This window comes from Rhodococcus sp. DK176, from assembly GCF_038447315.2.
GTDB classification, from domain to species: Bacteria; Actinomycetota; Actinomycetes; order Mycobacteriales; family Mycobacteriaceae; genus Rhodococcus_F; species Rhodococcus_F jostii_A.
Genome location: NZ_CP118321.2, coordinates 4,573,653 through 4,631,323, shown reverse-complemented (window position 1 = coordinate 4,631,323; position 57,671 = coordinate 4,573,653). Strand labels below are relative to the sequence as shown.

The window sequence follows — 57,671 nt, the reverse complement described above, 5'->3', positions numbered from 1 at the left end:
CGAGCGCGCGACCGTGGACTGGCTCGTGTCCAGGTCCGGGAGAAGCGCCGCTCCGGCGCACACCGCCGCGAACGTGAAGGTCTCGGCGGTCGACGTGGGCCCACCCCAGTCGAGCGGCAGCAGATCCGCCACCGCCAGACCGACAGCCGCACCGGACATTGCATGGGTGGGACCCATCACCATGGAAGACAGCACCTTTCGACCCCGACTCGGGACACGGTCATCCGAGCCGGTGTCCTGACACCGCCCAACCTAGCAACAACATCCGACACACCTGTCACACGGCCGTGAGTACTTGTTAACCGCGGGCGGTTGACAAGTACTCACGGGCGCGAAGCGCAGTGGCGTCCGTCCCCGCTGAAGGTGGATGATGGAGATGTGTGCAGTCGGGCGGAGGAGGGTCGTCGTGGAAACTGTGATCGTGTTCGTTCTCGCCGTGCTGATCTATTGGTGGGGCCTGCTCTGAGCCTGCCTCACCACCGACATCAGTTCTGGCTCTGCCCTTCCCGGACACCGATTTCCACTCGCTTGCCCAGGTCGGGGTCGACGCTCTTCCAGTAGTCGAAGACCCGCAGCAGAACCGGTTCGCTGACGCCGCCGAGCGCGTGGCCGACGATGTTGTCCACCAGGCGGTCGCGTTCCTCGTCGCTCAGGACCTCACGGACGAGCGTGCCCGCCTGCGTGAAATCGCCGTCCTCGGCGTGCTCGATGTAGCCGGCTCGCACGGACTCGCCGTCGAACGCCCACTGTCCCTCGTCGCCCGCGAGCGACGCGTCTGCGTGCGGGCCGCCGTAGGAGTTCGGCGCGTACACGGGGGTCTCGGGCGAATTGGTGGCGTACCGCATCGCACCGTCCTGCGAGTACGAGTTGACCTGGTTCTTCGGCGCGTTGACCGGCAGCTGCGCGTAGTTGGCGCCGATGCGGTACCGGTGCGCGTCCGCGTAGGAGAAGACCCGCCCCAGCAGCATCTTGTCGGGCGAGAAGCCGGTTCCCGGAACGACATTCGACGGCTCGAACGAGGCCTGCTCGATCTGCGCGAAGAAGTTGTCGGGGTTCCGGTTGAGGGTCCACTTGCCGACCTCGATCAGCGGGTAGTCCTTCTGCGACCACACCTTGGTGAGGTCGAACGGGTTGAACCGGTAGCCCTCGGCCTCGTCGACGGGCATGACCTGAACCTTCAGCGTCCAGCTGGGGAACTCGCCGCGGGCGATCGTGTCGTACAGGTCGGCGCGGTGATGATCGGGGTCGTTGCCTGCGAGGGTGTCGGCCTCGTCCTGCGTGAGGAACTCGATGCCCTGATCGGTCTTGAAGTGGTACTTGACCCAGAACCGTTCGCCTTCGGCGTTGACCCACTGGTACGTGTGCGAGCCGAAACCGTCCATGTGACGCCACGTCTTCGGGATTCCGCGGTCACCCATCAGCCAGGTCACCTGGTGCGCGGACTCGGGCCGCAGCGTCCAGAAGTCCCACTGCATGTTGTGGTCGCGCAGACCGGATCCCGGCAGTCGCTTCTGCGAGTGGATGAAGTCGGGGAACTTGATCGGGTCCTTGATGAAGAAGACGGGCGTGTTGTTGCCGACGAGGTCGTAGTTGCCGTCCTCGGTGTAGAACTTCACGGCGAATCCGCGCGGGTCACGCCAGGTGTCGGGGCTGCCCTGCTCGCCGGCGACGGTGGAGAAGCGGACCAGTGACTCGGTCCTGACGCCGGGCTGGAACAGCGTGGCCTTCGTGTAGCGGCTCACGTCGTGGGTGACGACCAGTTCGCCGAACGCACCGCCACCCTTGGCGTGGACGACGCGCTCCGGGACACGCTCCCGGTTGAACTGGGCGAGCTTCTCGATCAGGTAGTGGTCGTGCAGCAGGATAGGGCCCTGCGTGCCCGCCGTGAGGGATTCGTTGTCGCTGGCGACGGGAATTCCGAAGTTGTTGGTGGTGGCGCGCTGTGTTTCAGGCATGGCAAAGCCTCCAGGTTGCATCGGGTGAGGGTGGAGCGGTGGGGACGGACGGGGTCAGGACAGGGCTGCTGCCGACCCGGTTCCGCTCTGCGCGCCGGTCCGGCACTGCGAGCAGAGCCCCCAGAAGACGACCTCGGCCTCGTCGATCTCGAAACCGTGGGCCTCCGACGGGTCGAGGCACGGAGCCTCACCGACGGCGCAGTCCACGTCCACGACGGTCCCGCAGCTGCGGCACACGAGGTGGTGGTGGTTGTCTCCGGTACGGGTTTCGAACCTCGCGGGCGATCCCGCGGGCTCGATACGTCTGAGCAGGCCGGCGGCGGTGCACGCCTTGAGGACGTCGTATACCGCCTGGGTGGAGACCGATCCCAGCTCTTCACGAACTACGGCCGCAATGTCGTCGACGTCGGAATGCGGCCGCACGGCAACCGCATTCAACACTGCAACACGTGGTGCAGTGACACGCAGGCCCACCTCGCGCAGCTGCGCTTTGGGATCCGTGTCGTGTCGCATGTGTTCAAGTATCGCGCCTTTTTGGAATTAGTCAAGAAAAGGATGTGTCGCCCTCGCCAACCCCGCGCGACGGCGCCTGCCGGAAATCCCGGTGGACGGCCCCCTCACCGCCGGGGACCTCGCCGGCCGGTTCGACCTCAGCCGGCCCGCCGTGGCAGAGCACCTGCAGGTCCTGCGCCGGGCCGGGCTCGTCCGCGACGAACCGTCCGGGCGGCAACGGCACTACCACCTGACCGCCGAGAACTGGACGCTTGTCTGGCGCCTCGTTCCCGAGGTGCGGGCACCGGCCTGTTCCTCGACCATTCCGGCTTCGACCTCGACCACAAGCGCAGCCGCGACGCGGATGGGTCCGGGTTGGCGCGACACCGTGCTGCCACGTCTCACCGGCGTGGTCGCGGGCATCGGACAGCGACCGGCCTGAGCGGGTCAGCGGTGCTGCGCGGGTCCGGTGGTCATCCGGCCGTCCGTGATCACGATGCCGTGGTGGGTGCCGGGCGTCAGCCAGTCACCGAGGGTGGGACCTTCGGCCGTCACGTCCACGCGGGCATATCGGAAACGGCCCCGAAGTCGCGCGGACGCCGTGACGAGGCCGTGGTCGCCGGGTTGAGCGAAACCCAGCGCGCCGGCGATCGGTAGCCGCGGTCCGCGCGGACGAGTGCTCGTGACGACGCGCCACGTGTCGGACGAGGCTTCGAAGTCGCCGTGCACGTCGCCGCCGAACTCGGCAGGCACCTTCGGCAGGCTCCAGTGCACGCGGCCGCCGTGCACGGAGGGTTCCGAATCCACGGCAATGAACGGGACCGCCATGCGCGGCAGGAGGCCGATGCGACGTCCGGGCGCGCGGAGCACCGGACTGGCGAGGATTTCCCGGTAGGGGCCGACCGGCGAGTCGAGGTAGTCGACCATCATCGCGAGGGTCAACGGCACGGTGGCACCGTCGGGTCCGAGCGCGCGAGCGGCCGTGGTGCTGCGGTGCCACCACAGTGTCGCGCGCACCCCCGCCGGCCACGGGGGTGGCGAGCTCTCGGGCCAGTCGGTGCGCCGGGTGGTCGATTCAGGCACGCTCCACATGGACTGTTTCCCTTCGGGTGGTGACCGTCAGCGGGAGCCGCAGCGCACCCGGCGCGTCGGCGGGTACCACCGGATTCCGGGGCGGCGACGGTTCGATACGTACGTATGGCTTGCCCGGCTCGGGCCGGGTGTCGGCCTCACCCTTGTTGGGCCACAGCGCGAATGCACGCTCGGCCTGGGCGGTGATGGTGAGTGACGGGTTGACGCCGAGGTTCGCGCTCACCACGGAACCGTCGGCCACGTGCAGACCGTCGTGGCCGTACGCCCGGAGGTAGGGGTCTACGACGCCGGTGTCCGGCGAGTCCCCGATGGTGCAACCCCCGAGGAAATGCGCGGTCATCGGAATGTTCACGACGTCGGCGAACGAACCGCCGGGGTCTCCGCCGATCCGTTCGGCCACCTTGCGGATGGCCGTGTGACCCTGCGGGATCCACTCCGGTGGCGGATCTCCGGGTCCGGGACGGCTGGTGACCGCGCGACCGAGGCGGCCCCGCCCCTTGGCCAGTTCGAGCGAATTGTCGTCGGTCTGCATCACGAGCGCGATCACGGTGCGTTCCGACCAGTGCCGCACCGACAGGCTCCGCACGAACGCCCCGGGGCGGCGCAACGCGACGCCGACCGTCTTCAGCAACCGCGGCGTCCTGCCGCCGCCGTCGCTGAGGACGGTCTGCAACAGTCCGATCGCGTTGCTGCCCTTGCCGTACCGCACGGGCTCGATGTGGGTGTGATCGTCCGGGTGGAACGAGGACGTGATGGCCACGCCCTTCGTGAAGTCGGTGGCGCGGTTCTTCGCCGTGGCCGCGAGGACCGCCTCCGAATTGGTGCGCACCACCGACCCCAGCCTCGGCGACAACCACGGCAGCGCACCGGATTCCTTCATCGCCAGCAACAGCCGGGCGGTGCCGTACGTGCCTGCGGCGACCACCACGTGGTCGGCGGTGAACGAGTGCTCCCGCTTGCGGATGCCGTCGGTGCGGCGGGTCCGCAGCTCGTAGCCCCCGCCCGATCGCGGGCGCAACTCCTTCACCGTCGTCAGCGGATGGACCCGGGCGCCCGCCTTCTCGGCGAGGTGGAGGTAATTCTTGACGAGCGTGTTCTTCGCGCCCACACGGCAACCCGTCATGCAACCGCCGCACTCGGTGCACCCCGTGCGCTCGGGCCCTACTCCGCCGAAGAACGGATCGGCCACCCGTGACCCCGGTTCGCCGAAGAAGACGCCCACCGGTGTGGACGTGAACGTCTCACCGGCGCCCATCTCCTCGGCCACCTCACGCATGACGGCGTCGGCGGGGGTGAACGACGGATTGGTCGTCACGCCCAGCATCCGTTTCGCCTGTTCGTAATACGGGGCCAGCTCCGACTGCCAGTCGGTGATGTGCGCCCACTGCTTGTCCTCGAAGAAGCGGCGCGGCGGCTGGTAGAGGGTGTTCGCGTAGTTCAGCGACCCACCCCCGACCCCCGCCCCGGCCATGACCAGGACGTCAGGGAGGAGGTGGATCCGTTGCACGCCGTAGCAGCCCAGCCACGGCGCCCACAGGTAACGCCGCAGCCGCCAGCTCGTCTCGGGCAGCTCGTCGTCGGCGAAGCGCCTGCCCGCTTCGAGAACGCCGACCCGGTACCCTTTCTCGGTCAGCCTGAGCGCCGCGACGCTGCCACCGAAACCGGAGCCGACCACGATCACGTCGTAATGCGTCACGCGACGGTCTCCTTCGCGGCCCTGCGTCGTGAGACGTAGTTCTCCTGATCGAAACGCTGCAACTGGGAGCGGAACTTCCAGGTGAAGGTCGGCCACTGCACCGAGTTCCGACCCTCGGAGTCGTAGTACCAGCTCGAGCAGCCGCCCTTGTTCCACACGGTGGTCTGCAGTTCGGACTGGATGCGGGTGTTGTACCGGCGCTGCGCCTCCTCGGTGACCTCGATTGCGGTGATCTCGCTGTGGTGCATCACGTTCAAGGCGTCGGCGATGTACGCGGACTGCGATTCGAGCATGTAGACGACGGAGCTGTGCCCGAGGTTGGTGTTGGGACCGTACATCAGGAACAGATTGGGGAAACCGGCGACAGTGGTCCCCTTGTACGCACTCGGGCTCCCGTCCCAGTGCTCGGCGAGGGTACGGCCGTTCGCACCGCGCAATGCGTGCGCCACAGGCGGTTCCGTCGGCGTGAAGCCCGTCGCGAAGATGATGGTGTCGACCTTGTGCTCGTTACCCAGCGCGTCGACGACGCCGTCCGGTGTGACCCCCGCGAGTCCCGCGTCGACGAGGGTGACGTCGGGACGGTCGAGGGTCCGCAACCAGTCGTTCGACAGCAGCATCCGCTTGCAGCCGATCGTGAAGTTCGGTGTGAGCTTCCGGCGCAGTTCCGGATCCCGCACCTGCCGGCGCAGATGCGCCTTGGCCACCATCTCGAACACCGGCAGCAGCCCGGTAGCGTGGGCGAGCACTCCACCCAGCGCTTCGCGGAAGCCGTACACGGTCCCGCGGACGGCCTTCTGCACCAATGGCAGTCGACGGTAGAGGCCCTTCTCGGAGCCGGACAGCTCGCGGTCGAGGCGCGGGATCACCCAGGCGGGAGTGCGCTGGAACACGGTGAGATGCTCGGACACGGGGGCGATCTCCGGCACGAACTGCACGGCGGACGCACCCGTACCGATGACCGCCACGCGCTCACCGGTGAGGTCGTGGTCGTGGTTCCACGTGGCCGAGTGGAACGTGGTGCCGCCGAACGTCTCCAACCCGGGCATGTCCGGGACGCTGGGAGTCGACAGCGCACCGGTCGCGGCCACCACGACGTCCGCCGTCACCGTTCCGCGACTGGTCCGGACGGTCCACACGGCCTCGTCGTCGTCCCAGTGCGCTTCCTGCAGTTCACAATCGGTCACCACCCGGGACCGGACCCCGGTTTCGGCCGCGACCTTCTTCAGATAACGGTGGATCTCGGGTTGGCGGGCGAACGTGTGACTCCAGTCGGCGCTCGGCGCGAACGAGTACGAATACAGCGACGTCGGGACGTCGCACGCACATCCCGGGTAGGTGTTGTCTCGCCACGTGCCGCCGACGTCGTCGCCGCGCTCGATGATCAGGACGTCGGCCTGCGGCTGGGTCTGCAGGATGCGCGCCGCCAGTCCCATGCCCGCGAAACCTGCCCCCACGATGAGGGTGTGTACGTGCTGCGGAAGATTCACGACTTCTCCACCTTCGATTCCCACACGGGCAACAGCCGCGCGCGTAGTGACTGCTCGGCCTCGGGGGTGCGGAACAGTGCCGACACCGCCAGACCGCGAACCAATTCGATACTGAGCTCGATGGTGTCGGCGTCGAACCGATCGCCGAACACCTCCGCCGACCCGCGGCGCAGAGCGTCGTTGACCTTCCGCTCGAGCGGAACCGTCGCCTCGTACAGCGCCGGGTCGGTGCGGGCGGCCACCCACAACTCGAGGGCGGCATAGAACAGCGGGCCGGAGAAGGCGTCGGCGAGCACGTCGACGCCGCGGCCGGCGTCCACGTCGGCGGCGAGGATCTCCTCCATCCGCTTGTCCACGAGATGTTCCACGGCGGCCACCACCAGCGATTCCTTGGTCGGGAAATGGTGCAGCTGCGCGCCGCGCGACACCCCCGCCCGCCGGGCGATGCCCTGCGTGGTGGTGCGGGCATACCCGAGCTCGACCAGGGAGTCGACGGCCGCGTCGAGCAGCTTCGTGCGCATCGCCGCGGTCCGCTCGGCCTGCGTGCGGGTCGGTTTGACCACTTCTGTGTCAGGTGTCACACCCAGCACTGTAGGCGGAAAATAGAAAACAGTCCAGACTGCTTTTAAGTTTGCGCTGCGTGCCTGTGAGTACTTATTAACGTCCGGGGGGCTGTTTCGAAAGCCCGGGACGGAGCGCCCGCGTGGCACCATTCCCTGACCTTGGGTTTCCTGAATAATGTGTTGGTGCCAAGGGATATCGACCGGTGAATCGTGACCAGCAGTTTTTGTTGCCGCCGGACATGCGGGAGTGGGTGCCGCCCACGCATCCGGTGTGGACGGTGATCGAGATCGTCGACACCCATCTCGACACCAGCGCCTTTCACGGCTCTCGCCGCACCGGGGGTGCCGGGCGCGCCGGGTACGACCCGGACATGCTGGTGACCCTGCTGATCTGGGCGTGGTCGCGGGGGATGCGGTCGTCGCGGCAGATCGAGCGGGCCTGCTCGGAGGTGGTGTCCTACCGGGTGATCTGCGCCGGCGACACCCCCGATCACGTGACGATCTCACGGTTCCGCAAGGACAACCACACCGCCTGCGAGGCCCTGTTCACGCAGGTCCTGATGCTGGCCGCACGGTTGGGTCTGGGCCGACTCGAGACGATCGCGTTGGACGGGGTGAAGATCGCCTCGAACGCATCGAAGGACGCCAACCGCACCGAGGACGGGCTGCGCCGGGCAGCCGAGGCCGAGGCCGCGCGGATCGCCGCCGCCGCGGTGGCCGCGCACGCCGCCACCGATGACGCCGAGGACGACCTCTACGGCGAGGACGATTCGGGCCCGGGACAGGTGCCGGCGGAGTTGGCCGATCCCAGCACCCGCTCGGCCCGGATCGCCGAGGCATTGGCCCAGCTCGACGCGGAGAAGGACGCCGAACAGTGCGAGCGGGAGGGGAAAGCACAGGACTATCTGGCCCGGCTCGACGCGGGCCAGACGGTGATGGGCCGGGTGCCGGTCGGGGCCGAGGTCGCCGCCGCCGAGCGGCGTCTGGCCGAGGCGGTCGCCGCCCAGCAGGCGGTGATCGAGCGGTTCCAGGGTGGCACCGCGGCCGGGGGCGGGGGCACCCGGTTCGCACCGAAGCCGGTCGACGAGCACCACCTGGTCCGGCGCCGGCGCACCGAACTCGACACCGCCCTCCGCAAGGAGGGTGAGCGCGCCGCCGCCGCCGGGCAGCGGCGCCGCAACACCACCGACCCCGACTCGCGGTTGCAGCCGCTGCGCGGCGGCGGCTGGGTGCAGGGCTACAACTGCCAGGCCTTCACCAGCGAGGACGGGTTGATCCTGGCCACCGGGGTCGGGACCGGCCCGGTCGACTACGACTACTTCCCCGACATGGTCGACAAGGCAGGCAAGGCCGCGCAGCTGATCGACACCTCCCGCCGCGACACGAACCCGGTCGGCGCGGACCCTGCCCGCCCGGCCCCGGCCCCGGCCCCGGAGGAGTTGATCGGGGTGATGCTCTTCGACGCCGGCTACTGCTCCCGCGCCAATCTCACCTCGCCGGGCCCGGACCGGTTGATCGCCACCGGCAAATCCCGTCACCTCGAGGCTGCCGCCGCCGCTGATCCGGTCACCGGACCGCCACCGCCGCAATCGGATCCGATCCAGGCCATGACCCGCCGGCTGCGCACCGAGGCCGGCATCGCCACCTACCGCAAACGCTCACCCATCGCCGAAACCGTGTTCGGGCACGCCAAACACAACCTCGGATTCCGCCGCTTCACCAGCCGCGGACTCGACCGCGCCCGCAGCGAATGGGCGTTCCACGCCGCAGTGCACAACCTGGGCAAGATCCTCACCCACCTGACCGCAGGCACCCCGCTCCCGGCCACCTCATGACCAGGCGGGGACACCCCCGCCCGCACCGGCACCCGCCAAGTCACGAGAGAACCAAACCACCCTCACTCAATTCCGCAACAGCCCCCCGGCGGTTAATAAGTACTCACGGGCCTAGGGCACCACGCGGTACCGCAGCATCATGTCGTGGTCCTCGTGGTCGAGCATGTGGCAGTGCCACACGTAACCCTGCAGGGGACGCGAAGCCTGCTCCATGTGGCCGTGTCCGCCTTCGGAGTGATCCATCGTGTGCGCCGACATCCCGAACGTGGCATCCGGGTCGAAGCCGAGTTCGTCCGCGGTCGGGAACCGGACGATGATCCGGGTGATCGAGTTCGCGTCCGCGATCACCGTGTCCTTGAACCCCGACTCCCACACCTGCGGCGCGAGGTTCGGCCCGAGAGCAAACGGGTCCGCCGACGGCGTCCACCGCATCCCGACGGCAGGCACCGGGACGGCCTGCATCAGGGCGTTCGTGTCGATCGACTGCCGTCCGACCACCCGGAACGTCACCAGATGCAGGTGGATCGGATGCGGTTCCGGCGTGACATTGACGATGTTCCACTGCTCGACGGTGCCCTGCCGGGGCATCTCGATGTCGTCGGTGGTGTAGCGCAGGTTGTTCAGCGACATCAGCGGGGACGGCTGACCGGGGCCCTGCGCGAGCTGCATCACCGACACGTTGCGTACGACCGATGGCGGCGCGACGGGCGGGAGGACGGTGAGACCACGGCTTCCGCCCCGAAGCGTCTCCGGAACGCCACCGGTGAACCCGGCAGCGGTTCCGACCCGGAACCGGCAGAACCGCGGCATGATCTGCACCCCGCGCTGCGCGACCTGCGCGGGGATCGGCTCGTCGTTGCGCAGTTCCACCGTCGTGCCGGGTGCGAGGGTTCCGAAGTCGACGAGGAGGTCCACCCGCTCGCCGGGTCCGAGCCGGACGTGGTCGGTGGCGACCGGCGCGTCGAGCAGCCCGCCCTCGGCGCCGATCACCCAGAACCTCATCCGGTTCTCGAAGAACAGATTCCACACGCTGAACGATGCGGCATTCACCATCCGCAGGCGGTACAGGCCCCGCGCCACCGACATCTCCGGCCACACCTTGCCGTTGACCACCCCCACGTCACCGGGTGTGGCGGCCTCCCAGCTGCCCTGCGGATTCAGCGGGTTGGAACGGACGCTCTGCCGTCCGTCGTCGGTGAAGTTCTTGTCCTGCAACACCAGCGGGAGTTCGAATTCGCCCGACGGCAGACCGAGCGGGTTGCCGCTCCGACCGGTGTCGTACTCGTCGCGCAGCAGGTACATGCCCGCCAGCCCGGCGTAGATGTTGAGCCGGGTGACGCCCATCGCGTGGTCGTGATACCAGAGCGCGCAGGCTTCCTGCCGGTTCGGGAAATCGTGCACCATCCCCTGCCCGGGCCGCATCGTGTCCTCGGGGTGCCCGTCGAACTCGGGGGGCGTCCGACCACCGTGCAAGTGCAATGACGTCGGCACCTGGGTGCGGTCCTGCTCGCTCACGCCGTGGATCCGCGGGTCGACGTCGGCGGCGAGGGGGTTGCTCGCGATGTCGTTGCGGTAGGTCAGTGAGGTCCGCTCGCCGACGTGGGCTTCGATCGTCGGGCCGAGGTAGTCCATGCCGCCGTAGCCGAGGGCCGGCGACGCGGGCAGATCGGGATGGAACACGTGCGTCGTGCTGCTCGCGTGCACCACGACGGCGCTCCCACCCATCATCGGCAACGGCGGCAACTGTTCCCGGAACGGCTGGAGCGGCGGCGAGGAGAAGACGAACGGCCGCAACGGATCGATCCCGAACGGGTAGGCGCTCGCCGATCCCACCCCGACGGCCCCGAGCCCGGCCGTCAGCGCCAATCCACGAACGAACGACCTACGCGGAATCCGTCGATCCATTCGGAGGAGCCCCCTGCACGGTGAGAACAGCATTGCGAATCGAGTAGCCGACGGTACCGCAACGGTTGCCCCTCTCACCGGGTTTACGGGGCGTCTCTTCGCGCAGCGACCACCGTCGTGCCAGTCTGACTCCATGACCGGTGCAGCTCCGAAGAACATGGCATGGATCCCCGGGGGCACCTTCTGGATGGGCTCGGAGGACTTCTACCCCGAGGAACGCCCCGTTCACCAGGTGACCGTCGACGGATTCTGGATGGACGCGCACCAGGTCACCGTGGCCGAATTCCGGCGGTTCGTGAAGGACACCGGCCACGTCACGACCGCCGAGATCGCACCCGATCCCGCGCAGTACCCGGGCGCGGATCCGGCTCTGCTCGTGCCCGGTTCGCTCGTGTTCACCCCGACACCGGGGCCCGTCCCGCTCGACGACTACACCCGCTGGTGGTCGTTCACGCCGGGAGCGGATTGGCGCCACCCGGAGGGTCCGGGCAGCAATGTCGGCGGACGCGAACGCCATCCCGTCACGCACGTGTCGTGGTTCGACGCCCGCGCCTACGCGGAATGGGCAGGCAAGGACCTGCCGACCGAGGCCGAATGGGAGTTCGCCGCCCGCGGCGGCCTGGACCGGAAGCCGTTCGTCTGGGGCGAGGAGCACGAACCGGGCGGCAGGCCCGGCGGCAACGTCTGGCAGGGACGGTTCCCGTGGGAGAACCTCCTCGAGGACGGCTTTGCCGGGACGTCGCCGGTCGGCCATTTCCGGCCCAACAGTTACGAACTCAGCGACATGGCCGGCAACGTGTGGGAATGGACCACCGACTACTTCACCGCCGATCACTCCGCGAGCGGGAAGAACGTCGCGCCCGCCAATTCCTGCTGCATTCCCACCAACCCGCGAGTCGAGACGGCGCGCGTCGAGAATCCCGACGAGCCCTATGCGCGCCGCGTGATCAAGGGCGGCTCGCACCTCTGCGCGCCCAACTACTGCCTGCGCTACCGACCCGCCGCCCGGCAGGGCGACACCGAGGAGACGTCGACCTGCCACATCGGGTTCCGGTGCATCATCCGCCCGTGACGGTCTTTCTCACCTCACGGGGATGAAGACGCGCCGCGTCCACTGCGGTTGAGTCGGTGGTGTGCGGTCCACCAAATTGTCTGTGGCGCTGGCCCGGGAAGCGCTGGCCGCGCGGACCGAAACGGCCAACGGCTGGTTGCAGGGCACACCACCCGGCCGCACGGTTCGACGCGTCATCGACGGGCTGATCGCGATCGAACTCGTCGACCGGTCGATGACGCTCGCCGCCAGGATCTTCACGTCGGTGCTGCCCGTGATGATTGCGGCATCGACGCTGAGCAGTTGGAACGTGACCGCACGCACCATCAAGACCCAGTTCGGCTTCGACCCCACGGAACTGACGACCACGTCCGGCACCGTCGACACCACCAACCCCTCCTTCGCCGCGTTCGGGGTCGTCGGTCTGCTGATGATCGCGATCAGCGGCACGTCCTTCGCGAGGGCCCTCGCCCGGATCTACGGAAAGATCTGGAACGTCCCGTCGATCACCCTCCGAGACGCCTGGCGGTGGCTCGTCGTCCTGTTCGCCGTTGCGATGTCGGGGACGGCGATCGGCCTGGCCGCCGAGCTCACGACCGTCCGGTTCATCGGGCCACCTCTCGCAGTCGCCGTGGAGTTCGCGGTGTGGATGGCCGTGTGGACCCTCAGTCCGTACCTGTTGACGATGGGCACCCTCAAGGGTCGCGTGCTCTGGGCGACGGGGGCGCTGACCGCCGCCGCGCTCACCGCTCTCCACGTCGGCGGACGTCTCGTCCTGCCCCGGATCACCGCCGCCGCGCAACACCAGTTCGGACCGCTCGGCCTGGTGTTCACCGCGATCAGCTGGCTGTTCGTCCTGTCGGTCGTGATCGTGGGGTCCGCGGTGATCGTCAAGGCCATCGCGCTCGACGAAGGCTACGTCGGGCAATATCTGCGCGGACCTGCCCCCGCGCTGGACTCACCCGCACACGACGACGCGGCCTGACGGACGCCGCGCGGGGCCACGTCGTCGTACGCGTATGAGCCGAGACCGCCGAAGTGTGGTCGACCGGTGGCCACTTCGTCGGTGGTGCTGTGGTGCGGTCAGGCGTTGTCGCCCAACAGGGTCGTGCGGACGTGCCGCAGATGCACGCGCATCGCGGTGCGGGCGCTGTCCGGGTCCCGGTCGGCGATGGCTTCGACGATGTCCTCGTGCTCGCCGCAGTATTCGCGATGTAACTCCGGGTTGAAGGTGCGCTTCTTCAGGCCACCCCAGATCGGTTGTTGACGGCTGTCGATGAGGAGTTGGCTGACCCCGATCAGGACGATGTTGTGGGTGGCGAGCGCGAAGCTGTGGTGCAGCGCGGTGTCCCATCGTTCGAACTCTTCCGAAGATCGGGCGCCGTTCCCGCCGCGCAGGCAGCGCCGCATTTCTTCGATGTCGTCACGGGTCGCTGCGGCGACGGCGAGTGGGAGCAGTTCCGGTTCGAGGATGAGCCGCGAGCTCATGATTTCGCTGGGGCTGGGATGATTCGCCGTCTCCGCGGCCGCGGATTCACTGGGGGCGAGGAACGTGCCCCGGCCGACGTAACGCACCACTGTTCCACGGTTTTCGAGGTCCTCGAGTACAGACCGGACCACGGCACGGCTGACACCGGCCTCGGCGGCGAGTTCCCGCTCGGTCGGCAGCTTGTCGCCCGGGCCCAACTGCCGCTCGGCGACGACGGCTTCGATGTGCCGCAGAGCGGCAGCCGTAGGTCCCACAGCCAGGGTCACAACAACTCCTCTCGACGAACCAATTCGAACCAATTATAGGGGCTTGGTCAACAGCTCCCCTGCCAGCAATCGGAAAAATCACGTGTTGACGATCACACCAGCCTCGACCTATCGTAACCAATACGAACCTCAACCCGGTTTGGTTCACATTGGTTTCACAGGAGGTCTCATGCGCTTCGCGCGGATTCAAGGTAAGAACGGCGCGGTCGTCTGCGCCGTGGACGCGAACGGAGCTGCACTGCCCGTGCAGTTCGGTGACACCGGTGCCCCAGTGCGCGAGCTGCAGGAGATCATCGCCGGCGGCCGGGCCGCACTCGGCCGGCTGAGCACCAGCACCCCTGCCGAAGGCGGAAAGCTGCTCGCCCCCATCACCCCGCACCGCAACGTGTTCTGCGTCGGGCGGAACTACTCCGAGCACGCCGCCGAGTTCGCCGAGAGCGGGTTCGACGCGACCGGCTCCGCGGACGGTCAGCACGTGCCCCAGTACCCGGTGGTCTTCACCAAGCCCGCCGCCACGGTCATCGCCTGCGGCGATCCGGTCGACCCGCACACCGACATCACCTCGGCCCTGGACTATGAGGGCGAGATCGGCATCATCATCGGCAAGCGCGCCTCCAAGGTCAGCCGCGACGACGCGATGGATTACGTGTGGGGCTACACCCTCATCAACGACGTCACCGCCCGTGACCTGCAGCGCGACCACAAGCAGTGGTTCATCGGCAAGTCCCTCGACACGTTCTGCCCGCTCGGCCCCTGGGCCGTCACCGCGGACGAGATCGACATCAACGACCTGCAGCTGCAGACCCGGGTCAACGGCGAGCTCCGCCAGGACACCAACACCGCCCAGCTCATCTTCGACGTGCCCACCATCATCGAGACGCTCTCGGCCGGCATCACCCTCGAACCCGGTGACGTGATCGCCACCGGCACCCCGGTCGGCGTCGGCATCGGCTTCGACCCGCCGAAGTACCTCGTCGAGGGCGACGAGGTCATCGTCTCCGCACCCGGCCTGGGCGAACTGCGCAACACCATCGGCATCCCGGCCGCTGCGGACCACCTCACCCCGGTCGGCACCAGCGAGCTGTTCGTCGAGAAGACCGGCAGCGGACCCGCGGTCGTGCTGATCCACGGCCTCGGCGGTGCGACCACCGTGTTCGAGCCGCAGATCGCGACGCTCGCCGAAACCCACACCGTGCTGCGCTACGACCTGTCCGGTCACGGCCGCTCCCCATTCGCCGGTCCCGCGAGCATCGACAACTGGGTCGAGGAGTTGCGCGAGTTGCTCGACGCGGAGGGCATCGAGCAGACCGCCCTGGTCGCGCACTCGATGGGCACCCTGGTCGCGAACACGTTCGCCGCCAAGTACCCGCAGCGTGTCAGCAAGGTCGCGCTCCTCGGGGCGGTCCGCGCTCAGCCGGAGGCAGCCAAAACCGCCACCCGCGCCCGCGCCCGCACCGTCCGCGAAGGCGGTATGTCCGCCGTCGCCGACACCGTCGTCGCAGCGGCGCTGTCGCAGGAAACGCACAGCACCCGCCCGACGTCGGTGGCCCTGGTCCGCGAACTGCTGCTCGGCCAGAACCCCGAGGGCTACGCGAGCGCCTGCGAGGCACTCGCCGCCGCCGTCGAACCCGACTTCGCGTCGATCGAGGTCCCGGTTCTGCTGCTCACCGGCGACGAGGACAAGGTCAGCCCGGTCGCGGTCAACGACGAACTGCTCTCGATCTACCCCAACGCCCAGAAGCACGTGCTCGACGGGGTGGGCCACTGGCACTCCCTCGAAGATCCCAGTGCTGTCACCAACCGGCTCCAGGAATTCCTGAACAAGCCCTGAGCTTCTCCGAAGAAAGGAGTGGCGACAATGACGTCAGCCAACACCCCCGATCAGTCCATCCTTTTCACCAACGTTCGGATTTTCGACTCCACCGGCTCCGACCCGTACGAGGGTGAAGTGCTGGTCGAAGGCGAACGCATTGCCGAGGTCCGCAAGGGCACAGGAGATCTGCCTCGCGAAGGCGCGAGGGTCATCGACGGCCAGGGCAAGTTCCTGATGTCGGGTCTGTGTGATGCTCACACCCACTTCTCCTGGGTCAACTCCGCAGACCTGCCCGGTCTCGGGACGATGGGCGTCGAGGAACACACGTTGCTGTGTGCCCGCTCGGCGCAGACCTACATCGATTCCGGCTACACCATGTGCGTCGGTGCCGCGGCCGCCAAGCCGCGACTGGATGTGGTCATCCGCAACGCCATCAACGCCGGCCAGATCCCCGGACCCCGCTACCTGGCGAACTGTCAGGAAATCGCGGTCACCGGCGGCGCCCTGGTCAAGGGCATCACCGCCTTCGCCGACGGTCCCGAGGAGATGCGCAAGGCCGTCCGGCGCAACGTCGACCTGGGCGCGGACCTGGTGAAGCTGAGCATGTCCGGTGAGGAGATCACCGGAAACCAGCACGCCGAGGACAACTACTTCTCGGACGAGGAAACCCTCGCCGCGGTCACCGAGGCGCACCGCCGGGGACTGCGGGTGTGCTCCCACGCCAGGTCCGGGGAGAGCGTGAAGATGTCGCTGCGCAACGGCGTCGACATCATCTACCACGCCTCCTTCACCGACGAGGAGGGTCTGGACATGCTCGAAGAGCAGAAGGACCGCATCTTCGTCGCACCCGGGCTGAATTGGCTGGTCGCCACCCTGCACGACGCCGAAGCGTTCGGGTATCCCCCCGAGGCCGCCGAAGCTGCCGGATACCAGCACGAACTCGACTGTGCGATCGACAATCTGAAGAAGATGAAGGAACGCGGCATCCGGGTGCTGCCCGGCGGCGACTACGGCTTCGCCTGGACCCCGCACGGCACTTACGCCCGCGACCTGCAGCACTTCGTCGAACTACTCGAGTTCTCCCCGAAGGACACGCTGCTCTCGGCCACCGCACTCGGCGGGCAGATCATGCGGATGCCCGACGACCTCGGGCAGGTCAAGGCCGGGTTCTACGCGGACATGATCCTCATCGACGGTGACCCGCTCGAAGACATCACCATCCTTCAGGACCAGTCCAAGATCGTGGGCATCATGAAGAACGGTGCCTTCCACAAGGACCCGGGCTCCGGACAGTCCGCGCGCCCGTCCGAGCTCAGCGAAACCCACCGCGGCACCCCCATCCCCGCGTAGGAATTCGCTGACCGTCGGCGGTCGGCGGGGTGGGGAGCGTGGCGCACCCACCCCTCCGGCCGGCCACGGCCAACCACGTCCGCCGACACCTCATTGCCCGCGGCGGACCGTCACCCGGCTCCCTCTCCCTCCTGAGGAGAAACCACCGTGCCGCAGTCGACTCTCCAGCAGGCCAAGCTCACCGCCGTCACCGAATTCTGGGACTGGCAGCTCCACGAACGATGCCGCGCCGTCGGTTCGGCCACCTTCTCCGCGCGCCGGGACCAAGAATCCCCGGGCAGAATCTAGCGAACGTCGCAACAGTTGGGCCTGTCGTGGGATGACGGTATCTCAGTAAGAAGCGAGACCGGAGTTGCCCACTCCAGGGTCTTGCGGGGTCGACTATTCAACTGGGAGGCAACCTCGACCAGACGCTCCGGCGTATAGATGCCGAGGTCGCTGCTCTTGGGAAAGTATTGACGCAGAAGCCCGTTGAGGTTCTCATTGCTGCCGCGCTGCCACGGCGAGTGGGCGTCACAGAAGAACACGTCCAGGCCGGTCTCGGCGGAGATCTGCTGGTGCAATGCCATCTCCTTGCCCTGATCCCAGGTCAGGGTCTTCCGAAGCTGCGGCGGCAGTGCTGCCATCGCCGCCGCGATGCCGTCACGAAGTTCCTGGGCACGGTTTCGGCCGGGAAGGTGAATCAGCATGCAGTACCGGCTTCGTCGTTCGACCAGCGTGCCGATCGCCGTCTTGTTCCCCGCTCCCATGATGCAATCACCTTCCCAATGCCCGGGCACGCTGCGGTCGGCCGCCTCGTCGGGTCGTTGGTCGATCATCGTCATATTCGTCAACCGGCCGCGACGTTCCAAGCCCGACAGGCGGCGGCGACGCCGGTATCGGCCGGTCCGCAAGGACCGTTTCGCGGGCCGTGTCAGGCCGCACCGTTGGTCATAAATCGCCTGGTAGATGCTCTCCGGGCACAGATGCCGGTTTCGTTGGCCGGGGAAATCGACGCGGAGCTGATGCGCGACTTGTTCCGGGCTGAACTTCAGGTCGCTGAGCAACTGTGCGACGTGCGCGCCCAGGACGGCGTCGGTATCGAGGCGGCGGGCGCGAGGGCGCCCGATCCGGTGCACGGCCAGCCGCTGGGCAGCGTGCGGACGGTACTCATTGTCGGTGGCGTTGTTGCGTAGCTCCCGGCTGATCGTCGACGGTGATCGGTTGAGCTCGGATGCGATCGCGCGGACACCGCAGCCGGCCCGGCGGAGATCTGCGATCATGATCCGCTCGTCCAGGGACAGGTAGCGGGGCGAGCGAGGCCGCGTGCGAACGTCAGAAGTCACTGGCGGATAGTGCACCGGCTCGCCGGCCGTATTGGTGATTGTGCGCCCGAACCGCCATCGTGTCCCGGTCCGGCGGTTGATTCCGACACGGCGGCACGCCTCGGAGTTACCAACCCCTTGCCGGATCAGCCGAGCGAACTGTTCCCGCTTCTCCGTCAGAGCAACACCGGGGTGCCCACTGTTGGGCTGTGTCGAGTCGTGCATCGCAACCTCCGATTAGCGTCGGGTGTTGCGACGTTCACTGGAATCCGCCCCGCAACCGCTCGGCCCCGCACCGCTCTTCCGAGTTATACGTTGCGCCGCCGATCGGCCGCACGCACCCGCGTTGACCCTCACTCCCACGGCGAAGTCCGCGCTTGTCAGAACAAGCCGCCGAATCCCTTACCGAGGACGACGGCCCCCATCACGAGTAGCAGCACGCTCATCACCGCGGCGTTGTTGGACTGGAGCCAGACCTTGAGGTTGTCGAGGGTCCCGCGCATCTTGTCGGCTGCGACGGCGTAGGCGATGACCGGGACGAGGACGGTCGATCCGGCCAGCACCGTGTACACGATCAGCGCCACCACCTGCTCGCCGCCGCTCACCCCGGCCGTACCGATCCCGACGCCCGCGGACACGCAGAGCAGCAGGTTCTTGGGATTGATTGCCGCCAGCGCAAATCCGAGACCGGTGGATTTCACGAAGTTCAGGTCGTCGATGGCCTGCATCCACTTCGGCGGCTCCGCGTGGGCATTGCGGCTTCTCCACTGCCGCCCCGCGAGCAGGAGCAGCAGCACACCGAGAACCACCTTCACCCACGACGCGGTCGCCGACGGACCGTCGGAGCCGGACGTGTCGATGCTGCCGGCGACGAGCATGAAGATGCCGGTCGCAACAAGAATCCCCAGGATCCAGCCGACACCGAAGCCCGCGCTCGCACCGCCCGCACGCTTCGACAGCAGCATCAGGATGACGGCGATGATCGGTATCGGCGAGATCGCGACACCCACTGCGAGCGGTAACAGTTCTCCGATGACTGAGCCCATGTCCGAACCGTAGGTTCGGGGCGCCGTCTCCGCCTCGCACGTGCCGGGTGAACCCAGGTGAGTGGCAAAGTGTGCTCGGGTACGCGGTGCCACTCACCGGGGGGACAGCACGCGCGCCGCGAACGCCAGGGACTCCGGCATTGAGGCCATCAGTGATTCGCGGTGATCCTCGGCGGCGAGTTGCTGATATTCGACGTTCACCCCGCGCTGCTGCATCTCGGCGAGTTGCGCCCACGTCAACGGAATCGGCACCGACGTGTCGGACAGACTGTGCACCACCCGCAAGGGGCGGTCGAACCCGTCGACGGGCACCTGCTGCATCTCCCGGAACAGCGCCCGGAACTGCTCGTTCCACAGGGGCGCCGCGAACAGGTCCCCGACCGAAGCGGGATGGGCGAGCAGGTACCGGCCGAGTTCCCGGCTGCACGTCACCTTCGCCAGCTCCATCAATTCGATTCCCTTCGGCGACAGATACCGCCGAATGTCGACCTCCGGACGCTGGTCGTCGATGCCGGCGAGGGTCAGCAACGCGTAGTTCACGATTCCGGTTGTCGGCAGCGCCGGAATCGCGGGACCCGCGGCCGGGAAGAGCTGTTCGAGGTGTGTCGGCGCGGCCACCGCGACGGCGCCGCGAAAGTCGAGCGCGGGTGCCCGGGCGGAGGCCCCGCGGGCAGCGAAGTAGGTCGCGTGCCCGCCCTGAGACAGTCCCGTGACGATCCACCGGTCACTGAGCACGTCCCCGTAGACGTCGTGGGCGGCCAGGACGATGTCGACGGCGTTCGCGGCGGCAGCAGGGCCGTCGAGGTAGGCATTGACACCGGGCGTGCCGATTCCCGCGTAATCCGTTGCTGCGACGGCATACCCGGCGGCCAGCCACTGCTCGATCGCGGGCAGTTCGACGTAGTTGAATCCGGCGACGGACGGCGCGCACTGGTCGGCGACCCCGACCGTGCCGTGCGCGTAGGACACCACCGGCCAGCCGCCGTCGGGGGGATCGCCACGGGGAAGGAAGATCGATCCGGTCGACTCACCGGTCGCGGTCGCGGTGCGCAGGGTCGAGTAGCGGACCCGGACGCTGTCGCCTGCCTGGCCGGGGACCGCGGCGGGTGGAAGTTCTTCCTGCGACAGCAGGATTCCCGGCTGCGCGGACGCCTCGCTCGCACCGGTGAGCAGCAACAGAATCGCCGCCACCGCAGCACCGACGACTCTCATCGGCTCAGTATCCACCCGCACAAACAGACGTGAGCGGCAAAGCGTGCGGAAGCACACTTTGCCACTCACGTGGGGGAGATCAGACCAACAGTTCGGCGATCTGAATGGTGTTGAGGGCGGCACCCTTACGCAGGTTGTCGCCGGACACGAACAGTGCCAGACCGCGGCCCTCCGGGACACCCGGATCCTGACGGATGCGCCCGACCAGCGACGGGTCGCTGCCCGCGGCCTGGAGCGGGGTGGGGACGTCCACCAACTGCACACCGGGAGCCTTCGACAGGAGCTCCTGCGCACGCTCCACCGACAGCGGACGCTCGAATTCGGCGTTGATCGACAGCGAGTGGCCCGTGATCACGGGGACGCGGACGCACGTGCCCGACACGAGCAGGTCAGGCAGGCCGAGGATCTTGCGGCTCTCGTTGCGGAGCTTCTGGTCCTCGTCCGTCTCACCGCTGCCGTCGTCGACGATCGAGCCGGCCAGCGGCAGAACGTTGAACGCGATGGGTGCGACGTACTTGTTCGGGGCCGGGAAGTCGACGGCGCTGCCGTCGTGCACCAGCTTCTCCGCATCGTCGATGACGGCACGGGCCTGGCCCAGCAGCTCCTCGACACCGGCGATGCCACTGCCCGACACGGCCTGGTAGCTCGACACGATGAGACGCTGCAGACCGGCCTCGTCGTGCAGAACCTTCAGCACCGGCATCGCGGCCATCGTGGTGCAGTTGGGGTTGGCGATGATGCCCTTCGGCGGGTTCTTCGCCTGCTCCGGGTTGACCTCGCTGACGACCAGCGGAACGTCGGGGTCCTTGCGGAACGCCGACGAGTTGTCGACGACCGTGGCGCCTGCCGCAGCGAACCGCGGGGCCTGCTCACGAGAGAGCGTCGCACCGGCCGAGAACAGGGCGATGTCGATGCCCTTCAGGTCCTCGTCGGACGTCGCGGACGCGTCCTCGACGACGATCTCCTCGCCGCGGAACGGCAGCTTCTTGCCCGCCGACCGCGCGGAAGCGAAGAACCGCACCTTGTCCGCGGGAAAGTTCCGTTCCTCGAGGAGGGTGCGCATGACGATGCCGACCTGTCCGGTGGCACCGACGACAGCGATGGTGGTCATGATCTACCGTCCCGTTCCTGCGTGCACGACGGCTTCTTCGTCGCCGCCGAGCCCGAATGCATCGTGGATCGCCTTCACGGCCTTGTCCAGCTCCACGTCCTTGACGAGCACCGAGATACGGATCTCGGACGTGGAGATGAGGTCGATGTTGACACCGGCCTTCGCGAGGGCCTCACAGAACGTCGCGGTGACGCCCGGGTGGCTCTTCATGCCGGCGCCGACGAGCGACACCTTGCCGATGTGGTCGTCGAACAGCACCTGCGTGAAGCCGATGTCGCCCTGCAGCTTCGTCAGCTTCTCGACGGCGCGCGGGCCGTCGGCGGTGGGCAAGGTGAACGTGATGTCGGTTTTGCCGGTCTCGACCTTCGAGATGTTCTGCAGCACCATGTCGATGTTGATCTCCGCCTCGGCCACCGCGCGGAAGACCTGCGCGGCGTAACCCGGGGTGTCGGGCAGGCCGACGACGGTGATCTTGGACTCGCCGCGATCGTGCGCGACTCCGGTGATGATTGCCTCTTCCACGGGGATGTCCTCCATCGATCCGGACACGATGGTGCCCGGCTTGGTCGTGTATGACGAACGGACGTGCACAGGCACGTTGTATCGGCGGGCGTACTCGACGCAGCGGAGCATGAGCACCTTCGCGCCGCACGCCGCGAGCTCGAGCATCTCCTCGAACGACACCGTCTCGAGACGCTGCGCGTCGGGAACGATGCGCGGGTCGGCGGTGAAGATGCCGTCGACGTCGGTGTAGATCTCGCAGACGTCGGCCTCGAGGGCCGCGGCGAGGGCCACCGCGGTGGTGTCCGAACCGCCGCGCCCGAGGGTCGTCACGTCCTTGCTGTCCTGGCTGACGCCCTGGAACCCGGCGACGAGGACGATCGAGCCCTCGTCGAGCGCATCCCGGACGCGGCCCGGTGTGACGTCGATGATCTTGGCGTTGCCGTGAGCACCGGTGGTGATGACGCCCGCCTGGGAGCCCGTGAACGAACGGGCCTCCGCACCGAGCGAATGAATTGCCATCGCGACGAGAGAATTGGAAATGCGCTCACCGGAGGTCAGCAGCATGTCCATTTCGCGGGCGGGTGGGGCTGGGCACACCTGCTGAGCCAGATCGAGCAGCTCATCAGTGGTGTCCCCCATCGCTGAAACCACGACGACGACATCGTTGCCGGCCTTCTTGGTCTCGACGATCCGTTCAGCCACTCGTCGGATTCTCTCGGCGGTTGCCACCGAGGATCCGCCGTACTTCTGGACGACGAGAGCCACGCGTTTCTACCTCCAGGTCGATGAATCTGTACTGGTCCAGCTGTCGAGCTTACCGGCGGAGTCCAATCTGATCCCGGGTGAGTCCGTTCGGACGCCTATCCGAACGCCGTGTTCGCGGCGTCCGCGACCCTCGCCACGGCCGCGCAGTTCGGCCCGTGAACAGTGACGACTGCACCGGCGTGACCGAGCCTGCGGGTGAACTCGTCGACGCCCGCTCCGGGCCGTGTGATGTCGATCGGCTCGCCCATCGGGCTCGTCCACCGGCATCGGTCGCCGACCGTCTCCGGCTCGGCGGGAACGGGTGGTCGGTTTTCCTTGACCGGCGACAGCGTGAACGACACGGTCACCTCACTCCCCGGCACCCGATTCGGGTTCGGAAACAGCACGCAGTCGAACGGGGTGGGCGGCGATTCCGGATCGACGACGCGTCCGCCCGCCGTGGCGCCCAGCACGTCGAGTACTTCGCACGGGTCGTGGACCGCGAGCGCCACCTGATGCGCGGACGTGGCGTCGCGAGCGGGCAGTCCCGACCGCATCCTGTCAATCGCCGAGTCCAGCACCGCGTCGGCGATCGGGCAGGCGTCCTGGCCGGCGACGGTTCCGGCGCGGACGGTCGCCAGCTGCCCTTCCACCTGTTCCCGGTCGGTTCCGAGGTTCAGCCGGAAGACGCGCTCACACGTCCCGCGCATCTGGTCGGCGCCCGCACCGCGGTAGACGGTCACCCCGTCGACCGTCTCCGGCCGGGTCAGCGCTGCGTCGGGCAGCATCGACGGCAGCAGGGACAACTCCACGTAGGTGGTCGCGCCGCCGGGCCCGGCCATCAACGCCGAACACACCGGCAGTTGCACGGCGGACCCGTACTGCTGGACTGTTCCGGCGCCCCGCACCGCGGCCACGTCGAGCAGTCCGCACGGATCGGCGTCGCGGAGCGCGTTCTCGACGTGGATGTGCCGTTGCTGCCCGGGGCTCAGTTCCTGCAGCGGAGACGCCCCCGCAGTCCCCGACACGCTGTGCGCGCACCCGGACGTGATCACGGCGCACAGGAGCGCCGCGGCAACTTTCTTCACTCGATCCCCCCTCGAATCGGCACGAACCCTACCGCCGATTCGGGATCATCGGAGGGCGAAGGGGACGCCGTGAACAGAGCAGCCGAGTTCCCCAGGTCCGATCGGATTCGCGACCTGTTCTGCGCGCGCTTCGCCGCCGGCCGCCGTTGCGACTGGGGCTCGTCCAGCTCGGCTATCTGTTCGGCGGTTTCCTCCTCGGCCTCGCGCTCCCCACCCTCGACATCGGTCCCCGGACGAGCGGCACCAGCGTGGCCACCCTGCTGTTCACTGTCGCCGGCGCCGTCATCACGCCGGCGAGCGTGGTGTTCTCGCTGCTGTTCCTCGTGGGTCAGTTCGGTGCCACGACGCTGACCCCGCGACTGACGCTGTTCCGCGACGACCCGCTGGTGTGGAACTCCTTCGGGATGTTCCTGGGCTTCCACCGACCCGCGATGGGAGAACTGCGCGTCGTCCTGCTCCTTCCCGACTGGGACGACTACGTGTCGGCGGCGTCGTACGACGTTCGCACTCAGATCAGTCCGATCACCTGCGCCCCCTGATCACCTGGTCTTCACGAAGGGCGGGATCTCGAACGTTCCATCGAACACCTCCGGCTTCGGGCTGTACATCCGGAGCAGCGGCCGGAACCCGACTGCCGGTGTCGGCAGCCAATTGGTGCGGGCCACCGGATCGGCCGGGGCGTCCGCGCTGAGTGTGATGGTCAGCGAACCGTCGTCCGCGAACACCAGTCCCGGCGTGCGGTCACCGATCGAGTAACGGTCGATCGGATTGTCGACGAGGTAGAAGTCCGGGAGGTCGTACATGGTGATCGACCAGAACGCGTCGACCGGTGGGGTCGGCGCAAACGTGAGTGTGTAGGTGTGCTCGCCGGACAGTTCGTTGCCTTCGCTGTCGTGGTAGATCGGTGCGTATGCGGCTTCGTAACCATGGTTTCCCCACAGCCCCGCCATCGCGGCGCCGGCCCGCAGTCCCAGCGCCTTCGAGCGGTCCTCGATCCGCCACTCGGGTGAGTCGAGGGTGCCGATCTCGAAGAAGTCGTCGTTGTAGTCGAAGGCGTGGTACATCAACTGCCACCCGTTGACCACCTCGCTTCCTGCACCCGACTTCAGTGCGGCGACCAGTGATTGGCGCCCGGCCTCGGCACCAGCGGTGAGCACGGATGCGAGGTCCGGCGGCGCTTCGAGGTACGGCGACTGCCCCGTCTCGAGCAACCCGAGCGGGGCGAACGCCTGCTGCGCGACGAGGTCCTGTGCGGCGGGTGGGTACGCCTGCGAGTACACCCGCAGCTTCTCCCAGAACTGAAGTTCCTCGGGGACATTCGGGTCGGGTACCGGCAGGCCCTCCGCCGGTTCCTGGTCGCCGACGGGTTCCAACGTGAGGGCCGACTGCAATCCCTTCACCCGCTCCAGGTCGACCTCGCCGTCGCAGGCCCAGCGGCCGATGACGGTGCCCACCGCGGTGGGGAACGCGATCTGCGTCGCACCGTCGGGGACCTCACCGGACCACCCGGGACCGGTCAGCAGGTAACGGCCGGCAGCCGTTCCCGTCGCGCGTTTGCCGACGTACGCGAAGTTGTCGGTCCACGCATCGACGAATTGCAGCACGTAGTACGCCCCACCGGCGTCCGGGACTCGCAGCAACTGCGGTCCGTGGCCGAGGTCGATCTGGGCGATCGAATAGATGGTGTCGTTGTTGACCGAGACGAACGTGTCCTGCGGCCCGGCGAGTGTGCGGGCGTGGCTGAACTTGTTGAAGGGTCCCGCGTCGAGGCTCCCCATTCCCTCCGACACGAAGCGGTTCACCTGGTCGAGGTCGAACACCAGCGGAAAACCGTACACCCACGCCTTCGCGGCGAGTTCCTGCAATCCTGCGCTCACTACTGTCTCCTGTTCCGTACGGCTCCGCCGCCCGTGCGTGGTCTGCGAGTCCAGAGACTCGTCAACCACTCACGGGTGCGGAGCGCCTACTGTGGGTCCGGTTCCGCGAGAGCCTCTCGCACGGTCGGGTAGAGGCCGACGGGGGTCGCGTCCGAACCCGAGGTTCGAATCGTGTCGCGGAACTGCCCGATGTCCCGCGCCACACGAAGCTCGATTCCCCTGCGTGCGAGCACATCCCGCAACTGCACGAGCATCTGCGCGGCACTGACGTCGACGAACGGCGACGTCTCGGCGTCGATTACCACCACTCGCGTGTCGTCGGTGCACAGGTCCTCGATGCGGTCCTTGACGTGATCGGCGTTCGCGAAGAACAGTCCAGCCTCGACGCGCACCACGACCACGTGCGGGGTGGTCGGGAGGTCGGGGTGACGCTCGGCGTCCACCCACAGCGACCCTTCCTTCGCCAGCGCCGCGACGTGGGGACGGGACGAGCGGTAGAGCAACAACAGCATGGAGACCCCGATGCCGATGACGAGTCCGGGCAGGGTGTCGAACACGAGCACGCCCACCATGGCGGCGAGGGCGGCTGCGAAATCGGCGCGCGCGGCGTATCCGTAGATGCTGCCGAGCCTTTCGGTCCACACCCCGTAGAGCCGGCGCAGCGCGGAGATGTCGACGAGTTCGATGACGGCGGCGATGACCACCGCCGCCAGCGTCGCCTCGGGAAGTTTCTCGAACAGTCCGGTGAGGAACAGCAGGGTCACCACGGTGAGGACCGCGACAAGGAGACCGCTGACCTGCGACTTGGCGCCGGCCCCGCCGTTGACCGCCGTCTTGGAGAGGCTGCCGTTCACCACCATCCCCGAGCACAGCCCGGAGCCGAGATTGGCGACGCCGAGGCCGAGGAGTTCCCGGTTTGGGTCCACCTCGTAGCCCTCTTTCGCGGCGTACGTCTTCGCGGCACCGAGCCCTTCCGCGAACCCGATGAGCAGCACGCCGACTGCGGGCCCGAGAAGGTCGACGTAGTCGTCGAATCCGACACCGCCCGGCAGTCCCACCGACGGCAGACCGGAGTCGATGTGACCGACGATGTCGACACCTCTACCGTCCAAACCGAACACGGCGACCGCGGCGATACCGAGGAGGACGGCCAGCAGCGAACCGGGCACGAGCGGCAGCCACCGTGTGAATCCGAGCACCACGACGAGACTGAGCACACCGACGACGAATGTGCCCCAGTCGACGTCGCCCAGCTGGGTGATGACCCCCCAGGCCTGTTCGAAGAAGTTGCCGTGCTCCTTCTCCACTCCGAACAGGGCAGGCACCTGCCCGGCGATGATGGTCAGAGCCAGCCCGACGATGAAGCCCTTCAGCACCGGCTCCGAGATGAACGCCGCGATGAAGCCCATACGCAGGAGCCCCGCGAGCAGCCCGGCGATGCCGGTGGCGATTGCCAGCACCGCTGTCAGGGCGGCGTATTTGCCACCGTCCGCCCCGGCGAGCGGCGCGACGATTGCGGCCGACAGGGCGGCCGTCGCCGACATCGGCCCGACCACCAGATGCCGGGAACTGCCTGCCGCGGCGTAGAGGACCAGGGCCGGTATCGCCGCGTACAGACCGACGACAGGGGGAACTCCCGCGATGGTTGCGTAGGCCAGGGCCTCCGGGACCAGCACGGCCCACACGGTCAGGCCCGCGATGACGTCGGGCCTGACCCACCCTTTCCGATACTCCTGCAGCGAGCCGAATACCGGCCAAGTGCCGGTCGCGGAGCTCACCACGTCGTCATCGTCCTAGTCCCTGGCGGTATCCCAGGTGGTGACCGCCCAGATCACGACGACATCGAGCGCGATGATCAGTATCGACCACAGCGGGTAGTAGGGCAGCCAGAGGAAGTTCGCGAGGATCGACAGCGCGGCGATGCAGACGGCCACGACACGGGCCCAGGTGGCGCCCGTCATGAGGCCGATCGCGCTGATGACCAGAACGACGCCGAGAAGGATGTGGATCCATCCCCATGCGGTGGTGTCGAACTGGTAGGTGTACTGGACACCGATGACCAGCAGGTTGTCGGAGGCGACCGCGGCGATGCCCTGGAAGAAGGAGATCACGCCGACGGTCAGCAGCAATATCGCCGCTGCCAGCGACGTTCCCGCGGCAAAGCCCTGTTTGACAGGGCTGGTGGTCCTGGACTCCGGATTTGTCGTCATGTCCATGCCCTTCTCGAAAGGATGTGCTCGAACAGTGGAATCGTGCGGCTTCGCGATGGCATCGGCATCATCCGCGCCGGGTGATCCTCATCTGCAACGGATGATGTGTCGTCGTCGGCCGGGTGCAACAGTCGATTCGGGGCATCCCGGTTGGCCGATTGTTGCGAAGGGACACGCGATGACCGATCCGCAGGACGTATCCGGCGCGGCGCCGGATTCTCAGTGGTCGATGCCGCGGGGTCTGATCGTGATCCTCGGCCTGGCCGCACTCGTCGTCACCGTGGCCGGCATACAGGTGGCCGCGTCGATAGTCGGCCCGATCTTTCTCGCTCTCATGCTGACCGTCGCGGTTCACCCGCTGCCCGAATGGCTTCACCGAAAGGGTCTCCCGACCTGGCTCGCCACGATCGCGGCGATCCTGGTCGTCAACAGCATCATTCTCGTCCTCGTGCTGTCGCTGGCCTTGTCGGTTGCCCAACTCGCCACGCTCCTACCGGAGTACGCGGACGACTTCACCGCCCTCATCGATGACGCCCAGAGTTTCCTGAACAGCAACGGCGTGAACTCGACCGATTCCCAGACCCTGCTCTCCCAGGTGGATTACGGCAAGGTCTTCGGCTTCGTGGAGGGGATTCTGCAGTCGATGCTGGGCATCTTCTCGAATCTTCTGTTCGTCCTCGCCCTTCTGCTGTTCATGGCCGTCGACGGAAGTTCCTACGGTGCGCGGATGCGGATCGTCACGCAGATGCGTCCCGACATCGCCACCGCTCTCACGTCGTTCTCGGCCGGCACCCGCACGTACCTGATCGTGTCCACGGTCTTCGGGCTGATCGTCGCCGTCATCGACACCGGGGCACTGTGGGCGCTGGGAATTCCGCTGCCGATCCTGTGGGGACTGCTGTCGTTCATCACCAACTACATCCCGAACGTCGGGTTCATCCTGGGGCTGGTTCCGCCGGCCCTGCTCGCGCTGCTCCAGGGCGGTCCGGGACTGATGCTGACGGTCATCGTCGTGTACAGCGTCATCAACGTCATCATCCAGTCGGTGATCCAGCCGAAGTTCGTCGGTGACGCGGTGGGCCTGTCCGTGACGTTCACGTTCCTGTCGCTGGTGTTCTGGGCGTGGATCCTCGGGCCGCTCGGCGCGATCCTGGCAATCCCGTTGTCGTTGATGGCGAAGGCGCTGCTGATCGACATCGACCCGTCCACGCGGTGGGTGAACACGATCCTCAGCAGCGCTCCCACTCCCCCTGCACCGGTTCCTGCCCCCTCCCCACCGCGACACGAGAAGGAAGAATCATGACACCCGATTTCTCGGACACCACCGATTTCGAGGACGCCGACCGCGGTTTCGTCGACCGCCTCGACCCCTGCACCGTCACGAGTGGGGACGGTCGCGTGGTGTGGGACATGCAGGAGTATTCGTTCCTGAACGGTGACTGCCCGGACACCGCCCACCCAAGCCTGTGGCGTCAGTCGCAACTGTGCGCGAAGAACGGTCTGTACGAAGTCACCGAGGGCATCTACCAGCTACGCGGAATCGACCTGTCCAACATGACGATCGTCGAGGGCGAGACTGGCGTCCTGGTGATCGACCCGCTGATCTCGCAGGAAACGGCGGCCGCCGCGCTCGCGCTGTACCGGAAGAACCGTGGCGACCGGCCCGTCACCGGAGTCATCTATACGCACTCCCACATCGATCACTTCGGTGGCGTCGTCGGCGTTCTCCCGGACGGTCGCGGCGACGTCCCGATCCTCGCCCCCGAAGGTTTCCTCGAACACGCGGTATCCGAGAACGTCTATGCCGGAACGGCAATGGGCCGGCGCGCCACCTACATGTACGGACCGCTGCTCCCCAAGGGCCCGCGCGGGCACCTCGGGGCGGGGCTCGGAACGAACACCTCGGCGGGTCGGCCCGGACTGATCCCCCCGACCGTCGACATCACCCACACCGGCCAGGAGGAGCCCGTCGACGGCATCCGGATCGTCTTTCAGGTGACGCCGGGAACGGAGGCGCCCGCCGAGATGAACTTCCTGTTCCCCGACCACCGGGCACTGTGTATGGCGGAGAACGCCACCCACAATCTGCACAATCTCCTCACGCTGCGGGGCGCGCTGGTCCGGGACCCCCGCGCCTGGTCGCGGTACCTCGACCAGGCGATCGAGATGTTCGACGGCGGCTACGACGTCGCATTCGCCTCCCACCACTGGCCGACGTGGGGTCGCGACCGGGTGGTGACATTCCTGTCGCAGCAGCGCGACCTGTACCAGTACCTGCACGACCAGACCCTGCGGATGCTCAACACCGGGATGACGGGAACCGAGATCGCCGAGGACTTCCCGCTTCCGCCTGCCCTCGAATCCGCCTGGCACGCACGCGGTTACTACGGCTCGGTGAGCCACAACGTAAAAGCGATCTACCAGCGGTACATGGGCTGGTTCGACGGCAACCCGACGTCGCTGTGGCAGCACCCGCCGGAGAACGTCGCGACACGGTACGTCGAGTGCATGGGCGGCCAGAGCGAGGTCCGGGCCAAGGCTCAACGGTATTTCGACGACGGCGACTTCCGGTTCGCCGCCGAACTCTCGAAGCATGCGGTGTTCGCCGACCCGTCGGACAGCGACGCGAAAGAACTGCTTGCCCGCACGTACGAACAACTCGGATTCGGTGCGGAGAACGCGACGTGGCGCAACTTCTACCTCACGGGTGCACTCGAACTGCGCGGCGGCATCGTCGCCCCGCCGCTCAGCGACCTCGGCGCAGACATGCTGAGCGCCCTGACGATCGAGCAGATCTTCGACTCCGTCGCCCTCCGCATCAATGGCCCACGTGCCTGGGACAAGTCCCTCGTCGCGGAGTGGCACTTCACCGAACCCGAAGCGCACTAACGGACGTCGCTGTCCAACGGTGCGCTCATCCAGACGGTCGCGCCGAGGACCACGACGCAACCGGACGTCTCCTTGACCCTGACGAAGATGCAGTTGCTCGGACTGTTCGCCGGCAAGGGGCTGGAGGGCATCGAGGTGACGGGTGACCCGTCGAAACTCCTGGTCCTCACGGAACTCCTCGACGCACCCGACAGCGCGTTCCCGATCGTCACGCCGTAGGCGCTCCGCGCCCGTGCGCGGTTAACGAGTCTCTGCACCCGCTAACCGCGCACGGGCGGCGGAGCCGCCTACCCGTCGGTGATGAGCCGCCACAGGCCACGTTCCCCGGCGACGGCGAAACCGGCCTCCGAGCTTCCGAACCCGTGTTCCTCGGCGATCGATACCGCGGCGTCGGCGGCGGCGCGTGCCAGGGCGCCCTCCGCAGCGATGTCGGCGACCATGGCCTGCACCGCCTGGAACTTGCCCACCGCGCGACCGAACTGTGCGCGCGCCGAGGTGTGTTCGACGACGAGGGTCAGGACGCGTTCCATGGTTCCCGGCCATCGCAAGCGCCCGGGCCAGTGCGCCGCGGCGGCGGAACTCGGTCACCACGTCCGCCGGCACCGGTGTGCCCTGCTGTGCGGACAGGTCGACCCGGACGTGATCCCGCGGCATCGACGCGAGATTGGCCGCCTCCGTCACCTCGAGGTCCGAGCGGGCGAATTCGGCGACCCGCCACGTTCCGTCCGCCTCCCACAGCCCCACCAGCGCATCCGCCGAGCGTGCCCACGGGACGTGCCTTGCAGTGCCATCGGCGTCCAGCACGGCTGCGGTGCGGACCACGGCGGGGCCGGAGTTCGCGGTCGGGCACCCGGACCTGCCGAGCAGCATCCCGCGAGCAGATCGTTCTCGGCGATCGGGAGATCGGCCGCGCCCGCGGCCGCCATCAGGTACGCCGACTCCGTCCACCCGGCGTCGCTGCCGCCCTCGGATTCGGGGCCGGTGAGCCTCGTGAGGCCGAGTTCGGCGTCGTCACCACGCCCCAGTGCCTCCGACACCGCACGGGACATGTGATGGAGTCCGAAGGTCCGGGCGACGAGCGCTCCGATGCGGGCATCGGCCGGTTGCCGTCCCTCCCGGGTTTCCTCGGCCATCGCGGCGAGGATCGGGAACGTGGACATGAAACGTTCCGGGCCACTGCATTCGAACCCGAGTTCGGACGTGACCTGCTTCCAGCCTTCGCCGATGCGGCCGAGCCGCAACTCGTCCGGCACGAACACGTCGTCGAGGATCACCTCGTTGAAATGGTGATCGCCCGACATCGACAGGATCGGCCTGATCTGCACCCCCAGGGAGTCGAGCAGAACGATGAACTGGCTGGCCCGGCGTGGCGCTGCGCCGGATCCAGCGGAGCCGACCGCGCGAGAGCGAAGAACGCGTCGGCCCGGTGGGCGCCGGACGTCCACAATTTGGTCCCGGTGATCCGCCAGCCGCCGTCGACCCGGACCGCTTTCGTGCGGACGCTCGCGAGGTCGGAGCCCGATTCCGGTTCGCTCATTCCGATCGCCCAGCTGATCTCGCCGCCGCGATTCCGGGGAGGAACCGCTGCTTCTGTTCCTCGGTGCCGTAGGTGAGCAGCGACGGCGCGGCCTGCCGGTCCGCGACCCACTGTGCGGCGACGGGCGCGCCGACGGCCAGCAGTTCTTCGGTGACGACGAACCGCTCCATGAACGTGCGGCCCTGCCCGCCGTACTCCGCCGGGATCGTCATGCCCAGCCAGCCGCGGGCTGCGAGGGCCTTCGTGAAGTCCGGATTCCACCTGGTGAGCCACGTGTCCACACCGGGTGAAAACACGCCGGCGTCGATCTGCTCGCGCAGGAACGTTCGCACCTCGGCCCGCAACGCATCGAGTTCGTGATCGGGTGGGCCCGCGGGGCACCACCTGTGTGTGCATGCTGTCTACTTCCGTTGACAAGTGTGTCGAATGCTTCCGCAGGCTCACGCCTGCAACGCGGCTTTGGCTAATTTCTCAGGTCCCCGCGGAGTGACGGACTCCGAATCGGGTGCAGGATCGCGATGACGAAGTAGTCCGAACACCAGCACGACAGCGTGGCGTTCCCGTTCGGTAAAACACGTTCACCCACACAAGACAGCGCATTCTCGCTAAAATCGTCCCACCGGCCAACGGCGTCCGGGATTGGCGTTTGTCGAAGATCGTTTCTCGGTGCAGCGAGAATTGGGGGTCGGCGTGACGGCAGCACCTCTCGGCGAATTTCATCTGAGCACTCGAATACCTACGAGTGCAGGGGGTCGGACGGTTACCCGGACCCGCCTGCACACCATGCTCACCGAAGCGCTCACCGACGACGCCCACCCCTGCCCGGTGGCGCTCGTCTGCGCACCGGCCGGGTCGGGAAAGACGCGGGCCGTGGGCGACTGGGCGCGGGAACTGCTCGCCGCGGGCGACGCTCCGACCATTGCCTGGCTCACGATCGAGGAGCGGCACAACGACCTCGACGTAGTCCACCGGGCGATCCTCCGCTCACTCACCGACACCGGGAATGCTCGCGTGCAGAAGGCATGCGCCGGGCTCGATTCCGAGGCACCGGACCTCGGCGCGCAGTTGTCGGCCGCGTTGCACGAACTCGGCGAGAACATCTGGATGGTCATCGACGACGCCCACCTCCTCCGCGACACCGACGTACTCACCGACCTCGAGTCGTTCGTGCGCTGGCAACCTCCGATGCTGCGAATGGTCATCATCGGACGGTTCGAGCCGCCGCTGGCATTGCAGCGACTTCGCCTGGACGGCAAGCTGTTCACGCTCACGGCCAAGAATCTCGCCTTCACGTCCGACGAGGCGGCCGAGATGCTCGACGAGCACGACGTCGTGCTGAGCGCGGACGATCTCGACGCGCTGATGGATCGCACGGAGGGTTGGGCTGCCGGAATTCGTTTGGCGGGAATGTCTTTGGAAGGACATCCGGATCCGAGCCGGTTGATCGCCGAGTTCACGGGCGACCGCCGGGCGGTCGCCGATTATCTCATCGAAGAGGTCCTCGCCGGCCAGACCGACGAGATGCGCGAATTCCTCCTGCGCACGTCCGTACCCGTCTCGTTCACAGTCGAACTCGCGGAGAAGCTCACGGGCTGCACGGATGCGCACGGCAACATCGACTGGCTCGAACACCACAATTTTCTGATCAGCAGAATCACCGACAGCCCCACTCACTATCGCTACCACCCGCTGCTGCGGAGCTATCTGCGGGCGGAGATCAGCCGGATCGGGCACGTCGAAGTCGAGCATCTCGAATTGACGGCCGCCCACTGGCACGACGAATTCGGGGACGCGCTGCTCGCACTCGAGCACGCGGTGAACTCCGGTGACCACGACGAGATCGTGGCGCTGCTCGCCCGGACTTCGCTGGCCCTGATCGTCGGAGGTCATGGGGAGGCCGTCGACCGGCTCCTCACCCGGGCGCCCCGATCTTCGCAGGACCACCCGTCGGCGCGGCTCATCCGCGCCGCCGCGGCGCTCGCATCGGGCAACATCCCGGTGGCCACGTCCACCCTCGAGCTTCTCGACCGCAGGCGGTCGGGGTTGCTGGTGGACGGCGCCGCCGAGTCCCGGGTACACCTGCTGCTCCGCGATTCGCTCCGGGTGCAGACCGCGATCGGCACCGGGGGCATCGAGACCGCCCTGAACCGGCTGCGCAATGTCGGTGTCGGATCGAGCGGCGATCCCGATCTCGACGCGTTCGTCCTGCTCCAGGAAGGGCGCGCGCTGCTGTTCCTCGGGCGGAACGACGAGTCGGAGGTCGTGCTCGGGAAGTCGCTTGCCCACGCTCGACTCGGCGATGTGCCGCTGGGCGTCATGTACTGCCTGGGAACTCTCGGCGGCGTCGCGATGTCGCGGGGGGACGTGGTGCGGGCGTCCGCACTGGCCGACGAGGCACTGGCGATCGGCCGGACCCATTCCGCAACGAGCGACCCGACATTCCAGCTGGCGAAGCTCATCGACTCCTGGTGCCGCTACATTCGGATGGACCCCGATGCCGCACGTCTCGCCGCCGAGTCCGCCGAGGCACTGCATCGCGCACATACCGAGACGGCGGGTTTCGCCGACGGCGCCGCCACCCTGTTCGGTCTCGACGAGACCGGAAACCGGCACAGTTCGGTGACAACGCTGCACGCGGAGAGCCCCGTGTCGTCCTCGTTGCCGGTCCCGCCCGGCATCCGGGCGGTGCTGCTGCCTGCCATCCAGTACGCCTATCTGTTCGCCGGCGAGACCGGGTGGGCGCACGAGCTGGCGTCCGAGACGCATGCCCTCCTCGGACCCACCGGCGACACAGCCGTCGTCGAGGCGATCGTCCATCTGCACCTCCATCGCCTCGACCTGGCACGTAAGACACTCCAACCCGTCCTGGACGGTGAACTGGAGTGCGCGGCGGGAACCAACCTGATCGCGGCGTGGCTCGTCGACGCGTCCATCGCGCTTGCCCGCAAACATGATTCACGAGCCCACAGCGCGCTCACCGAGGCGTTGCGTCTCGCCGAACCGCAGTCGGCGTTGCGCCCGTTCCACGACTGCGGACCGCAGATCCGGGAACTACTGGTGCGGAGCACCGGCCGGTTCGGTGTCCTCGAACCCTTCGCGGAGAGGCTCCGGGCGTCGTTCCCGCGGTCGGAGAGTGCTGCGTCCGACATGTTGACTCCCCGCGAACTGGAACTCCTCGTGGAACTTCCGTCGTGGCGGACCGCCGAGCAGATCGCCGCAGATCTGTGCGTGTCGGTGAACACCGTGAAGACCCACCTGCGCGGGATCTACCGCAAGCTCGGCGTCACCTCCCGCCGCGACGCCATCGCCGCCGCGCAACACAACGGCTTGCTCTGAGCCGGTTCACCACTTGCGGGTGAGGCGCGTTGCCGTTTCGTCGGTCACCCTGAAATTTACGGCTGACCGAGTTCTGGAACGACGATGCGAATGAAGGAGCCCACCGTGGTGCGTCCTGAATCGAACTGGCCCGGCAAGGTCAGGTACGCCTTCCTGATCAGCGGCGCCCTCTCCGATCGGGTGCTGGCCGCGTTCCCCGAGTTGGACGTCTCGGACGTCACGACCGGTGACACCACGCTCTACGGCCCGGTCGACAGCCCGACGGATCTCCGGGGCATGCTGGCACGCTTCGACGCTCTGGGACTGACCGTCATCGAGATGCGGCGGCTACCGGACTGACCCGGCGTCGGGGTTCAATGGTTGGAGTGACCCGGGAGGCGGTGAAGCCGATGTGAGCGGCGAGTTCGAACCGGGCACGGTGTTTGCCGGCTACGTGATCGAACGGGTTCTGGGACGAGGCGGCATGGGCACCGTCTACCTCGCCCAGCATCCCAACCTGCCGCGCAAGATCGCCCTCAAACTGCTCGACACGTCGTGGACGAACGACGACTACGTCCGGTCACGCTTCGAATCGGAAGCAGACCACGCCGCGCATCTCGACCATCCCAACATCGTCACCGTCCACGACCGCGGCCGCGAAGGCGGCAGGTTGTGGATCGCGATGCAGTACGTTCCCGGCAGCGACGCCAGGAAAGCGCTCGGCTCCGGCGCCCTGGACGTCGAGCGCGCCGTCCACATCGTCAGCGAGACAGGGAAGGCACTCGACCACGCCCACGAGGCCGGGATTCTGCACCGCGACGTGAAGCCGGCGAACATCCTGCTCGCGCCGGGCGACCCAGAACGGGTCCTGCTCACCGATTTCGGCACCGCCAAGGCCCTGGACGAAACACATCAGCTGACCCGCACCGGGATGTTGGTGGCGACCCTGCACTACGCCGCGCCCGAGCAGATCGAGGGCGAGAAACTCGACCATCGCGTCGACATCTACGCGTTGGGCTGCACCTTCTTCCACCTGCTCACCAACGAACCGCCGTACCCCGGCAACACCGCGTCCTCGGTGATGCACGGCCATCTGAACGGACCGATTCCCCAGCCGAGCGTGGTGCGCCCCGGGTTGCCCACCGGTGTCGATGCGGTCGTCGCGCGCGCCTTGGCCAAGAACCGCGAAGATCGCTACTCGACCTGTCGTGAGTTCAGCGACGCCGTCCGCGCGATCGAGTGGTCCGGGCCCGGCCACGTGACCCGGCCTGCTGCCCTGGTCGACCCCGCCTCGACCACCCGCGCGAGCGGTCCGGACGTGACCCGTCCCGACACCGTGCCGGGTGCGGTGCCCACGAAACCGACACCGGTCGCGGGGCGGCGGACGCGCCGACTGCTCGCCGCGCTGCTGGCCGGCGTCCTCGTCCTCGTCGTCGCCGCCGTCGCCTATGTCGCCTGGCCGGGAGAGGAGTCGACGAGCGCGCAGGTCGTGCTCCCGCTGACCGGTCTACAGGGTCCGGCAGGGCTCACGGTCTCGGGCACCGGAGACCTGTACATCGCCGACAGCGCGGCCAAACAGGTCCTGAAAGTGAGCGCCGGGACGTACGAGCAGACAGTTCTTCCCTTCACCGGACTCGAGGTTCCGCAGGGAGTCGCGGTCAGTGCGTCCGGCGACGTCTACGTCTCCGATCTGGTGACCAACACCGTGACGATGCTGCACGGCAGCACCCAGGTGCCGCTGCCGTTCGCCGGACTCGACCAGCCGTTCGGAATCGCACTCGGGCCGGACGCCACGCTGTATGTCGCCGATACGCTGAACAATCGGGTGATGTCGCTGCACGACGTCACCGCGGCTCCCGTCGCGGTGCCGCTGACGGTGATCGGCCCGTTCGCCGTCGCCGTCAGTGAACACGGGGATCTCTACGTCGGCACACCCAACAAGGTTCTCGCGTGGAACGCCGCCACCCATGCCCAGAGCTACCTGCCGTTCACCGATCTCCAGAGCGTCGGTGGTGTCGCGGTCGACGACGAGGGAACCGTGTACGCCATCGATCAGAACCACAATCGCATTCTGCGACTGGCCGCCGGTTCGGACGAGCAGGAGGTTCTCCCGTTCTCCGAGCTGGACCAGCCGGAGGGGATCGCCGTGTCGAGCCGAGGCGACGTGTACGTCGCGGACACCGACAACAGCCGAGTGGTCATGCTGCCCGCCGGAAGCTGACCGCTCCCGCTCAGGCCTGGCGCGCCAGATCGAAGCCGAAGGATTCCGCGACGGCCTCGTCCACCCGGCCGTGGTGATTGGCGAGCAGTTCTTCACGCTCGTTCGCGGAGAGTCCACCCCAGATACCGTACGGCTCACCGACACTGAGCGCGTGCTCCCGGCACTGCACCAGGACGGGGCATCCGCGGCAGATCATCTTGGCGCGGAAGTCCCGCATCTCGCGAGCCCGGCCACGTTCGCGGTCGGGGTGGAAGAACGTGGACGACTCGTAGCCGCGGCACGCGGCGTCCCTCTGCCAGTCCCACACCTCGGCGACCGGAATGGGAAGACTCAACCGATTGGACATTGCACTCCTCCAGATACTCGTGAGCCGTTGTGTGCGAGCCCGAGAATTCGTTCCCGGGCCAGATCGGCGGCGCCGACGATGCCGACGTTCGCGCCGAGTTCAGCCAGTCGCACCTCGGCGACCGGTCGGTGTGCGCGTCCGGTGAGACGGTTCTCGAACGCGGCGGCGGCGGGACCGCGCAGCAGTTCGCCCGCCTCGCACACTCCCCCGCCGATGATGAACAGGTCGGGGTCGAAGAACGCCGCGATGTCCGCCATGCCATGACCCAGCCAGGAACCGATCACCCGGAAACACTCGAGCGCGGCGGGGTCACCTTCCTGCGCGGCCGCGGTGATGTGCAGGCCCGTGATGGCGTCCGCCCGTCCGCCGGCGCGGGCCAGGAGGTCGGCGGCGAAACCGGGCGAGACGTTCGCCAGATCCTGCGCCTCGCGGACGAGCGCCCGGCCACTGGCGTAACGCTCCCAGCAGCCGTGGTTGCCACAGCCGCATCGGCGACCGTGCGGTTCGACATTGAGATGCCCGAATTCCGCGGCCACACCGAACTTGCCGCGATGGAGCACGCCGTCGACGACGATGCCGCCGCCGATCCCGGTTCCGACCGTGAGCACGACGACGGTCTGCCCCGTCCGCCCGGCCCCGAAGCGCGCCTCGCCCCATGCCGCGGCGTTGGCATCGTTCTCCACCACCGTCGGCAGTCCGCACGCCGCTTCGACCACCTCGCCGAGAGGCTCGTTGCGCCAGGCCAGATTCGGGGCGAAGAGCACGGTGCTGAGGTCCGCGGCGACGAAGCCGGCCGCGCCGATGCCGACCGCCTGCACCGGGTGGGTATCCGCCAGGTCGCGGACGAGTTCGGCGATGACGTTCTCGACACGGCGCGCATCGTGGGACGGGGTGTCACGACGCACCATCCGGTGGATGACTCCGTCGGTGTCGACCACGCCGGCTGCGATCTTCGTGCCACCCACGTCGATGCCAATTGTCAGAGCCATGTCTCGTGTCCTCTTCAAATCTGCGAGTGAGGGGTGTCACGCTGACAGTAGAGGACCTTTGGATTTTCATCAATACACACTTCCGTCTTTTCGAGAACAAAGCTGGCTCGCCTCCAAGTGGACAAGCACTGTGATCTAGGCCATAGTTCTTCCTCGTCGGTGTCTGCCGGCACACCCCTAACACTCGGATCGTCCGGCACGTTCCTGCCGGTGGAGGGATTCATTTCTCATGGCAACAATCACCTATGACGGCGCGACCAGGCTCTTCCCCGGCTCGGACGTCCCGGCGGTCGATCAACTCGACCTGCACATCGAGGACGGCGAATTCCTCGTCCTCGTCGGCCCGTCCGGCTGCGGCAAATCCACCTCCCTGCGGATGCTCGCCGGACTCGAGGACGTCGACGGCGGCCAGATCCTGATCGGCGGCCGCGACGTCACGCACGCCGAACCCAAGGACCGCGACATCGCGATGGTCTTCCAGAACTACGCGCTCTACCCGCACATGACCGTCGCCGAGAACATGGGCTTCGCCCTCAAACTCGCCGGCACCGACAAAGCCGAGATCCGCAAGCGCGTCGGGGAAGCCGCCGACATGCTCGACCTCGGCGCCTACCTCGACCGCAAACCCAAGGCCCTCTCCGGCGGCCAGCGACAGCGGGTGGCGATGGGCCGCGCCATCGTCCGCCAACCCCAGGTGTTCCTGATGGACGAGCCGCTGTCGAACCTCGACGCGAAACTCCGGGTGCAGACCCGCACCCAGATCGCCCAGCTCCAGCGCCGACTCGGCACCACCACCGTCTACGTCACCCACGACCAGGTCGAGGCCATGACGATGGGCGACCGGGTCGCCGTCCTCAAGGGCGGCGTGCTGCAGCAGTGCGCGTCCCCCCGCGAGCTCTACCGCCGGCCCGCGAACGTCTTCGTCGCGGGATTCATGGGTTCACCGTCGATGAACCTGTTCACCGTGCCCGTCACCGACGGCGGCGTGCAGATCGGCGACCAGCTGGTTCCCGTTCCCCGCGATGCCCTCACCGCGGCGGGCGGGCGTGAGGTGATCTTCGGGATCCGGCCCGAGCACGTCGAGATCGCCGACTCCGGCGGACTGAAACTCGAGATCGACGTCGTCGAGGAACTCGGCTCCGAGGCATTCGTGTTCGGCCGCACCACTGTGGGCGGCCGGACCGAGAACCTGGTCGCACGGGTCGACTGGCGTAACCCACCCGAGAAGGGCCAGGTCGTGCACGTCCGCGTCGACGAGGCACACGCGCACATCTTCGCCACCGACGCGGCGGGCGAGCGTCTCGTGCGCTGACGTCAGAGTTCCGGAGGGCGGGCGGTCGAGCCCCGAACCACCAGGTGGGTCGGGAGCACGACCGCCCGTTCCGCCGGTTCCCGTCCGCTGAGCAGTTCCACGACCGCCCGGCCGGCCGCCGCACCCTGCTCCCCGACCGGCTGCCGCACCGTGGTCAGGTCGGCCAGCTCGGCCGTCGGGTGATCGTCGATCCCGATCACCGACATCCCGGCCGGAACGGAAATCCCCGCACGTCGCAGCGTGCGCAACGCTCCCACGGCGACCTCGTCGGAATGACAGAACACCGCGGTGGGCACCTCGGCACGGCTGAGCAGCAGTTCCATGCCGCGCTCGCCGCCCTCGATTCCCCAGGGAACGGTCGCCGTGCAGTCGTCGTCGAGTCCGGCGTCGGCGAGAGCGGCATGGAATCCCGCCACCCGGGCGATGTCGCCCTCCCAGTACTGACCCTCCGGGTCCACGGTGCGGATCATTCCGATCCGGGTGTGGCCGATCCTGATCAGGTGCCCGACGGCCTGACGCGCGGCCAGTTCGTCGTCGATACGGACGGACGGGAACTCGCCGGCGTGCGCGCCGATGACGACGACGGTCACATCCATCTCCTCGAGCCGCGCCCGCTCCGGCCCGGTGAGAGGAAACGCCACGGCGATGACGGCATCGACCTTGCGGCGCAAGGGAAGCCGTTCGAAGAACGATTCGCGCTGGGACGACTCCTCGAGGCAGTACAGCAACACGTCCAGGTCCGCGGCGCGGAGTTCGTGTTCGATGCCGGCGAGAATCCGCGAGTAGAACCAGGCGTCGATCCACGGCACCACGACGGCCACCCGGCCCGTCGCGCCGCCCGACAGCTTCGACGCCTCGGGTGAGATGACGTACGCCAACTCGTCGGCGGCCCTCTGAATTCGCAGTCGGGTCGCTTCAGACACACCGCGTTCGCCGCGCAACGCGCGCGAGACGGTGGCGATCGAGACTCCGGTGCGGCGCGCGACGTCGGCCATGTTGACGGACTGCTTGGGGATCACGTTCCTACAGTAAGCGAGTAACGCAAATATTTGCGTTGAATCCTCACAAGTTCCATGACGCTGTAGTGCGAAAAAAGAATCTCACCGCTCAAGTTGACAGCCCCCTGTGACGTGCCTCACGCTATTTACGCAAACGTTTACGCATCACATTTCCCCATCCCATCCCCCACCGAGGAGATTCGATGACCCAGTCCGTGGAGTCGACCGCAACCACCGTCGCGAGCCGGCACCCAGAGGCCTGGTGGAAGACGGCCGTCGTCTACCAGGTCTACATCCGCAGCTTCGCCGACGGGAACGGCGACGGCATCGGCGACCTCACCGGCTTGCGTTCCAAGCTGCCCTACCTCGCCGACCTCGGCGTCGACGCCGTGTGGATCAATCCCTGGTACCCGTCGCCGATGGCGGACGCCGGCTACGACGTGGCCGACTTCCGCGACATCGAGCCGTCGTACGGCACGCTCGCGGAGGGTGAGGCGTTCATCGCCGAGGCCCACGAGCTGGGGATCCGCGTGATCCTCGACATCGTGCCCAACCACACCTCCAGCGAGCACCGCTGGTTCGAGGCCGCCCTCCGCGACGAGCCCGGAGCCCGCGACCGCTACATCTTCCGCCCCGGGCGCGGTCCGGCAGGCGACGAGCCACCCAACGACTGGCAGAGCGCGTTCGGCGGTCCCGCGTGGAGCCGCCTGGGCACCGGCGAGTGGTACCTGCATCTGTTCGCTCCCGCCCAGCCCGACCTCAACTGGGAGCACCCCGAGGTCCGGGCAGAGTTCGAGGACATCCTGCGCTTCTGGTTCGACAAGGGCGTCGACGGTTTCCGGATCGACGTCGCCCACGGCCTGGCCAAGGATCCCGCACTCCCCGATGCCGGTGAGCGCCTTCCCGGTTCGCAGCACACCGACCCCCACCCCGCGTGGGATCAGGATGCCGTCCACGAGGTGTACCGGGGCTGGCGGGCCGTCGCCAACACCTACGCCGACCGCGTCTTCGTCGCCGAGGCCTGGGTACCCGGCAACGACCGCCTGGCCCGCTACCTGCGGCCCGACGAGCTGCACACCGCGTTCCAGTTCGATTTCCTGCGCGCCCCTTGGCGTTCTGTGAGCATCCGTGCCGTGATCGACGACGCGCTCGAGCAGGCGGCGACCGTCGGCGCACCCGCTACGTGGGTGCTCTCCAACCACGACGTTCCCCGCACCGTCACCCGCTACTCGCGCTCGCAGCCCGACCACCTGGTCGAAACCGATTGGGAGCGGGCCCGCTGGGCGCTCGAGGATCCGAACCACGAACTGGGCCGGCGTCGTGCCCGCGCGGCCGCGCTGCTGCAGCTGGCGTTGCCTGGCACCGCATACATCTACCAGGGCGAGGAACTCGGACTGGAAGAGGTCGAGGACCTTCCCGACGAGGTCCGGCAGGATCCGACGTGGTTCCAGACCGGCTTCACCGACCGCGGCCGGGATGGCTGCCGGGTTCCGATCCCGTGGTCGAACGACGCAGTGCCGTACGGCTTCTCCCCGTTCGACGCGGAGGAGGACACGTGGCTTCCGCAGCCGGGACACTGGGCCCCGCACACCGCGGAAGCGCAGGCCGGCCACCCCGAGTCGTTCCTCACGCTGTACCGCGAGGCGCTGGAACTGCGACGCGAATTCTTCGACACCCCGCATGCCGTCGAGTGGCTCGACACTCCCCGGGACGTGCTCGCGTTCGCCCGCGGCGCAGTGCAGTGCTGGGTGAACACCGGCACCGAACCGATCGCACTCCCCGAACGACTGACCGTCGTACTCGGTTCGGTCGCCGGCATCACCGGCGGGGTTCTCCCGTCCGACGCCGCGGTGTGGCTGTCGGACCCGGGCACGGGTGAATCACGATGAAGCGCGTCGCCGCCGCCGCGGTGGCCGTCGGCGTCCTGTTCGCGGCGACGTCCTGCGCCGATCAGGGCATCGACGCAGCCGCGCAGGCGGAGAAGGAGAACCTGGATGGCCGCGGGCCCATCACCTACGTGCAGGGCAAGGACAACTCCAACGTCATCCGGCCGCTGATCGACGAATGGAACGCCATCCATCCCGGCGAGGAGGTGACGTTCAAGGAGCAGTCCGACCAGGCAGACCAGCAGCACGAGGACCTGGTGCAGCACTTCCAGTCCCGCGACTCCGGGTACGACGTCGCCGTCGTCGACGTCGTGTGGACCGCCGAATTCGCGGCCCGCGGATGGCTGCAACCACTCGAGGGCCCGATGGCGATCGACACGTCCGGCCTGCTCCCCGCGACGGTCGCGGGGGCCACGTACGGGGACGTCCTGTATGCGGCTCCGCAGACCAGTGACGGCGCGCTGCTCTACTACCGCACCGACCTGCTGGATCATCCGCCCGCCACCTGGGACGAGCTCCTCGGCGCGTGCGGGACGGCGCAACACGCCGGAATCGGCTGCTACGCCGGGCAGTACGCCAAGTACGAGGGGCTGACCGTCAACGCGTCCGAGGCCATCAACACCGCGGGCGGGTCGATCCTCGGACCGGACGGCGTGACCCCGACGATGACCACCCCGGAAGCCAAGGCGGGGCTCCAATCGCTCGTCGACGCCTACCGTTCGGGTGCCATCCCCCGCGAGTCCGTCACGTTCCAGGAGGAGCAGGCACGGCAGGCGTTCCAGAGCGGCGACCTGCTGTTCATGCGCAACTGGCCGTACGCGTACAGCCTGATGGACGGTCAGGGCAGTTCCGCAGTGTCGGGCAAGTTCGCGGTGGCGCCGCTGCCGGGGAAGAGCGGGCCCGGTCACTCGACACTCGGCGGGCACAGCGCCGCGATCAACGTGTACTCCGAGCACAAGGCGACCGCCTCGGACTTCCTGAAGTTCTTCCTGGAGAAGAAGTCACAGGCATTCTTCCTCTCGCAGGGATCGCTCGCCCCCGTCCGCGCCGACGTCTACGACGACCCGGAGCTGATCGAGCAGTACCCGTACCTCCCCACGTTGAAGACGTCGATCGAGAACGCCGTGACCCGGCCGATCACCCCGTTCTATCCCGCGGTCACCCGGGCCGTGCAGAACAACGCCTACGCCGCGATCAAAGGCGAGAAGACGGTGGACCAGGCCGCCGCCGACATCCAGTCCGCGATCGCCGCGGCCGGGTCCTAGAGGAGACAGCCGATGACCGTTCACGAACTCTCGCTCGAGAAGACGCCCGCTCCCCCACATCGGGACGGCGCGAGATCCGGCGAACCGCAGGGCGCGCGACCGCGGAAGGGCCGCAGCAAGGCGGCGATGTTCCTGATCCTGCCGACCATGATCCTGCTGGGCATCGTGGTTCTGTACCCGGTGGTCAGTGCCATGGTGATGTCGCTGTTCAAGGACCCGACGATCGATCCCTCCACCGGCAAGTTCGTCGACCAGGGTTTCGCGGGTCTCTCGAATTACACGCACTGGCTGTTCCAGCGGTGCACCGACACGACCGGAGCGTCGGTGTCCTGCCCTGGCGGCACTCTGGGGTCGCTGTTCTGGCAGTCGATGTGGGTCACCGTGTTCTTCACCGTCGTCACCGTCGCCATCGAGGTCGCGCTGGGACTGTGGTTCGCCACCATCATGAACCGGGCGTTCCACGGTCGGGCACTGCTGCGCACCAGCATTCTCGTGGCGTGGGCCATCCCGACCGCCGTCACCGCGAAGCTGTGGTACTTCGTCTTCGCCTACGACGGCATCGCCAACAAACTGCTCGGCACGGAGATCCTGTGGACCGGTGACACGTGGCCCGCCCGGTTCGCCGTCGTGATCGCCGACGCCTGGAAGACCACACCGTTCGTGGCGTTGCTGATCCTCGCCGGACTCCAGATGGTGCCCGCCGAGGTGTACGAGGCGGCGCGGATGGACGGCGCCAATGCGTGGCAACGGTTCCGGTCGATCACGTTGCCCCTCATCAAGCCGGCCATTCTGGTGGCGGTCCTCTTCCGGGTGCTGGACGTCCTGCGGATCTACGACCTCCCGGCGATCCTCACCGGCGGCGGTGGCGGCGACGGCACCGCCACCACCACGCTGTCGATCCTGGTGATCGACCAGATGCGCCAGGGTTTCAACAGCGCGTCCGCCCTCTCCACGATCACGTTCCTGTTCATCTTCGCCGTCGCCTACGTACTGGTGAAGGTGATGGGCGTCAACGTGATCGACACCCAAGAGCAGCAGCGAAAGGCCTGATCCATGTCCACAGCAGTCGTCACACCGGGGATCCCCCGTGCCGCGGTGGCACGCCGGCGCCGGGCACCGTCGCTCGCCTCCATCCGCACCTACCTGGGCCTGGCGGTGATCGTCGTCTGGGGTCTGGCCCCCGTCTACTGGATGGTGGTCACCGCCTTCCGCCACTCCGACTACACGTTCGACACCACCCCGTGGCCCACCCACGTCACGCTGGAGAATTTCGCGAGCGTGTTCTCGACGGAGGCGGGCAACCACTTCGCCAGGGCACTCGTCAACAGCACGATCATCGGCGCCGTCACCACCGCGATCGGTCTGGTCGTCGGTGTCGGCACCGCGTACGCGCTGGCGCGACTGCACTTCCGGGGAAAGCACGTCGTCCTCGGAATCATCCTGGCGGCGTCGATGTTCCCGGGCGTCGCCGTCCTGACACCGCTGTTCCAGCTGTTCACGTCGATGGGATGGTTCGGCACATACCAGGCGCTGATCATCCCGAACATCTCGTTCGTGCTGCCCCTCACCATCTACACCCTCACCGCGTTCTTCAAGGAACTGCCGTGGGAACTCGAGGAGGCCGCCCGAATCGACGGGGCCAGCAGGCGGCAGGCCTTCCGAATGGTGTTGCTGCCCTTGGCCGCGCCGGGACTGTTCACCACCGCGATCCTCGCGTTCATCGCGTCGTGGAACGAGTACCTGATCTCCAGTCAGCTGTCCAACGACGTGACCCAGCCGGCCACCGTCGCCATCGCACAATTCGCGGGCAGCAAGCCGCACGAGGAGCCGTTCACGTCCGTGATGGCAGCGGGAACGGTCGTGACCATCCCGCTCGTCATCATCGTGCTGCTGTTGCAGCGCCGCATCGTGTCCGGCCTGACCGCCGGTGGCGTCAAGTAGCGGCTCCGCCGCCCGTGAGTACTTGTCAACCGCCCGGGGGCTGTTTCAAATTTCCGGGTCGGGGTGTCCGCGTGCCGCGGCGCCCCGACCTGATGTTTCTTGGATAATGTGTTGGTGGCCAAGGGGTATCGACCGGTGAATCGTGACCAGCAGTTTTTGTTGCCGCCGGACATGCGGGAGTGGGTGCCGCCCACGCATCCGGTGTGGACGGTGATCGAGATCGTCGACACCCATCTCGACACCAGCGCCTTTCACGACTCTCGCCGCACCGGGGGTGCCGGGCGCGCCGGGTACGACCCGGACATGCTGGTGACCCTGCTGATCTGGGCGTGGTCGCGGGGGATGCGGTCGTCGCGGCAGATCGAGCGGGCCTGCTCGGAGGTGGTGTCCTACCGGGTGATCTGCGCCGGCGACACCCCCGATCACGTGACGATCTCACGGTTCCGCAAGGACAACCACACCGCCTGCGAGGCCCTGTTCACGCAGGTCCTGATCCTGGCCGCACGGTTGGGTCTGGGCCGACTCGAGACGATCGCGTTGGACGGGGTGAAGATCGCCTCGAACGCATCGAAGGACGCCAACCGCACCGAGGACGGGCTGCGCCGGGCAGCCGAGGCCGAGGCCGCGCGGATCGCCGCCGCCGCGGTGGCCGCGCACGCCGCCACCGATGACGCCGAGGACGACCTCTACGGCGAGGACGATTCGGGCCCGGGACAGGTGCCGGCGGAGTTGGCCGATCCCAGCACCCGCTCGGCCCGGATCGCCGAGGCATTGGCCCAGCTCGACGCGGAGAAGGACGCCGAACAGTGCGAGCGGGAGGGGAAAGCACAGGACTATCTGGCCCGGCTCGACGCGGGCCAGACGGTGATGGGCCGGGTGCCGGTCGGGGCCGAGGTCGCCGCCGCCGAGCGGCGTCTGGCCGAGGCGGTCGCCGCCCAGCAGGCGGTGATCGAGCGGTTCCAGGGTGGCACCGCGGCCGGGGGCGGGGGCACCCGGTTCGCACCGAAGCCGGTCGACGAGCACCACCTGGTCCGGCGCCGGCGCACCGAACTCGACACCGCCCTCCGCAAACAGGGTGAGCGCGCCGCTGCCGCCGGGCAGCGGCGCCGCAACACCACCGACCCCGACTCGCGGTTGCAGCCGCTGCGCGGCGGCGGCTGGGTGCAGGGCTACAACTGCCAGGCCTTCACCAGCGAGGACGGGTTGATCCTGGCCACCGGGGTCGGGACCGGCCCGGTCGACTACGACTACTTCCCCGACATGGTCGACAAGGCCGGGGCGGCCGCGCACCTGATCGACGCCACCCGACGTGGGAAGGAACCGACCGGCACGAGCCCGGAGGAGCTGATCGGGGTGATGCTCTTCGACGCCGGCTACTGCTCCCGCGAGAACCTCACCGCGCCGGGCCCGGACCGGTTGATCGCCACCGGCAAATCCCGTCACCTCGAGGCCGCCGCCACCGCTGATCCGGTCACCGGACCGCCACCGCCGCAATCGGATCCGATCCAGGCCATGACCCACCGGCTGCGCACCGAGGCCGGCATCGCCACCTACCGCAAACGCTCACCCATCGCCGAAACCGTGTTCGGGCACGCCAAACACAACCTCGGATTCCGCCGCTTCACCAGCCGCGGACTCGACCGCGCCCGCAGCGAATGGGCGTTCCACGCCACCGTGCACAACCTCGGCAAGATCCTCACCCACCTGACCGCAGGCACCCCGCTCCCGGCCACCCCCTGACCCGGCGGGGGCCACCCCCGCACCGGCACCCACCGCGGCACGAGAGAACCAAACCACCCTCACTCAATTCCGCAACAGCCCCCCCGCGGTTGACAAGTACTCACGGGTGGTTTCAGGACGCCAGGATCTTCGCCTTCTCGGCGCTGAATTCTTCCTCGGTGAGCACTCCTTGCGCTCTGAGTTCTCCGAGATCCTTCAGCGCGGCGATCCGGTCGACGCTGCCTCCGCCCGATGAGGAGGCGGGAGCGGCCTGCGGCGGGGGTGCCTGAGCGGAGACCGGGGCCTCGTTCTGCGGGGCTTGCGGTTGCTGCTGTGGTTGCTCTTGCGGTTGCTGTTGCCCCGCCCACCGCTGGCCTTGGCGTCGAGACACTCGATTCGACACGGCGGTCGCGGTTCCGGCGACGACGGCGGTGCGGGCGATCCCGCGGAGAAGTCCGGGCATGATGTTGTCCTCGGTTTCAGTTTCAGGCTTCGAGCGCGTCGAGTGATGCAAGGATGCCCTGCACAGGGATGCGGCCCGACGCCACGAGTTGAGCTCCGCTGCGACGCAGGGCGGTTGCGAGCGGTGCGGCCCAAGTGTTCTCGTAGACCACTACCGCAGCCGAAGCACCCGGTTCGAGAACGGACCCGGCGTCGGCGATGTCGGCGAGGTCGAGCAGGCCGGTCGAGGCCTCTGCGAAGAGCGACACATCGATGTCGCCCTCGAGCCCGACGTCGACGACGTCGATCGCCACGACGGAGCCGTCCACTTCCTTGCGAAGGAAGACCAGGTCGAGCACTCGCACCGTGCCCTGCTCGACGAGTTCACGGAGGATCGCCAACGCTGATCCGTCCGGTCGTCGGTCGGCAGGGAACTCCACCACGAGATAATCGATGGGTCCGCTATCCTCCGGGTCGATATCGTTCACCGGAAAACCTCTCTTCGTGCACGCCGAGGATCCGCGGATGTCACCCCGGATCAGGGCTCGGTCACAATAATCCGGGATCCCCCACGAGAATTCCGGCCATTCTCCGAGCATAATCCGGTTCGAGACCGTCTCACGAGCTTTCACCCTCTTCGGATGATTTTCGGTGGTCTGCCCCCATGCGACGCTGGGGACGACCTTCCCCAGCGGCAGCCCACGGAAGTGTTCACCGAAGCGAGTCTCGAGATGCCCGAGGAAGGCCGTCGTGAGTCCAGGCAAAGAGTCGGTCGCGGTCGCCGGATCCGGTCTGGTGCTCACGGTGCTGGCGTCCAGCCAGTTTCTGATGACACTGGACAGCTCCGTGATGAACGTGTCCATGGCGACGGTCGCGTCGGATCTCGGCACCACGATCACCGGCATCCAGACGGCCATCACGTTGTACACGCTCGTCATGGCGACGCTGATGATCACCGGCGGCAAGATCGGCACCATCATCGGTCGTCGCAGGGCGTTCGCTCTCGGCCTGGTCGTCTACGGCGCGGGCTCGCTCACCACAGCACTGTCACCCAACCTGGCGGTGCTGCTGATCGGATGGTCCCTGCTGGAAGGCATCGGCGCCGCGCTGATCATGCCCGCGATCGTTGCCCTCGTCGCGGCGAACTTCGCGCCCGAAAGGCGTCCCGCCGCCTACGGTCTGGTGGCCGCGGCCGGTGCGATGGCGGTTGCCGCCGGACCGCTCATCGGCGGTGCGGTGACCACGTTCGCGTCGTGGCGGTACGTCTTCGCCGGCGAGGTGGTGATCGTCCTCCTCATCCTGCTGGTGCTCCGACGCATCAACGACGTTCCGCCGGTGAAGGTGCGCCTCGACCTGGTCGGATCGGCGCTGTCGGTGGTCAGCCTCGGGATGATCGTGTTCGGCGTCCTCCGCTCGAGCGAGTGGGGCTGGGTGCGGGCCAAGCCCGGCGGAACCGCGATCGCGGGGCTGTCACCGGTCGTGTGGCTGGTGCTGGGTGGTCTCCTGGTGCTGTACGGGTTCCTGCGGTGGGAAGCGCATCTCGCCGACACCGGCGGCGAGCCGCTGATCGACCCCCGGCTGCTGCGGAACCGGCAACTCGCCGGCGGGCTCAGCATGTTCTTCGCCCAGTTCACCGTCCAAGCGGGCGTGTTCTTCACCGTCCCCCTGTTCCTGTCCGTTGTGCTCGAACTCGACGCGCTCCAGACCGGGATCCGGCTCATCCCGCTGTCCGTCGCACTGCTGCTGGCCGCTGCCGGGATCCCCAAACTCCGGCCCGAGGCCAATCCGCGCAGGGTGGTCCGGTTCGGTCTGGCGTCCATGATCGTCGGCATCCTGTTCCTCGTGGCCGGGATGGATCCCGGGGCCAATGCCGGCGTCGTGGCCGTGCCGATGCTGCTGATGGGGCTCGGACTCGGTGCACTGGCCTCCCAACTCGGCGCCGTCACGGTGTCGGCCGTCCCCGATTCGCAGAGCGCCGAGGTCGGCGGGCTGCAGAACACGGCGACCAACCTCGGCGCGTCCCTGGGGACGGCGCTGATCGGATCGGTGCTCATCGCGACCCTGAGCACCTCGATCGTCGCGGGGATCCAAGCCGATCCCGACGTTCCGCAGTCGGTCCAAGAGCGGGCGACCACCGAACTGGCGAGCGGTGTCCCGTTCCTCTCCGACACACAATTGGCGGCGGCCCTGGAGGAGGCGTCGGTCCCCGACGCCACCGCCCAGGACATCCTCGACATCAATTCCGATGCGCGACTCGAGGCACTCCAGGTGGCGTACGCCGTCACCGCGCTGCTCGCCATCACGGCGTTGTTCTTCACCGGGCGTATCCCCCGCACCCCCGTCGGCTCCCCCGAACGAAAGGCTGCGCCCGACCCCACGGCTCGTCGCAGTTCGTAGGACTTTCCCGCGTCGCCGTCCGGTGGCAGCATTCTCCCCGTGACCTTCGCCCATCGTTTGCGTCCCCGTCTCGTCGAAGAACGAGCGTCGGTGTCGCCGCTCGAGCTGTTCTTCGACCTCGTCTTCGTGTTCGCCCTCACCCGCGTCACCGATCTGATGGCCGAGGACCCCACCGGGGTGAACCTGCTGCGCGGCGCACTGGTGATGGCCGTCCTGTGGTGGAGCTGGGTGGGGTACGCCTGGCTCTGCAACCTCGTACGCGCCGACGAAGGCATCGTGCGGGTGGTGATGTTCGGCGCGATGGGCGCCATGTTCGTCACCGCCCTGACGATCCCCGAGGCGTTCGACGATCTGCCCGGCGGACTCGACGGCCCCGTCATCTTCGCCCTCGGTTACTTCGTCGTCCGCCTGCTGCACCTGGTGATGTTCTGGGTCATCAGCCGCACCGACCCCCAACTGCGCGGTCAGGTGCTGCGGTTCGCGCCGAGCATGGTCACCGGCACCGTGTTCCTGCTCATCGCATCGCAGCTCACCGGCACGGCGCAGACCGTGATGTGGATCCTCGCCCTCGCCGGCGACTACATCGGCACACTGATCGGCGGCACCGACTGGCGGCTGCGGTCGGTGAGCCACTTCGCCGAACGGCACGGCCTCATCGTCATCGTCGCGCTCGGCGAGTCGATCGTGTCGATCGGCATCGGCGTCGCGAGCCTGCCGATCTCCTGGGCGATCATCGTCGCCTCGTTGCTGGGACTCGCGGTGTCGGGGCTGCTGTGGTGGTCGTACTTCGACGTCACGTCACTAGCCGTCGAGCACGCCTTCGAGGAGGCAACCGGTGCGCGTCAGATCAAGATCGCCCGCAACTGCTACAGCTTCCTGCACCTTCCGATGGTGATCGGGATCGTGATGCTGTCGCTCGGCCTGAAGAAGATCCTGTCGTACGTCGGCGACGGCAACCATCACCGGCTCACCGACCCGCTGTACGGCTGGCCGCTGATCGCACTGTTCGGTGGCGCGGCGCTGTACGTTCTCGCGCTGGTCGCGTTCAAGGCGTACGCGACGAGGTCGGTCACCGTGCCGCGCGTCGTGACGGCGGTCGTCCTGATCGCGCTCCTCCCCGTCGTCTGGCACATCCCGGCCCTCGCCACCCTGGGTGTGCTCACCGCGGTCCTGCTCGCGATGATCGGATACGAAATGGTCCGGTACGACCAGCCCCGCGACGAGATCCGGCACGGCGCGCACCCGTGAGTACTTGTTAACCTCCCGCGGTTAACAAGTACTCACGGGCGGAGCAGTCCTGGACGGCGGCGGCACCGAATTACCTCTGAGGCTCGAGATGATCGAGCCGGAGGGATTGATACACCATGACCGACCACTCTCGCGGCCCACGATTACGCAGTCCACTGCGCGGACCGTGGCTGACCTCCGTATTCGGCCTCGTCCTGCTGATCGGACTTCCGGTTGTCATCGTCACGGGACTGCTCTCGTACATCGCGTACGGTCCGCAGTTCGGGCAGGCCCGTCCCGGCGACGTCGGGTGGCTGCACCTTCCGTACTTCGCGTGGCCCACCCGGCCGTCGTGGTTGTACCGGCTCACGCAGGGGCTGCATGTCGGGCTCGGACTGATCCTGGTGCCGGTCGTCCTCGCCAAGCTGTGGTCGGTGATCCCGAAACTGTTCGTGTTTCCGCCGGTGCGGTCGCCGGCGCAGGCGCTCGAACGTCTGTCGCTGATCGCCCTGGTCGGCGGTGCGCTGTTCGAGATCATCACCGGGGTCCTGAACATCCAGTACGACTACATCTTCGGCTTCGACTTCTACACGGCCCACTACTGGGGCGCGTGGGTCTTCATCGCCGGGTTCGTGACGCACACGATCCTGAAGGTGCCGGTGATGGTGAGGTCGCTGCGTTCCCGGTCTTTCCGTCGAGTGCTGCGCACCTCCCGCGCCGATACGCGCCCCGAATCGCCGGACGAGAACGGCCTCGTGGCCGAAGACCCCACCTCGCCCACGATCAGCCGCCGCGGCGCCCTCGCCCTGGTCGGGGGCGGCGCCGCGCTGGTCGCCGTCCTGTCGGTCGGGCAGACCACCGGCGGGTTCCTGCGCAATGCCGCACTGCTCCTCCCCCGGGGTCGCTCGTACGGCGACGGTCCCAACGACTTTCAGATCAACCGCACCGCCGCGGCCGCGCAGGTCACCCTGGAGCAGATCGGCGACACCTGGCGGCTCTCGGTGACGGGTGGCGCGGAACCCGTGCAGCTGAGCCGAAGTCAGCTGCGCGCAATGCCGTCGCACACCGCGACTCTTCCGATCGCGTGCGTCGAGGGATGGTCCACCACCGAGACATGGACGGGCGTGCGACTGCGTGACCTCGCGGACGCTGCCGGGGTGACGGATTTCGCCTCGGCGAAGGTGACGTCGCTGGAACGGTCCGGGGCGTTCAATCAGGCGGTGCTCACGTCCGATCAGGTGCGCGACGCCGATGCCCTGCTCGCGCTGGAGGTCAACGGCGCGGACCTGTCCCTCGACCACGGCTACCCCGCCCGGATCATCGTTCCCGCCCTGCCCGGTGTCCACAACACCAAGTGGGTGCAGGCCATCGAATTCCGGGAGGCGTGAGATGCGCCGATTCGCCCGCTTCTACGGCGCCGACCCGCTGCATCTGCTGGCGGTGCTGTTCACGTTCGCCCTCGCCGGATATGCGGTGGCGGTGGTGGGTCCGCAGAATCTGTGGAATCAGGACGTGTGGTGGAAGTCCATCGCCGTGTGGTTCCTCGGCGCGGTGATCGCGCACGACCTGGTGTTGTTCCCGCTGTACGCGCTCGCGGACCGGTCCCTGACGTCCGGGCTGAATGCGATGCGGGGCAGACGAATTCCACGACCGCGGTCGGTCTCGGCGCTCAACTACATTCGCGTGCCGGCGCTCGCATCCGGCCTGACGCTGCTGCTGTTCCTGCCGGGAATCATCGAGCAGGGCGCCGACGCGTATCTCGCTGCGACGGGGCTGACGCAGGAACCGTTCCTCGAACGCTGGCTGCTGCTCACCGCCGTGTTCTTCGCGGTGTCCGCCGTCGCCTACGCCATGCGACTCGCGTTGTCCCGCAAGACTGGTGACACGGTACGCGGCTCATGAGGAGAACCGACGTCTCCACGGACCTCCTGATGCGGCGCGCGTCGGCGGGTCTCCCGTGCTGGGTGCGCGACGCACGGGGGACGCGTCGCCCCCTGCCGGTGGGCCGGTGGATGGGCGGGGACGCATCCACCCTCTCCGATCGGATCGCGGACCGCGTGATGCTCACCGGGTGCCACGGCGCCACCGTGGACCTCGGATGCGGACCGGGCCGCCTCACCGCGGCGCTCGTCTCGGCCGGCGTCTCGGCGCTGGGCGTCGACTCGTCTTTCACGGCAGTCCAACTCACGATCCGCCGCGGCGGCCTCGCGCTGCACCGGAACCTGTTCGCGCCGCTTCCCCGGTCCGGACACTGGGACCGGGTGCTGCTCGCCGACGGCAACATCGGCATCGGCGGAGACCCGGTGCGGATCCTGCGCCGCGCGCGAGAACTGTTGCAACCACACGGAATTGTGATCGCCGAGGTGGATCCGCCGACCACGACAGGAGTTCGTCACGAACTACTGCGCTGGGAGACCGAGCATCTCGCCGGCGAATGGTTCGCCTGGGCGAGTGTGGGTGTCGCGGCGGTGTCCGGGGTCGCACACGCCGCCGGACTGAGCGTGATCGATGTTCTGCAGCACGCGAATCGGTACTTCGTGCGGATGGAATGGGTGTAAAGAGCTCCCATCCGCCGGCGAGGTCGCACCGAATACCTAGTGAACATCCACCCATCCCCTTCCTCCCGGAAAGGTTGTTTGATCATCATGTCGAACTATCGAAAAGCACTCGTAGCGGCGGCCATCGGCACCCTGGCCCTGACCCCGCTGGCGGCGTGTTCGAGCAACGACTCGAATGCGTCGTCGAATGTGAGCGCAGCAGCATCCACGCAACCCGCACCCGTCGCCCAGGTCGACAACCTGACCGGGGTGAGTACCGCCGTCGCACTGGATTCCGGCTTCACCGGCGCCCTGACGACGCTCGGCCTCACACCCGGAGTGGTGGGTACGGCGGCCCTCGCCGACGGATCGGTCAGCTTCCCGATCACCGGCGGCAACGTGAAGTACTGGGAGCCGGGCACGGTCGACCCCTACGTACAGGGCGAGATCATGCACGACGGCAGCGGATTGTCGCTGGCGGCGCCCGGCACCGTCGTCGAACTCACCGATTTCGCGATCGACCCGGGCACGTCGCTCCTCACGGGCGACGTGAGCGTCAACGGTGCGTCCGCGGCCACCGATGCGGTGTTGTTCGATCTCAACGGCCGCACGTTGAAGCCGCTGCAGACAGGGCCGAACGACACCGCGATCCTGCAGGGTACCGAGGTCAAGATCTCGGAGGACGCGGCCGGACTGCTGAACGAGACGTTCAAGACCGACGCCGTGAAGCCGGGGTTGCTGGTCGGAATCGCCACCATCACGATCGCGACCAAGTGACCGTCTGCCCCCCGAACGGCACCTCGGATGCGCCGGCCGTCACCAGTTCGTGAACAGCAGATGGTTGACGGCCAGCGCACCGGCGGCCTGCACTGCAAGCCAGAACCGATGGCTTCCGCGCGGCAGGAGTGCGGGGGCGGCGAGAAGCCACACTTCGAACGGCAACCAGATCCGCTCGGTCTCCGCCTTGCTCAACGCGCTCAGATCGGCGATCACCACCGCCGCCAGCGCGGAGAGCACGAGGACGGGAACCGGCGACAGTGCCCGTACCCGCGTCCAGGCGAACGCCCGGGGCAGTGCGGCGGGTACCGCCAACCCCACCACGCAGACGAGCGACGCGAAGTTGGCCCAGCCCCAGTAGGCGAAGGGACGATCCGATGCGATGCCCTGGTAGTACCGTTCCTGCACCAGCTGGTAGCCGTCGAACCACCAGAATCCGTACAGCGTGAACACGGCCGCCACCGCGAGCGCACCGGCCAGGGCGCCGACCAGCGGGCGGGCCGTGCGCGCGATCATCAGAACGGCGACCGCCGGGATCGCCATCAGCGTGAGGCCGTAGCTGAGGTAGACACCGAATCCGAGCAGCACACCCGCCGTCACCGCGACGAGCGCGGGGACCGGGACGGTACGAGTCGCCGAGAGGGCCAGCAGGGCGACCCCCCACGCCACCACGCCGGCGAACAGTGCGTCCGCCGACACCGCCACCCAGATCGCGGCGGGTGCGAGGACGAGGAACGGGGCCGCGCGACGAGCCATGGCCTCGTCACCGAGCGCACGGACGGCGACGATCACGGCGGCACCGGCGCTGGATCCGACCGCGACGCACAGCGCGGACGCCCAGGCGCCGCCGTCGAGTCCGATCCGGTCGAGCCAGACGAACGTCAGGAGCGCACCGGGCGGATGTCCGGACACGTGCGTGGTCCACGAATCGGGCTGCAGGTCCAGGATTCGTCCCGCAAAACCGCGCAGCGTCGCGGGGATGTCCGAGACACGAGGAACCTCGTGGAGATACTCGTCGGTCGAGGTCAGGCGCCGAGCGAATCCACGCTGCCAGCCGTCGACCAGCGCGAGCGCCATCGCCCACAGGGCGGACGCGAGCCACACTCCCACGGTGAGACGACGCCACGCCAGCCTCTGCGCCAGGCCCGGCCCCCACGACACGACCGCGACCGCGACGCCGACGGCGACGGGCGTCCCCCACCCGACGTGCACGTCGCGGAATCCGAACAGCGGCGCGGCGTCCGCGAAGTCCCGCACGCTCTCCGCGGTGCGGTGGACGATGGGTGTGATCGTCTCGTTTCCCAGGCGCGGGACGACGAACGCGACCACCACCAGGATCAGGGCGAGTGCGGCGCCCGCGACGTCGCAGTACCGGAAATTCCGCTCCTCGGCGCGCTGCGGGGATCCGATGACGTCATCTCCTTCGGCGAAAGTCGCACTCGCGCCCAGCATAACGACGGAGGATTGACTGCATGACCGCAATGAGTGCACGCGAACCGGGCCGCGCGGACGTCGCCGTGATCGGCGGGAGCGGCTTCTACTCGTTCTTCGACGAGGACGCCGCGGAAGTCACGATCGACACTCCGTACGGCAGCCCCAGCGCCGCGATCACCGTCGGCGACGTGGAGGGCAGGCGGGTGGCGTTCCTCCCCCGCCACGGCGTCCGGCACGAATTCGCGCCCCACACCATCCCGTACCGCGCGAACCTGTGGGCGCTGCGCACGCTGGGCGTGCGGCAGGTGTTCGCACCCTGCGCCGCCGGGAGCCTCACCCCCGACCTGGGA

Annotated in this window: 49 protein-coding genes and 3 pseudogenes (2 of these 52 cut by a window edge); 26 read left to right on the top strand and 26 right to left on the bottom strand. The window is 67.7% G+C overall.

Annotation, left to right across the window (positions count from 1 at the left end):
- From PSR88_RS21905 to PSR88_RS21895, 3 genes are all read right to left on the bottom strand, one after another.
- Positions 1–183, bottom strand: partial view of a metal-dependent hydrolase gene (locus PSR88_RS21905; RefSeq protein ID WP_016884520.1) — the 5' portion only. 621 nt of this gene lie to the left of the window's left edge; the window shows 183 of its 804 coding nt (coding positions 1–183); the start codon lies at positions 181–183; its stop codon lies beyond the left edge, outside the window.
- 302 nt (positions 184–485) lie between these two features.
- Positions 486–1,955 (bottom strand): catalase, encoded by a 1,470-nt coding sequence (locus PSR88_RS21900; RefSeq protein ID WP_016884518.1) that lies wholly within the window; start codon positions 1,953–1,955, stop codon positions 486–488.
- A 54-nt stretch (positions 1,956–2,009) separates the two neighbouring features.
- Positions 2,010–2,468 carry a Fur family transcriptional regulator gene (locus tag PSR88_RS21895; protein WP_011596752.1) on the bottom strand — a complete coding sequence of 153 codons (459 nt, stop codon included), beginning with the start codon at positions 2,466–2,468 and terminating at the stop codon, positions 2,010–2,012.
- Positions 2,469–2,514: 46 nt separating this feature from the next.
- Here PSR88_RS21895 and PSR88_RS21890 point away from each other — a divergent pair.
- Positions 2,515–2,889, top strand: a pseudogene (locus tag PSR88_RS21890) (ArsR/SmtB family transcription factor); the annotation flags it as partial.
- A 5-nt stretch (positions 2,890–2,894) separates the two neighbouring features.
- Here the strand turns inward: PSR88_RS21890 and PSR88_RS21885 are convergent.
- From PSR88_RS21885 to PSR88_RS21870, 4 genes are read right to left on the bottom strand one after another with little or no spacing between them, the layout of a single operon-like run.
- Positions 2,895–3,539: a hypothetical protein gene (locus PSR88_RS21885; protein WP_016884517.1), complete on the bottom strand. Its 645-nt coding sequence runs from the start codon at positions 3,537–3,539 to the stop codon at positions 2,895–2,897.
- A complete protein-coding gene (locus tag PSR88_RS21880; RefSeq protein WP_016884516.1) occupies positions 3,523–5,235 on the bottom strand; it encodes an FAD-dependent oxidoreductase in 1,713 nt (570 codons plus the stop codon). The genes PSR88_RS21885 and PSR88_RS21880 overlap by 17 nt, the downstream gene beginning before the upstream one ends.
- Complete coding sequence (locus PSR88_RS21875; RefSeq protein WP_016884515.1) at positions 5,232–6,722, bottom strand: flavin-containing monooxygenase; 1,491 nt, start codon at positions 6,720–6,722, stop codon at positions 5,232–5,234. The genes PSR88_RS21880 and PSR88_RS21875 overlap by 4 nt, the downstream gene beginning before the upstream one ends.
- Positions 6,719–7,312: a TetR/AcrR family transcriptional regulator gene (locus PSR88_RS21870; protein WP_009477359.1), complete on the bottom strand. Its 594-nt coding sequence runs from the start codon at positions 7,310–7,312 to the stop codon at positions 6,719–6,721. Before PSR88_RS21870 ends, PSR88_RS21875 begins: the two co-directional genes overlap by 4 nt.
- 176 nt (positions 7,313–7,488) lie before the next feature.
- Between PSR88_RS21870 and PSR88_RS21865 the strand changes: the two genes are divergently transcribed.
- On the top strand, positions 7,489–9,120 hold the full coding sequence (locus tag PSR88_RS21865) for a transposase (RefSeq protein ID WP_342338438.1): 1,632 nt from the start codon (positions 7,489–7,491) through the stop codon (positions 9,118–9,120).
- 111 nt (positions 9,121–9,231) lie between these two features.
- On the opposite strand, the gene PSR88_RS21860 is transcribed toward PSR88_RS21865, so the two are convergent.
- On the bottom strand, positions 9,232–11,025 hold the full coding sequence (locus tag PSR88_RS21860; RefSeq protein WP_029539708.1) for a multicopper oxidase family protein: 1,794 nt from the start codon (positions 11,023–11,025) through the stop codon (positions 9,232–9,234).
- A 133-nt stretch (positions 11,026–11,158) separates the two neighbouring features.
- On the opposite strand from PSR88_RS21860, the gene PSR88_RS21855 reads away from it, so the two are divergent.
- Both PSR88_RS21855 and PSR88_RS21850 read left to right on the top strand, forming a co-directional pair.
- Positions 11,159–12,097, top strand: a complete 939-nt coding sequence (locus PSR88_RS21855; protein WP_011596746.1) for a formylglycine-generating enzyme family protein — start codon at positions 11,159–11,161, stop codon at positions 12,095–12,097.
- Between the two features lie 61 nt (positions 12,098–12,158).
- Positions 12,159–13,061 (top strand): hypothetical protein, encoded by a 903-nt coding sequence (locus tag PSR88_RS21850; protein WP_009477356.1) that lies wholly within the window; start codon positions 12,159–12,161, stop codon positions 13,059–13,061.
- A 98-nt stretch (positions 13,062–13,159) separates the two neighbouring features.
- Here PSR88_RS21850 and PSR88_RS21845 read toward each other — a convergent pair whose 3' ends face one another.
- On the bottom strand, positions 13,160–13,831 hold the full coding sequence (locus PSR88_RS21845; protein ID WP_016884513.1) for a FadR/GntR family transcriptional regulator: 672 nt from the start codon (positions 13,829–13,831) through the stop codon (positions 13,160–13,162).
- 169 nt (positions 13,832–14,000) lie between these two features.
- Between PSR88_RS21845 and PSR88_RS21840 the strand changes: the two genes are divergently transcribed.
- From PSR88_RS21840 to PSR88_RS21830, 3 genes are all read left to right on the top strand, one after another.
- Positions 14,001–15,662, top strand: a complete 1,662-nt coding sequence (locus tag PSR88_RS21840) for an alpha/beta fold hydrolase (protein WP_016884512.1) — start codon at positions 14,001–14,003, stop codon at positions 15,660–15,662.
- A 27-nt stretch (positions 15,663–15,689) separates the two neighbouring features.
- On the top strand, positions 15,690–16,994 hold the full coding sequence (locus PSR88_RS21835; RefSeq protein ID WP_016884511.1) for a metal-dependent hydrolase family protein: 1,305 nt from the start codon (positions 15,690–15,692) through the stop codon (positions 16,992–16,994).
- A gap of 147 nt (positions 16,995–17,141) precedes the next feature.
- Positions 17,142–17,282: a hypothetical protein gene (locus PSR88_RS21830; protein ID WP_342338437.1), complete on the top strand. Its 141-nt coding sequence runs from the start codon at positions 17,142–17,144 to the stop codon at positions 17,280–17,282.
- On the opposite strand, the gene PSR88_RS21825 is transcribed toward PSR88_RS21830, so the two are convergent.
- The 6 genes from PSR88_RS21825 to PSR88_RS21800 form a co-directional block, all read right to left on the bottom strand.
- Positions 17,279–18,319, bottom strand: coding sequence for an IS30 family transposase (locus PSR88_RS21825; protein WP_342338436.1), 1,041 nt, complete (start codon positions 18,317–18,319; stop codon positions 17,279–17,281). The two genes, PSR88_RS21830 and PSR88_RS21825, sit on opposite strands and share 4 nt — an antisense overlap.
- 359 nt (positions 18,320–18,678) lie before the next feature.
- Complete coding sequence (locus PSR88_RS21820) at positions 18,679–19,344, bottom strand: GAP family protein (protein ID WP_016884510.1); 666 nt, start codon at positions 19,342–19,344, stop codon at positions 18,679–18,681.
- Between the two features lie 93 nt (positions 19,345–19,437).
- Positions 19,438–20,556: an alpha/beta hydrolase family protein gene (locus tag PSR88_RS21815; protein WP_016884508.1), complete on the bottom strand. Its 1,119-nt coding sequence runs from the start codon at positions 20,554–20,556 to the stop codon at positions 19,438–19,440.
- A 79-nt stretch (positions 20,557–20,635) separates the two neighbouring features.
- The gene (locus tag PSR88_RS21810) at positions 20,636–21,667 is read right to left on the bottom strand and encodes an aspartate-semialdehyde dehydrogenase (protein WP_009477350.1); all 1,032 of its coding nucleotides are present in this window, start codon (positions 21,665–21,667) and stop codon (positions 20,636–20,638) included.
- Positions 21,668–21,670: 3 nt separating this feature from the next.
- A complete protein-coding gene (locus PSR88_RS21805) occupies positions 21,671–22,936 on the bottom strand; it encodes an aspartate kinase (RefSeq protein ID WP_009477349.1) in 1,266 nt (421 codons plus the stop codon).
- Positions 22,937–23,031: 95 nt separating this feature from the next.
- A complete protein-coding gene (locus PSR88_RS21800) occupies positions 23,032–24,003 on the bottom strand; it encodes a hypothetical protein (protein WP_016884507.1) in 972 nt (323 codons plus the stop codon).
- 146 nt (positions 24,004–24,149) lie between these two features.
- Here PSR88_RS21800 and PSR88_RS21795 point away from each other — a divergent pair, with 146 nt between their 5' ends.
- Entirely contained in the window at positions 24,150–24,542 is a 393-nt protein-coding gene (locus PSR88_RS21795; protein ID WP_016884506.1) for a DUF2254 family protein, read from the top strand.
- Here the strand turns inward: PSR88_RS21795 and PSR88_RS21790 are convergent, their stop codons facing one another.
- From PSR88_RS21790 to PSR88_RS21780, 3 genes are all read right to left on the bottom strand, one after another.
- Positions 24,543–25,880, bottom strand: a complete 1,338-nt coding sequence (locus PSR88_RS21790; protein ID WP_016884505.1) for a DUF1254 domain-containing protein — start codon at positions 25,878–25,880, stop codon at positions 24,543–24,545.
- A gap of 86 nt (positions 25,881–25,966) precedes the next feature.
- Positions 25,967–27,661, bottom strand: a complete 1,695-nt coding sequence (locus PSR88_RS21785) for a SulP family inorganic anion transporter (protein WP_016884504.1) — start codon at positions 27,659–27,661, stop codon at positions 25,967–25,969.
- 12 nt (positions 27,662–27,673) lie between these two features.
- Positions 27,674–28,096, bottom strand: coding sequence for a hypothetical protein (locus PSR88_RS21780; RefSeq protein WP_009477342.1), 423 nt, complete (start codon positions 28,094–28,096; stop codon positions 27,674–27,676).
- A gap of 172 nt (positions 28,097–28,268) precedes the next feature.
- Between PSR88_RS21780 and PSR88_RS21775 the strand changes: the two genes are divergently transcribed.
- Together PSR88_RS21775 and PSR88_RS21770 are read left to right on the top strand one after the other, a co-directional pair.
- Positions 28,269–29,393: an AI-2E family transporter gene (locus PSR88_RS21775; RefSeq protein WP_016884503.1), complete on the top strand. Its 1,125-nt coding sequence runs from the start codon at positions 28,269–28,271 to the stop codon at positions 29,391–29,393.
- Positions 29,390–31,198: pseudogene (locus PSR88_RS21770) on the top strand (alkyl/aryl-sulfatase). Before PSR88_RS21775 ends, PSR88_RS21770 begins: the two are co-directional and overlap by 4 nt.
- A gap of 68 nt (positions 31,199–31,266) precedes the next feature.
- Here the strand turns inward: PSR88_RS21770 and PSR88_RS21765 are convergent.
- The gene (locus PSR88_RS21765) at positions 31,267–31,527 is read right to left on the bottom strand and encodes an acyl-CoA dehydrogenase family protein (protein WP_378584790.1); all 261 of its coding nucleotides are present in this window, start codon (positions 31,525–31,527) and stop codon (positions 31,267–31,269) included.
- A 129-nt stretch (positions 31,528–31,656) separates the two neighbouring features.
- Positions 31,657–32,860, bottom strand: a pseudogene (locus PSR88_RS21760) (acyl-CoA dehydrogenase family protein).
- 439 nt (positions 32,861–33,299) lie between these two features.
- On the opposite strand from PSR88_RS21760, the gene PSR88_RS21755 reads away from it, so the two are divergent.
- The 3 genes from PSR88_RS21755 (at position 33,300) to PSR88_RS21745 (ending at position 38,052) form a co-directional block, all read left to right on the top strand.
- Positions 33,300–35,852 carry a LuxR C-terminal-related transcriptional regulator gene (locus tag PSR88_RS21755; protein ID WP_029539706.1) on the top strand — a complete coding sequence of 851 codons (2,553 nt, stop codon included), beginning with the start codon at positions 33,300–33,302 and terminating at the stop codon, positions 35,850–35,852.
- 90 nt (positions 35,853–35,942) lie between these two features.
- The gene (locus PSR88_RS21750; protein ID WP_016884498.1) at positions 35,943–36,191 is read left to right on the top strand and encodes a hypothetical protein; all 249 of its coding nucleotides are present in this window, start codon (positions 35,943–35,945) and stop codon (positions 36,189–36,191) included.
- A gap of 52 nt (positions 36,192–36,243) precedes the next feature.
- Entirely contained in the window at positions 36,244–38,052 is a 1,809-nt protein-coding gene (locus PSR88_RS21745) for a serine/threonine-protein kinase PknD (RefSeq protein WP_016884497.1), read from the top strand.
- Positions 38,053–38,062: 10 nt separating this feature from the next.
- On the opposite strand, the gene PSR88_RS21740 is transcribed toward PSR88_RS21745, so the two are convergent.
- On the bottom strand, positions 38,063–38,398 hold the full coding sequence (locus PSR88_RS21740) for a WhiB family transcriptional regulator (protein WP_005253437.1): 336 nt from the start codon (positions 38,396–38,398) through the stop codon (positions 38,063–38,065).
- The gene (locus tag PSR88_RS21735; protein ID WP_011596729.1) at positions 38,383–39,387 is read right to left on the bottom strand and encodes an ROK family glucokinase; all 1,005 of its coding nucleotides are present in this window, start codon (positions 39,385–39,387) and stop codon (positions 38,383–38,385) included. The genes PSR88_RS21740 and PSR88_RS21735 overlap by 16 nt, the downstream gene beginning before the upstream one ends.
- 229 nt (positions 39,388–39,616) lie before the next feature.
- Here PSR88_RS21735 and PSR88_RS21730 point away from each other — a divergent pair, with 229 nt between their 5' ends.
- Entirely contained in the window at positions 39,617–40,699 is a 1,083-nt protein-coding gene (locus PSR88_RS21730) for an ABC transporter ATP-binding protein (protein ID WP_016884496.1), read from the top strand.
- Positions 40,700–40,701: 2 nt separating this feature from the next.
- Here the strand turns inward: PSR88_RS21730 and PSR88_RS21725 are convergent, their stop codons facing one another.
- Complete coding sequence (locus PSR88_RS21725) at positions 40,702–41,718, bottom strand: LacI family DNA-binding transcriptional regulator (protein WP_009477333.1); 1,017 nt, start codon at positions 41,716–41,718, stop codon at positions 40,702–40,704.
- A gap of 182 nt (positions 41,719–41,900) precedes the next feature.
- Between PSR88_RS21725 and PSR88_RS21720 the strand changes: the two genes are divergently transcribed.
- The 5 genes from PSR88_RS21720 (at position 41,901) to PSR88_RS21700 (ending at position 48,529) form a co-directional block, all read left to right on the top strand.
- Positions 41,901–43,586, top strand: a complete 1,686-nt coding sequence (locus tag PSR88_RS21720) for a glycoside hydrolase family 13 protein (protein WP_016884495.1) — start codon at positions 41,901–41,903, stop codon at positions 43,584–43,586.
- On the top strand, positions 43,583–44,848 hold the full coding sequence (locus tag PSR88_RS21715; RefSeq protein ID WP_016884494.1) for an ABC transporter substrate-binding protein: 1,266 nt from the start codon (positions 43,583–43,585) through the stop codon (positions 44,846–44,848). Before PSR88_RS21720 ends, PSR88_RS21715 begins: the two co-directional genes overlap by 4 nt.
- 12 nt (positions 44,849–44,860) lie before the next feature.
- On the top strand, positions 44,861–45,898 hold the full coding sequence (locus PSR88_RS21710; RefSeq protein ID WP_016884493.1) for a carbohydrate ABC transporter permease: 1,038 nt from the start codon (positions 44,861–44,863) through the stop codon (positions 45,896–45,898).
- Between the two features lie 3 nt (positions 45,899–45,901).
- The gene (locus PSR88_RS21705) at positions 45,902–46,789 is read left to right on the top strand and encodes a carbohydrate ABC transporter permease (RefSeq protein ID WP_009477329.1); all 888 of its coding nucleotides are present in this window, start codon (positions 45,902–45,904) and stop codon (positions 46,787–46,789) included.
- A 135-nt stretch (positions 46,790–46,924) separates the two neighbouring features.
- The gene (locus tag PSR88_RS21700) at positions 46,925–48,529 is read left to right on the top strand and encodes a transposase (protein WP_342338433.1); all 1,605 of its coding nucleotides are present in this window, start codon (positions 46,925–46,927) and stop codon (positions 48,527–48,529) included.
- A gap of 112 nt (positions 48,530–48,641) precedes the next feature.
- On the opposite strand, the gene PSR88_RS21695 is transcribed toward PSR88_RS21700, so the two are convergent.
- Both PSR88_RS21695 and PSR88_RS21690 read right to left on the bottom strand, forming a co-directional pair.
- Positions 48,642–48,971 carry an SHOCT domain-containing protein gene (locus tag PSR88_RS21695; protein WP_342338432.1) on the bottom strand — a complete coding sequence of 110 codons (330 nt, stop codon included), beginning with the start codon at positions 48,969–48,971 and terminating at the stop codon, positions 48,642–48,644.
- A 22-nt stretch (positions 48,972–48,993) separates the two neighbouring features.
- On the bottom strand, positions 48,994–49,437 hold the full coding sequence (locus PSR88_RS21690; protein ID WP_011596722.1) for a DUF6325 family protein: 444 nt from the start codon (positions 49,435–49,437) through the stop codon (positions 48,994–48,996).
- 262 nt (positions 49,438–49,699) lie between these two features.
- On the opposite strand from PSR88_RS21690, the gene PSR88_RS21685 reads away from it, so the two are divergent.
- From PSR88_RS21685 to PSR88_RS21660, 6 genes are all read left to right on the top strand, one after another.
- On the top strand, positions 49,700–51,346 hold the full coding sequence (locus PSR88_RS21685) for an MFS transporter (RefSeq protein ID WP_011596721.1): 1,647 nt from the start codon (positions 49,700–49,702) through the stop codon (positions 51,344–51,346).
- A 39-nt stretch (positions 51,347–51,385) separates the two neighbouring features.
- Complete coding sequence (locus PSR88_RS21680) at positions 51,386–52,594, top strand: low temperature requirement protein A (RefSeq protein WP_011596720.1); 1,209 nt, start codon at positions 51,386–51,388, stop codon at positions 52,592–52,594.
- Between the two features lie 116 nt (positions 52,595–52,710).
- Positions 52,711–53,961, top strand: a complete 1,251-nt coding sequence (locus tag PSR88_RS21675; RefSeq protein ID WP_011596719.1) for a molybdopterin-dependent oxidoreductase — start codon at positions 52,711–52,713, stop codon at positions 53,959–53,961.
- A 1-nt stretch (position 53,962) separates the two neighbouring features.
- The gene (locus PSR88_RS21670; RefSeq protein WP_011596718.1) at positions 53,963–54,475 is read left to right on the top strand and encodes a hypothetical protein; all 513 of its coding nucleotides are present in this window, start codon (positions 53,963–53,965) and stop codon (positions 54,473–54,475) included.
- Positions 54,472–55,131 (top strand): class I SAM-dependent methyltransferase, encoded by a 660-nt coding sequence (locus PSR88_RS21665; RefSeq protein WP_041811800.1) that lies wholly within the window; start codon positions 54,472–54,474, stop codon positions 55,129–55,131. Before PSR88_RS21670 ends, PSR88_RS21665 begins: the two co-directional genes overlap by 4 nt.
- Positions 55,132–55,218: 87 nt before the next feature.
- Positions 55,219–55,887 (top strand): hypothetical protein, encoded by a 669-nt coding sequence (locus PSR88_RS21660; protein WP_009477316.1) that lies wholly within the window; start codon positions 55,219–55,221, stop codon positions 55,885–55,887.
- A gap of 39 nt (positions 55,888–55,926) precedes the next feature.
- Here the strand turns inward: PSR88_RS21660 and PSR88_RS21655 are convergent, their stop codons facing one another.
- Positions 55,927–57,339: a hypothetical protein gene (locus PSR88_RS21655; RefSeq protein ID WP_342338429.1), complete on the bottom strand. Its 1,413-nt coding sequence runs from the start codon at positions 57,337–57,339 to the stop codon at positions 55,927–55,929.
- Between the two features lie 20 nt (positions 57,340–57,359).
- On the opposite strand from PSR88_RS21655, the gene PSR88_RS21650 reads away from it, so the two are divergent.
- A protein-coding gene (locus tag PSR88_RS21650; protein ID WP_342338427.1) for an S-methyl-5'-thioadenosine phosphorylase crosses the window boundary here: on the top strand, positions 57,360–57,671 show its beginning. Its footprint extends 495 nt past the window's final position; only the first 312 of its 807 coding nucleotides appear in the window; it begins with the start codon at positions 57,360–57,362; its stop codon lies beyond the right edge, outside the window.

Bases quoted from the DNA above. Each gene is read 5' to 3' on its own strand.
- PSR88_RS21900 (WP_016884518.1), bottom strand. From the start codon at position 1,955: ATGCCTGAAACACAGCGCGCCACCACCAACAACTTCGGAATTCCCGTC.
- PSR88_RS21895 (WP_011596752.1), bottom strand. From the start codon at position 2,468: ATGCGACACGACACGGATCCCAAAGCGCAGCTGCGCGAGGTGGGCCTG.
- PSR88_RS21885 (WP_016884517.1), bottom strand. From the start codon at position 3,539: ATGTGGAGCGTGCCTGAATCGACCACCCGGCGCACCGACTGGCCCGAG.
- PSR88_RS21860 (WP_029539708.1), bottom strand. From the start codon at position 11,025: ATGGATCGACGGATTCCGCGTAGGTCGTTCGTTCGTGGATTGGCGCTG.
- PSR88_RS21855 (WP_011596746.1), top strand. From the start codon at position 11,159: ATGACCGGTGCAGCTCCGAAGAACATGGCATGGATCCCCGGGGGCACC.
- PSR88_RS21840 (WP_016884512.1), top strand. From the start codon at position 14,001: ATGCGCTTCGCGCGGATTCAAGGTAAGAACGGCGCGGTCGTCTGCGCC.
- PSR88_RS21835 (WP_016884511.1), top strand. From the start codon at position 15,690: ATGACGTCAGCCAACACCCCCGATCAGTCCATCCTTTTCACCAACGTT.
- PSR88_RS21820 (WP_016884510.1), bottom strand. From the start codon at position 19,344: ATGGGCTCAGTCATCGGAGAACTGTTACCGCTCGCAGTGGGTGTCGCG.
- PSR88_RS21815 (WP_016884508.1), bottom strand. From the start codon at position 20,556: ATGAGAGTCGTCGGTGCTGCGGTGGCGGCGATTCTGTTGCTGCTCACC.
- PSR88_RS21810 (WP_009477350.1), bottom strand. From the start codon at position 21,667: ATGACCACCATCGCTGTCGTCGGTGCCACCGGACAGGTCGGCATCGTC.
- PSR88_RS21780 (WP_009477342.1), bottom strand. From the start codon at position 28,096: ATGGACATGACGACAAATCCGGAGTCCAGGACCACCAGCCCTGTCAAA.
- PSR88_RS21775 (WP_016884503.1), top strand. From the start codon at position 28,269: ATGACCGATCCGCAGGACGTATCCGGCGCGGCGCCGGATTCTCAGTGG.
- PSR88_RS21755 (WP_029539706.1), top strand. From the start codon at position 33,300: ATGCTCACCGAAGCGCTCACCGACGACGCCCACCCCTGCCCGGTGGCG.
- PSR88_RS21750 (WP_016884498.1), top strand. From the start codon at position 35,943: ATGAAGGAGCCCACCGTGGTGCGTCCTGAATCGAACTGGCCCGGCAAG.
- PSR88_RS21740 (WP_005253437.1), bottom strand. From the start codon at position 38,398: ATGTCCAATCGGTTGAGTCTTCCCATTCCGGTCGCCGAGGTGTGGGAC.
- PSR88_RS21735 (WP_011596729.1), bottom strand. From the start codon at position 39,387: ATGGCTCTGACAATTGGCATCGACGTGGGTGGCACGAAGATCGCAGCC.
- PSR88_RS21730 (WP_016884496.1), top strand. From the start codon at position 39,617: ATGGCAACAATCACCTATGACGGCGCGACCAGGCTCTTCCCCGGCTCG.
- PSR88_RS21720 (WP_016884495.1), top strand. From the start codon at position 41,901: ATGACCCAGTCCGTGGAGTCGACCGCAACCACCGTCGCGAGCCGGCAC.
- PSR88_RS21715 (WP_016884494.1), top strand. From the start codon at position 43,583: ATGAAGCGCGTCGCCGCCGCCGCGGTGGCCGTCGGCGTCCTGTTCGCG.
- PSR88_RS21710 (WP_016884493.1), top strand. From the start codon at position 44,861: ATGACCGTTCACGAACTCTCGCTCGAGAAGACGCCCGCTCCCCCACAT.
- PSR88_RS21705 (WP_009477329.1), top strand. From the start codon at position 45,902: ATGTCCACAGCAGTCGTCACACCGGGGATCCCCCGTGCCGCGGTGGCA.
- PSR88_RS21695 (WP_342338432.1), bottom strand. From the start codon at position 48,971: ATGCCCGGACTTCTCCGCGGGATCGCCCGCACCGCCGTCGTCGCCGGA.
- PSR88_RS21675 (WP_011596719.1), top strand. From the start codon at position 52,711: ATGACCGACCACTCTCGCGGCCCACGATTACGCAGTCCACTGCGCGGA.
- PSR88_RS21670 (WP_011596718.1), top strand. From the start codon at position 53,963: ATGCGCCGATTCGCCCGCTTCTACGGCGCCGACCCGCTGCATCTGCTG.
- PSR88_RS21665 (WP_041811800.1), top strand. From the start codon at position 54,472: ATGAGGAGAACCGACGTCTCCACGGACCTCCTGATGCGGCGCGCGTCG.
- PSR88_RS21660 (WP_009477316.1), top strand. From the start codon at position 55,219: ATGTCGAACTATCGAAAAGCACTCGTAGCGGCGGCCATCGGCACCCTG.
- PSR88_RS21655 (WP_342338429.1), bottom strand. From the start codon at position 57,339: ATGCTGGGCGCGAGTGCGACTTTCGCCGAAGGAGATGACGTCATCGGA.